Source organism: Vreelandella glaciei, from assembly GCF_013415125.1.
Lineage (GTDB): Bacteria > Pseudomonadota > Gammaproteobacteria > Pseudomonadales > Halomonadaceae > Vreelandella > Vreelandella glaciei.
On record NZ_JACCDE010000001.1, the window covers coordinates 1 to 57,671 of the forward strand.

Below are 57,671 nucleotides of genomic sequence, written 5' to 3' on the forward strand. Positions count from 1 at the left end.
TCGCGCCCAATAATGCGATCCACCGCACGCTTCCATAAATACCCGACAGGCCGGTTGGCGGCGCATAAAATCCAAGACCTGATGCCGTTTAAGCTCTTTGTTGACCTGAACACGCGGGCGGTGAGTGTCGACAACACACACTTGAAAAACACGCTTTGCCAGATCAATACCGATTATCTTATGCTTGTTCATGACTCTTCCCCTCCGCATTGATGTGGTTCAACTATCAATGTAGCTCGCTGAAGCTTCGAGAGGGGAGGAGTCCCTTTCATTGAGCGCAGCGCGGCAATCTCGCTTTTGTCATTGCGAGCGCAGCGCGGCAATCTCAGAGTTAGTGCCACCGCCGGTATGAGATTGCTTCGCTTCGCTCGCAATGACCAGGGGGTGGAGTTTATTCGGCGTTAGGGAAAAACAGCTGCTGGCCATCTACCTCAAAATCCGCAATCGCTTGCTGGCCTTTATCGGAAACCAGCCACTCGTGCCACTGGGCGGCGAGGTCGTGCTTCAAGTGCGGGTGACGCTCTGCCGAGAGCAATAGGCTGCCATACTGATTAAACAGTGCTTCATCGCCTTCAAACAGCAGGGTTAAGTCTTGCGGATTGTCAAAGGCGACCCAGGTGGCGCGATCGGTAAACGTATAGGCGTCCATGCCCGCGGCGGTATTCAACGTAGGGCCCATGCCGCTGCCCAGCTCGCGGTACCACTCACCCTGTGGCGTGACCCCAGCATCTTCCCACAAACGGAGTTCAGCGCGGTTGGTGCCACTGTCATCGCCGCGCGAAGCAAAGGGGGACTCGCTTTCCGCTATACGCTGCATGGCGTCGATTACGTTTTCGCTGTCACTGATACCCGCCGGGTCATCACTCGGCCCAACAATAACGAAATCGTTATACATCACATTGAGGCGTTCAGTAGCATAGCCCTCCGCTACAAACTTCTCTTCACCGGCAGTGTCATGCACTAAAAGGCTATCGGCATCACCACGGCGACCTATTTCAAACGCTTGGCCGGTACCGACAGCCACCACGCGAACCTCAATGCCCGTCTCTTCGGTGAAGGTGGGGATGATCGTGTCGAACAAGCCTGAATTTTCAGTCGAGGTGGTGGACGCCAGGGTAATGTAATCATCGGCCGCCATCAGTATGCCGCTAAAGGTCACACCCAGGGCGCCTGCCGTTATCAATGCGGTGGCTTTCTTCATTTTATTGCTCCTTGCTCATTTTTTGATTAGTCACAGAGTTCACGCCTTTCGGAGTTACCAAACCAGCTCGCCCCGAATAAATGCCCCTGCCTCAGATGAAGAGGGGGCAGTAAAAAAATCATTGGCTGGGGTATGTTCGAGTAATTCGCCGTTATGCAAAAACAGCACGTCGTTGGCTAAGCGACGCGCTTGATGAAGATCATGGGTAGTCATCACGATACGGGTGCCGCTGTGATGGAACTCAAGAACCGCATCTTCAACTGCTTTGATAGCCGCCGGGTCGAGTGCCGAGGTGGGTTCGTCTAAAAAAAGCACTTGCGGATTGAGCAGCCATGCTCGCGCCAGCGCTAAGCGCTGCTGCTCACCGCCGGAAAGCACTCGCGCAGGCCGTTTGGCGAGGTGCGCTAAACCAAACTTTTCAAGGGCACTCATCGCCTGAGCTTTTCGAGGTAATGCTTTCAGTTCTGGTCGTGCCGCTTTGTTGATCGCTAACACATAGGTCAGGTTATCCAGCGCTGAGCGACGCAGTAACACGGGACGCTGGAAAACCATGGCTTGTGCAGGCTGTGCGCCTTGCCAGCGAACGGTGCCGCTAGTAGGCGTTAACAGGCCGTGGGCTAAGCGCATGAGCAGACTTTTGCCCGCACCGTTAGGGCCCATAATTAGCGTACGCTGGCAGCCTACTAGGCGCAGCGACGTCGGCTTAAGCAGCGTATGGCCACGATGGATAAAGCCCACGCTGTCGAGCTCGAGAGTGGCGACGGGGGGCATATGATGTGCGTTCATCCCAACCGCCTTTTCGCCGTTTCGCCGATCATATGGGCAATCGCGTTAATCATGGTGACCAGGGCGAGCAAAATGATCCCTAAACCTAGCGCCATGGGGAGGTTGCCCTTGCTGGTTTCCAGCACAATGCTGGTGGTCATCACGCGGGTCACACCATCGATATTGCCACCCACAATCATTACCGCGCCCACCTCGGCGCTGGCGCGGCCAAAGCCCGCCAGTATCACTGTTAACAGTCCAAAACGCGCATCCCACAGCAGAGTGGGGATCATACGGAGGCGCGTTAGCCCTAGTGAGTTCAACTGCTCTGCATACTCGCCGTGAAGCGCTTCCACCTGCTGGCGGGTAAGGGCGGCGATGATCGGTAGTACCAAAATCACTTGAGCGATCACCATGGCCGTAGGGGTGAACAGCAGCCCCCATTCACCTAGGGGGCCTGCGCGTGAAAGCAGTAGGTAAACGCAAAGCCCTGCGACCACTGGCGGCAAGCCCATGAGCGCATTAAGGGCGACAATGACGACGTTACGTCCGGGAAAACGCCATAGCGCCAGCGCAGCGCCTAATGGTAGGGCTATCAGGCTGGCAATCATCACCGCCATAAGCGACACCTGCAGCGAAAGCATCACGATGTCGATTAATGCGCTATCCATGCTCAGGATCAGGGTAAGGGCGGTACTAAAGGCGTTGTCACTGGTCAGCATTGAGCGTTGGTATCATTTTGTATGTGAACTGTGGTGAGAAAACGACTGTACGAGAATTGGCATGATGTATCTAAAAGTGACTTAATGCACTCTGTGCTGGAATAGATGCAGTTCTATGCAGTTAAACTACGAAAATTGCCGTTTGTATTTGTGCAGTGAGGTTTCCTTTCTATGTCTGAACGACATGCTTACCTGACCACGGCAGAGGTCGCCGACTACTTGCGCCTAAAAGAGCGCAAGGTGTATGACTTGGTGCGCCAAGGCCAGATCCCGTGTAGTCGGGTCACGGGAAAGCTGCTGTTTCCCCGCCAGCAAATTGACCTATGGGTGTTGAACCATTTGGAAGGGGATCAGGCGCAGCGTTTATCAGTACCGCTAGTGGTCGCGGGTAGTCAGGATCCACTGCTTGAGTGGGCTATTCGAGAAAGCGGCTCTGATTTGGCAATGCTCTGCCAAGGCAGTGGCGACGGTGTGCGGCGGTTGCTCGATGGCAAGGCGATGCTGGCGGGTATTCATCTGCTGGATGCGACCACTCAGCGCTACAACGAACCCGGCGCACTCGGTTTAAGCGGTATGCGTGATCTGTTGATAGTGCACTGGGCTAAGCGCCGCCAGGGGCTGCTATTGCCAGCCGACAACCCGCTGAAGATTGCCGGGCTGGGTGATTTAAAACGAACCGATGTCCGCGTAGCGCATCGCCAACCCGACGCGGGAGCAGCAAGACTGCTGAGCTGTTTGCTACAGCAAGCGGGAGTAGAGAGCTCGACGCTTAACTGGGCGCCACACGCTTCCTTAAGTGAAGATGACTTGGCACTCAGCATTGGTCAGGGCGAAGCGGATGTAGGCTTGGGCGTGGAAGCCGCCGCCCATCGCCAGCAACTGGGCTTTATTCCACTTTGCGAGGAGCCGTTTGATTTAATTATGCAGCGGCGCAGCTATTTCGAACCTGCCGTACAGCAGCTGATGGCGTTTGCTCAACAAGCCCGTTTCGCAGAGCGTTCAATACAGTTGGGTGGTTATACTATTGCTGAGACAGGCAAGATTGTACATAACGCCTAGCGTCCCCGATAGCCTTGATTGATTAGCAGGGTAGCTTGACGCTGTTACTATATGCGCCACAATAGTGAGGCGTTACTGACGCAAATCATCACGAAAAGGAGAGCATGATGAAACAAGCACTGAATGGTAAACGAGTAGCTATTTTAGCCGCCGCTGGTTTTGAAGAGTCTGAGTTGAGCGTGCCGCGTGCCGCCTTACAGAAAGAGGGCGTAGAGGTTCACATTGTAACGCCTGATGGTAAGGGCATTCGTGCTTGGGCGGAAACCGAGTGGGGCGATACCTACGAGGCAGATAAAGCCCTTGCCGATGTCAATGAATCTGACTACCACGCGTTGGTTCTGCCCGGTGGCTTATTCAATCCCGACGAACTGCGCACTAACGATGAAGCGTTGAGCTTCGTAAAAGCGTTTTTCCAGGCAGGCAAGCCTGTCGCCGCTATTTGCCATGCTCCATGGATTTTAATTAACGCAGGCGTAGTTGAAGGGCGTCGTATGACTTCTGTTCCTAGCGTTGCACAAGACCTTCTTAATGCTGGCGCTGAATGGGTGGATGAGCCCGTCGTTGTCGACAGTGGCCTTGTAACCAGCCGTACGCCAAAAGACTTGGATGCCTTTAATGCCAAGTTACTCGAAGAATTGCAGGAAGGTCGTCACTCCGGTCAGCACGCTTGATGGGGCTATTGCGTCAGTGGGCAAGCTTTGCCAAAAGGCTTGTCCACGTTATTTCCAAACCCATTAAAGGAGACAGTAGCCGTGGGGGGATGGTAGTCCATCCTTATCGCGGCTATGGTTCCCAGAATGAAATATTTGTCATGGGCAGGGTTTTTCGTCAAGCCGCGCTGGGTCGCGCGATTCCCCGCCATGGCATGTTGCGCGATACGGCTGACGTCGCGCGGCGCATTTTTCGCCGCGGGCTTGCCGATGCGCAGGTAGAGGTTCGAATTGGTGATAATCAGCTCTGTGTCAGCACCGATCGCGATGGCTATTTCGATGTCCATTTGCCGATCAGTCATACCTTGCCGATAGATGTCTCCTGGCACCGCGCTGATATTTTGGTACACCGTGCGGACCAAACGACGGTGCGTACTCATGTAGAAGTCTACGTGCCACCACCAGAAGCGGATTTGCTGGTGATTAGCGATATCGATGACACCGTTATGTTTACCGGTGTGGCAGAGAAGCTCAAAATGCTTTATCGCCTATTTGTCAAAAAACCCCACCGCCGCACCGCTTTCCCTGGCGTCGCATCGCTTTATCAAGCGTTGCACCGAGGCGTTAGTGAGCGTGCAGAACGGCCTATTTTATATGTCTCGCGTGGGCCGTGGGCGATTTACGAAATGCTCGAAACGTTTTTTCAGATCAATCGTATTCCTGTTGGACCAATACTCTTCTTGCGCGAATGGGGGATCTCCTGGCGTCGTCCCTGGCCACGGCGTGCTGAAGAGCATAAGCGTGATTTGATCGACCGTATGCTTACCCTCTACCACGATATGCCGTGTATACTCATCGGCGATAGCGGCCAGCACGATCCAGAAGTGTATATCGAAATCGTCAAAGCCTACCCAAATCGCATTAAAGCTATCTATATTCGGCGAGTGGATAAAAATTCTAAAAGGGAAGCGGCTATTCAACGACTGCGCGATGAGTTGGTCGGCACTCAATGTGATTTGGTGCTTGCGGTAGATAGCATTCTGATTGCTGAACATGCTCACGCCCAGGGCGATATTTCCATTCATGGTTTGCAGGCAGTCAAGCGCGATGTGGAAGAACACCGCAATAATCCCGCCTAAAAACCATCCAGCCTAACAACCTGTCCGCCTAACGCTGTTGCCAAGCCAGCCACCATGGTAAAAGCTACCCTTCGAAGAAGTGTGTTTAACGACGGCTTTTTTAGACGGTTGTTCGTACAAAGCTTTTTGTAGACAGGAACTGCCATGGTTATTCTACTGATCATTTTTGCGCTGGCTGTTTTTGTGCTCCCTAATATCTGGGCCAAGTGGGTGCTTAAGCGCTACACAAAGGGCCGTGACGATTATCCCGGCACAGGAGCCGAACTTGCCGATCATTTGCTACGCCGCCTGGGTGTGGAGGGCGCTAGCGTGGAGCGCACGGAGTTTGGTGACCATTACGATCCTGAAACACGCTGCGTGCGGCTTTCCCCGGATAACTACGATGGACGTTCGCTCACCGCCGTCACCGTGGCTGCCCATGAAGTGGGGCATGCCATTCAGCATTTTCAGGGGTATGCGCCACTAATAGCGCGCAGCCGGTTAGTCGGCGTGGCTCAAAAAGCCGAAAAACTTGGTGCTCTACTGATGATGGCCGCGCCGTTTCTATTTTTATTAACACGCCTGCCGGGAGGCTTGGCAATCGTGATTGCCATGGCGGTGATCAGCTTTGGTACCGCCGCCGTGGTGCACTTAGTAACGTTACCGGTGGAGTTCGATGCCAGTTTCAATCGAGCGCTACCGCTGTTGAAAGAGTACGTGCCACCTGCCGACATGGCAGGCGCAAGACACGTACTCACCGCCTGCGCGTTTACCTATGTGGCCGCCTCACTCGCTAGCGTGATGAACCTGGGCCGTTGGCTGGTGATTTTGCGAAGGTAGGTAACGATACTCCTCATTACTCCTGTAACGCTGATTCAAACTCCTGACCCAGGACCGCGTCCGGCGGCACTGTCGGTGATGGCCGTCAGTAGCGTATCGGCGCGCTGCGCGAGGCCATCGCGGGAAAGCCTGGCCCGGTCGCGGGCGGCATCACTGCCGAGCTGTCCGGCATTAGCATCCACGTTGAGCAGCACGCTGTGCAGTGCGGCATGAATCAATCGCGCCCCGGCGTGCGCATCACTAACAAACTGCTGCTCGATATGTTCCCCCGCCTGCTGCGTCAGTGCCAGCGCCGCCTCACACAGCTGCGCTGTTTTCAGCGGCACTTCGACGGCAGTTTGGGCCGCCGCATGAATAGCGTCATGACGCCCTTCATCCTCCTTATCGCGGCCGACGGCTGCCATAAACGCCTCAAAGGCAGCCACATCTTCCTGTGCCAGCGGCGCCAGTTGCTGCTTAAGCGACGCCCCTTCATCGATCAACGCTTGGCGCGGCGCCGTGGCATCAGGATGCTGGCTCAGATGCAGCCCCTTGAGCACGAGTGCCAGGCCCAGGTCGGCACTGACCACGGCCACAGCACCGCAGCCGGGCATCGGCTCGCGGGCGACGGTGTCACGAAAATCGCTCAGGCTTAGCTCCCAGAGTGGCGCTGCGTTATCCGACATGGCGTCCTTTCCTCTTGGATGGTGGTGGCGTGTGCTGCACGCCCGTTCCTACACAGCATAGTGAACGGCGCACTCACACGCATCAGCAATACATGGCGTCTCTCGCAACGTACGGCGAAGCGCCCGGAGAATCAGTCCACCGAGCACCAGCCCCACCAGCATGTTAATCAGCCCGGCTTATTGGCCAAAATCACCGCGCGACGTGGTGCGGGGTAGCCTTCAATGGTGCGCGTACGGTTGTTAGGATCAAGAAAATCCGCCAGTGATTGGTAGGCCATCCACGCTGTTGAACGCTGTTCTTCCAGGGTGGTGACCGCTTCATCGACCACGCGGACGTTGATAAAGCCGCAGCGTTCCAGCCAGTGGCAGAGCGCTTTGGAAGAGGGCAGGAAGTAGACATTGGGCATGGCGGCGTAACGCTCGCCGGGCACGAATACCGTCTGCTCGTCTCCCTCGACCACCAGGGTCTCCAGCACCAGCTCGCCGCCCGGCGCCAGCGCCGCTTTTAACTGTTGAAGATGCTCCAGGGGCGCAGGGCGATGATAGAGCACGCCCATGGAAAACACTGTATCGAAAAAACCGAGGTTCTCCGGTACATCCTCAATGCCCACCGGCAAAAACTGCGTTCTGCCGCCATCGGCATCGCCGACGAAGTGGCGTACCGCCTGAAACTGCCAGTAGAAGCGCGGTGAGGGGTCGATCACCAACACAAAAGCAGCCTCAGCCCCCGTCATCCGCCAGGCGTGGTAACCGCTGCCACCACCGACATCGAGCACCTTACGATATTTTAGCGGTGCCAAGTGCGGGGCCACTCTTTGCCATTTCCAGTCCGAGCGCCATTCGGTATCAATATGAATGCCGCCTAGTTGAAAAGGGCCTTTCCGCCAGGGGGCGAGCTTTCGAAGCAGGTTAAAGCACTGCCGCTGCTGGCTATCGCTAAGGTCGAGATCAACGGTAATAGTGTCGCTGTTTAAGTCCACTTTTCGCTCAGCGGGTAGCTTGGGCAGTTTAGCGACGGCTTTTTCCCAGGCGGACAGATCGCCGTGGCGATTGCGGTCAAGCCCATGGGCTAACTGCTCGGGAAGTCTGGCGAGCCAAACGGTGAGCGATGGGTTAAGAACGGCTTGATCCAGAAACGCTTGATAGAGGGCGCGTTGGTCGTCGGGTAGCGGCACCTCACCCCTCCTTAAAGGCAATGACGGAAGCGAAATTCAAGTATTGGAACCACGTCATCGAGCGGGGAAACCCCGCCTGTTTCAAACGAACGTGGAGTGCGTCCAAGGTGTCTGGCACTAGCACATTCTCAAGAGCGGTGCGCTTCTGGCTGATTTCCAGGTCGCTGTAGCCATTGGCGCGTTTGAAATCGTGGTAGCGCTCAACCCGCCAAGCGTTGTCGCGCTCATCCGCATCCACGGTTTTTTCAGAGAGAATCAGTACGCCTCCGGGCTCCAGCGCTGCATAGAGCCGCGACAATAGGGCGTCGCGGTCCGAGGCGGGTAGAAACTGCAGCGTAAAATTGAGAATGATCATGCCCGAAGGTGCATACTCCAGAGTACGGATATCGGCTTCTTCTACCTGCATAGCGTACGCTGGGCATTCGTCAGTAAAGGTCTGTCGTGCCTGGGTGACCATGGCCGGGGAGAGATCAACGCCCGTATAGCGAAAGGCATCCGATGCTAACGCCCCTGCAAGCGCAAGGCCTGAAGCGCCCAGCGAGCAGCCCAAATCATACACATGGGCGCCGTGGCGCAAATGGCGCTGGGCAATGAGACTCAGCATGCCCAGAATTTGTCCGTAACCAGGCACCGAGCGGCGAATCATATCAGGGAAGCACGCAACCACTTTTTCATCGAAAGAGAAGCGCGCTACCCGGTCAAGGGGTGTCGAAAAGATAGCGTCACGGTAAGATGCATCACTCATGGGCAAGCCGGAATCATGGGAAAGGCGTATTAGTTTACGCGCCCTGAATTAACGAGAACAGGCCTGGTTAGAATAGTCTTGGTTAGGATAGGCCTGGTTAGAATAGATTCCTGCTGCAAGGATCGACGCCACTGGAGATGCCATATGGCCTCAGCATCAAGCGCTACCCCCGATACATTACCCGCATGGCAGACGTTGAAGCATCACGCTGAAACGCTGCAGCACGTTCACTTGAAAACGCTGTTTGGCACCGAGCCTTCCCGTTGGGAAAGCTTTACTCGCCAGGTGGCAGGCTTAACGCTGGATCTCTCCAAGCAGCGCTGGGATGACGACACGCTCGAGCATCTGTTTACCCTGGCCAGCGAAGCGGGCGTTCCCTCTGCCATTGAGGCACTGCTGAGCGGTAAGCGGGTGAACGTCAGCGAAAACCGCCCAGCGCTACACACCGCTTTGCGTTTACCCGCCGATGCGACGCTTGACGTTGAGGGAGAAGATATCGTCGCCGCCGTGCACGAAAGCCTTGCTCAAATGGAGTGCTTGGTGAGCCGTTTGCACGCCGGGCAGTGGCGCGGGGCCACCGGCAAGCCAATTCGTCATGTGGTTAACCTAGGTGTCGGCGGCTCTGACCTTGGGCCGTTAATGGTTACCCATGCGTTAACCGATTTTCGACCCAAAGATATTCATCCAGTCGAAGTGCACTTTGCCTCGACCATGGATGGCTCGCAGTTAGCGGATTATTTGAGCCGGTTAAACCCTGAAACGACCATCTTTGTACTGTCGTCTAAATCGTTTACGACTATCGATACGCTCTCCAACGCCAACACGGCTCGCGAGTGGCTGGTGAGCCGTTTAACCCAACATGGCGCGACGCCGATTAGCGCTGAATTAGTGGTTCGTCAGCATTTCATTGGTGTTTCGGCTAGTCCGGACAAAATGACGGAGTGGGGCATCACTCCCGATCACCAGTTAACCTTCTGGGAGTGGGTGGGCGGTCGCTACTCGCTTTGGGGCACGATTGGTTTACCGATTGCGTTAGTGGTGGGGATGAAAAATTTCCGCGAATTCCTGGCGGGCGCCCACGCCATGGATCGGCACTTTTCTGAAGCGCCCATGGAAGATAATTTGCCTGTTCTGCTTGGTTTGGCAGGTATCTGGAACGTCAATTTTCTGGATATCCGCGCGCACTCTATTCTGCCCTACGATGGGCGTTTGGAGTATTTTGCCGCTTACCTTGAACAACTGGAGATGGAGTCCAACGGCAAGTCAGTGACTCGCCAAGGTCAACCCGTTAACTACTCTACCTGCCCGGTGCTTTGGGGGCAGCTGGGGCCCAATGCGCAGCATGCGTTTTATCAATTACTGCATCAGGGCACTCAATCGGTCGTGTGCGATTTTATAGCGCCGCTGAAGCGCTATGACGAAGTAGAAGATGCGGATACCCGTCACCACCTTAAAGCCCAGCACCGCTTGTCGCTGGCGAACTGCTTTGCCCAGTCCCGCGTTCTTATGCTTGGCGACGATGCCTTGGAAGATGACGGCCCGCGGCCCGAGCATAAGCGCTACCGTGGCAACCAGCCTTCAACCACGGTGCTGCTTGACCAATTGACGCCCGCTACCCTGGGTTCGCTTATCGCGCTATATGAGCACAAAGTGTTTGTTCAGGCGGTGATTTGGGATATCAACCCGTTTGATCAGTGGGGCGTTGAGCTAGGTAAGCAGATCGCCACGGACACCCAAAAGATTATCGACCATCAGGGCGATCTATCGCGGATGGATGCCTCCAGCCGTGGATTGATAGAAGCATTTTGGGCCGCTGAGCAAGAGTGATAAAGAGTCGTCATTAGAGGGGGCCATACCCAGGCCCCTGATAATAAGCATGGCTAGATATACAGCTTTTTGCTTTTCCGCTATCCTGTGGCTCTTTGTAAACTGCTGAACTCTATTTTTAACGTCTGCTTTTAACCACTGACTTAACGCCCAGCGAGGCTGCCAGCACTATTTTTTCAGGAATCGACGTTACATGACCCAGTTTGATGCCTCTCAGTACGGCGCGAGTTCCATCGAAGTCCTGTCCGGGCTTGAGCCGGTACGTAAGCGTCCCGGTATGTATACCGACACCACACGCCCCAATCACTTAGCCCAGGAAGTCATCGATAACAGCGTCGATGAAGCGCTGGCAGGGCACGCCACCGAGATCCACGTCGTGCTGCATAGCGATGGCGGGATCGAAGTGCAGGACAACGGCCGGGGGATGCCGATCGACCTGCACCCAGAACACGGCGTCTCAGGCGTTGAACTGATATTTACCAAGCTACACTCGGGTGGCAAGTTCTCCTCCACGAGCTACCGCTTCTCGGGCGGCCTGCATGGGGTAGGTGTGTCGGTGGTTAACGCGCTGTCGCGTCGGTTAGATGTCGAAGTCACCCGCGATGGCGCACGCCATGCCATGGCCTTCGAATTCGGCGAGAAAGTCGAAGAGCTGCATGAGATTGGCAAAGCCCCCAAGCGAGCGAGCGGTACTCTGGTGCGCTTCTGGCCAGATGAGAGCTACTTCGATAGTCCCAAGCTCGCGCTAACCCGGCTCAAACACCTGCTACGTGCGAAAGCGGTACTCTGCCCCGGCTTGAAAGTCACGCTGGTAGAACCTGACGGTACCTCGACCGAATGGGAGTTCGCCGATGGTTTGCGCGACTATCTGGTCGAAGCTACCGACGGTTACGAAGTGCTGCCGGCGGAGCCGTTTGTCGGCCACTTCAATGACGACGAGCACGGCGTAGACTGGGCGATTCAGTGGTTACCCGAAGGCGGAGAAGCGCTGCTGGAGAGCTACGTTAACCTGATTCCCACGCCGCAGGGCGGCACTCACGTGAACGGCTTTCGTTCCGGATTGCTGGACGCGCTGCGCGAGTTCTGCGAATACCGCAACCTGTTGCCCCGGGGCATTAAACTCACCGCCGATGACCTCTGGGAGCGTACCTCCTTTGTGCTCTCGGTCAAAATGCTCGACCCACAGTTTGCCGGGCAAACTAAAGAGCGGCTCTCGTCTCGAACCATCGCCGGTTTTGTTTCTGGCGTCGTTAAGGACGCTTTCTCGCTGTGGCTGAACCACCACGTGGATCAGGCCGAAGCGATTGCCGAGCTGGTGATCAGCGCGGCGCAAAACCGCCAGAAAAAAGCCAAAAAAGTCGCCCGTAAAAAGGTGACTTCCGGCCCGGCGTTGCCCGGTAAACTGGCAGACTGCTCCGGCCAAGACCCTGCCCAGAGCGAGCTGTTTTTGGTCGAAGGAGACTCGGCGGGCGGCAGTGCCAAGCAGGCGCGTAACCGCGAAACCCAGGCGATATTGCCGCTGCGCGGTAAGATCCTGAATACCTGGGAGGTGGAGACCCACGATATCTACGGCTCTCAGGAGGTTCACGATATCGCGGTCGCCATTGGCGCCGACCCCGGCAGCGCCGATCTGGAAAAACTGCGCTACCACAAGATCTGTATTCTTGCCGATGCCGACTCCGACGGCCTGCACATCGCTACGCTGCTGTGCGCGCTGTTTGTGCGCCACTTCCCGAGCTTGGTCGACGCAGGGCATGTCTATGTCGCGATGCCACCGCTTTACCGCATCGATCTTGGCAAAGAAGTGCACTACGCCCTGGATGAGAGCGAAAAAGCCGCCATTCTCAAGCAACTGGCCAACAAACGCGGCACGCCTAACGTTCAGCGCTTTAAAGGCCTGGGTGAAATGAGCCCGCTACAACTGCGTGAAACCACCATGTCGACGGAAACCCGGCGCCTGGTGCAGCTCACCCTGACGGAGGGCGACGGCACCATGGAAATGATGGATATGCTGCTGGCTAAAAAACGCGCCGGTGACCGCAAAAAGTGGCTGGAAGATTACGGCAACCTCGCAGACATTGAGGTATAACCCCCGATGACCATGGATATTCAAGTAGCGGAGGGTGACGTCGAACGTCTCTCCCTGCGCGACTACACCGAAAAAGCGTACCTCGACTACTCGATGTACGTCATTCTCGACCGCGCCTTACCCAATATCGGCGACGGTATGAAACCCGTGCAGCGGCGGATTATTTACGCCATGCGCGAGCTGGCGCTGCATGCCAACGCCAAGTATAAAAAGTCGGCGCGTACCGTCGGTGACGTACTGGGTAAATTTCACCCCCATGGCGATAGCGCCTGCTACGAAGCCATGGTGTTGATGGCGCAGCCGTTTAGCTACCGCTACCCTCTAGTGGATGGTCAAGGCAACTGGGGTAGCCCCGACGATCCCAAATCCTTCGCCGCCATGCGCTACACCGAGGCCAAGCTTTCCAAGTTTGCCGAAGTGCTACTGGGTGAACTCGGCCAAGGCACCGTCGATTGGGCGCCCAACTTCGATGGCACCATGCAGGAGCCGCTGGTACTGCCTGCAAAGTTACCCCATGTGCTGCTCAATGGCGGTACCGGGATTGCCGTCGGCATGGCCACCGATATTCCGCCGCACAATGTGTCGGAAGTCGTCGAAGCCACCTGCCACCTGTTGCGCAACCCCAAGGCGACCACTGCCGATTTAATGGAATTCGTGCCTGCACCGGATTTCCCTACCGATGCGGAAATTATTACCCCGCCTGCGGATCTGCGTAAGCTCTATGAATCAGGCCGCGGCTCGGTAAAGCTACGCGCGCGCTACATCCGCGAAGAAGCCAATATCGTTATTACCTCGGTGCCCTATCAAGTTAGTGGCGCCAAGGTGCTGGAGCAGATCGCTGCGCAAATGCAGGCCAAAAAGCTGCCCATGGTGGCCGACCTGCGCGATGAGTCGACTCATGAAGAACCGACGCGCCTGGTGATTGAGCCGCGCTCGAACCGTATCGACGTTGAGTCGTTGATGGCGCACCTGTTCGCCACCACCGATCTGGAAAAGAACGTGCGGGTGAATATGAACGTGATCGGCCTGGACGGCCGACCACGGGTCATGCCGCTGCCGGAAATGCTGGGTGAATGGCTGCAGTTTCGGCGTAGCACGGTGCGCCGTCGTTTAGAGCACCGCCTGGGCAAGGTTGAAGATCGCCTGCATATCCTGGAAGGCCTGCTGATCGCCTACCTCGACCTGGACGAAGTGATCCGTATTATCCGTGAGGAAGACGATCCAAAAGCCTCGCTGATGGCGACTTTCAGACTCTCCGAACGTCAAGCGGAAGCTATTTTAGAGCTGCGTCTGCGTCATCTTGCCAAACTCGAAGAGATGAAAATTCGCGGTGAGCAGGATGAGCTGGAAAAAGAGCGCAAATATTTAGAAGGTTTGTTAGGCAGCGAAGCCAAGCTCACTACGCTGATTGAAAAGGAGATTCGCGCCGCGGGCAAAGAACATGGTGACGAGCGCCGCTCGCCGCTGGTCGAGCGCGAAGAGTCCAAGGCGCTGACAGAAGTCGAGCTGCTGGGCGCTGACCCGATTACCGTGGTGCTTTCCGATAAAGGCTGGATTCGTGCGGCCAAGGGGCACGATATCGACCCCGAGGGGCTCTCCTATAAAGCCGGGGATAGCTTCCAACTGGCGGCGAAAGGTAAAACCAATCAGCCGCTGGTGCTGCTGGATGACACCGGTCGCGCCTATACGCTGTCTGCACATAACCTGCCCAGTGCCCGGGGCCAGGGTGAGCCGGTTACCGGGCGTGCTAACGTGGCCGCCGGAGCAAAAATGGCGGGGCTAATGTTTGCGCCACCGGAGCGGCGCTTCGTACTTGCCACTGACGGTGGCTATGGCTTTGTGGCGCGGCTCGATACGCTCACCGGTAAAAACAAAGCCGGTAAAGCGGTTCTTAGCCTACCCAAGGGCTGCAATGTCATGGCGCCAGTGGAAGTGCCTGAGGGCGAGGAGCTGTGGGTGGCTTCGGTGTCAAATGAGGGCCGACTGCTGCTGTTCCCCTTGGATCAGTTGCCCGAGATGTCTAAAGGCAAGGGCAATAAAATGCTCGATATCCCAGGCCCACGAGCCGCCCGCCGGGAGGAGTTTGTTACCGGCATTGTGGTGCTAGCCGCCAGTGATGCGCTGTTAATCCATGCAGGCAAGCGCAAGCTGACGCTAAAAGCCGACGACTTGGCATATTATCGCGGTGAGCGCGGTCGTCGTGGTAGCAAGCTGCCCCGCGGCTTCCAGAAAGTAGATCGACTAGAGGCAGGGGAATAAGTAATGGCACGCGGTGATTTGATCCTAACCGTACTAGCGTCGGATTTAACCGCCGACATTCAAGCTCAGGTAGATGCTCTCATTACGCAGTTTAATCTGAACGTGAAGAGTACCCAGCGGCTTGCCGATGTCTCATTTCAGCCAGGTGACGGCATCGACTGTGTTGAGTACTGTTTGTCTGGCGACGCAGATAGCAAAGCAGTGCGCGACGCCGCGCTTTTGCTGAGTGAAACGCTGGGTATTGATATCGTTGCCCAACCAGATACTCGCGATCACGTTCAGCCCCGTTTGGTCTGTTTCGATATGGACTCCACGTTGATTAAAGCTGAGGTGATTGATGAGCTGGCTCGCCGCCATGGCGTGGGGGAAGAGGTCGCCGAAGTCACCGAGCGTGCCATGCGCGGGGAGCTGGATTTCAAGGCGAGCTTTCGCGAGCGTATGAGCAAACTGGTCGGTTTGGATGAGTCGGTGCTGGCGGAAATTGCGGAGGAGCTGCCGCTGATGGAGGGCGTTGAGCGCCTGATGGTCAATCTAAAGCGGTTGGGCTATCGCACGGCCATACTCTCCGGCGGCTTTACCTACTTTGCTCTCCACTTACAAAAGAAGCTTGGCTTTGACGAGATCCATGCCAATGAGCTGATCATCGAGAATGGCAAAGTGACCGGCGAAGTAAGCGAGCCAATCGTGGATGCTGAGCGCAAAGCCGAACTGCTCGAAGTCATTGCACTACGGCAGGGCTTTAGCCTCGACCAGACGATAGCCGTGGGTGATGGTGCCAACGACCTTAAGATGCTTGCCAAAGCGGGGATGGGTATTGCGTTTCGGGCCAAGCCGTTGGTGCGTGCCCAAGCGTGTCAATCGATCTCGACATCGGGTCTTGACGGTGTGCTCTACCTGCTCGGCTATCAGCAGCAGGATTTAACACCGTAGAGCAGTATAAAAGTAGGAAGTATAAGAGTGGGCAGTAAAAAAGCGGGTGGTGCTTTCCAGCACCACCCGCTTTTTATTTTATGCCGATTCAGCCATGGCCCTTATCGGGGTGCGGTACGGGTTTGTCGCCGACTTCTTCAGCCCTTAGCTCAACCGGATGCCCCTGGGTTTTGACCGTATGCTTCAAGCGCAGGTGTAAGCCAGATTTGGCCAGCAGGTGGGCGCTGACGGGGGCGGTGATAAACAGGAAAAGCGTAATCAGCAGTTCTTGGATATCCGGTTTGCCGTCCACGCTCCAGAAATACAGCATCGAAGCAATGAGCATACAGCCGATGCCCAAGGTGGTGGCCTTGGTCGGGCCATGCAGGCGCATATAGAAATCGCGCAGGTGCGCCATCCCCAGCGAACCGATAAAAACAAAGATCCCGCCAGCGATTAGCAGCAGTGAAATAAGCGCTTCAACGATTACTGACATAGATCCCCCTGGCTTTTGTTCATCGTTCGATAGCTCATGTTAATCATTCGATAATGTCTCCGCGCAAAATATATTTGCACACCGCCACGGTGCTGATAAAACCTAGCATTGCGATCAACAGAGCTGACTCGAAATAGGTTTTGCTGTTCAGCCACAGTCCCAGCAGTACGATAAGCGCAATGGAGTTAACGTACATGGTGTCTAACGCGAGTACGCGATCAGGCAAGCTGGGCCCAATAGTCAAGCGGTAGAGGTTCATCAACAGCGCCATCACGACCAGAGCTAAGGTGATATAGAGTGCAATGCTTAACATTCGTAGATCTCCTTAAGCGGGCGTTCATAGCGCTCGCGAATCTGATTAATCAGCGCTTCCTCATCGTCCACGTTCAAGGCGTGAATCAGCAGTGATTTACCATCCATACGCAGATTGGCCGACACGGTGCCCGGTGTCAGGCTGATCGTGCTGGCGAGCAGCGTGATGGTGAACCGCTCCTCTAGCATTAACGGGTATTCAATAAAGTGTGGTTTAAGCTTGCGCCAGGGATTGGCGATTAAATAAGCCACTTCAAAGTTGGCAGTGATGATGTCGCCCAGCACACGGAAGAAAAAACGCAGCAGGGCGATTGGCTTAGCAATGCGAGGCCGTGCATCCCAAAAACGATGGGTCAGTAGGGGAATCAAAATAGCTAACGAGCCGCCTAACACGAAATGACCAAACGCGTAGCTGCGTACTAACAACAGCCACACGACGAGTAGAAGTATTGATAGCACAGGCGTGGGTAGCCAGGAACGCGGGGCGATCATTGGGCATCTCCAGCAGCATTGGGTAGTAGCGTGCGAATCAGCACCTGAGGGTTGGCTAATTGGTCAGCCGTCGCTTGAGTGTAGCTGCTCACGGGCCCTGCCAGTGCAACCAACAGCGGCGCTGCGCTAAGCAGCCAGATAACGCCAAACCACTGGCGACGGGGTAACGGTGTACCGCTAATGTTGCCACGATGGCTACGCCAAAACAGCGTAGAACCTGCACGGGAAAGTGCAATCAGCGAGGCTAGGCTGGTCAGCAGCAGTAACGGCCAAAGCCATAGGCGCTGCGTACCTTCGGCGGCATTAAGCATTAATGCCTTGCCGATAGCGCCTGAAAATGGCGGAACGCCAGCAACGGCGATGGCGCCAATAAAAAATAGCATGGCGAGCCCTGCGCCCTGTGCCATCGGGCGACCCTTCACCAGGCGCGTACCTGCTTTACCACGCTGCAGGCCGATCATTTCCGCTAGCAGGAATAAACCACCGGTAACCAGCGTGGTGTGGATCAGGTAATAGAGCAGGGCTGAGACAGCCTGAGGTGAGCGCATTCCGATACCCGCCAGCAGCGTGCCTACGGATACCAACACCAAATAAGCCACCAGCAAGCGCAAATCGCGTGCGGCCATTACGCCGACACCCGCGGCCGCCAAAGTAGCAAGCGATAGCCACCAAACCCAAGGTTGTTCCAGTGCTTCCAGCCCACCAGCGCTATCGCCAAACAGTAGGGAATAGACACGCAAAATAGCGTAGATACCTACCTTGGTCATGATGGCAAACAGCGCTGCTACCGGCGCAGGCGCGGATGCGTAGGCTTTGGGTAGCCAGAAGTAGAGTGGCAGGATGGCGGCTTTTAACCCAAACACCACCAGTAGCATTAATGCGCCAGCGGTGACTAGGCCTTCACGCTCTGCGGGCAGTTCAGCCACGCGGATCGCCATATCGGCCATATTGAGCGTGCCCGTGGCGCCATACAGAATCCCCACCGCTATCAGAAACAGCGACGAGCCTGCCAGGTTGAGAACCACGTAGTGGACGCTGGCTTGAATGCGCGCTTTTCCTCCGCCGTGCAACAGCAGCGCGTAAGAGGCCAATAGCAGTACTTCAAAAAAGACGAACAGGTTAAACAAATCACCGGTTAAAAAGGCGCCGTTGATGCCCAGTAGTTGCCACTGAAAAAGACCATGGAAGTTACTGCCTTTTTCATCATCCCCCGCGCAGGCAAATACCACGGCGCCAACCGCCAAAACAGCAGTGACCAGCAGCATCAGTGCCGATAGGCGATCCAGTACTAGCACAATGCCGAACGGTGCTTGCCAATCGCCCAGGGCATAATAAGTGACCTGATCACTCGCGGCTTGGCGCAAAAGGCCGATTGCTACCAGCAGTAATAGCACGGTGGCGGCAACGCTGACTGCACGCTTATAGCGCACTAAGCCTTGCCGTTGGTAGAGCAGTAATATACCCGCCACTAGCGGTAAAACGACAGGAAAAACAATCAGGTGCTGCATCATTCTCGGTCTTCCTTTTTACCGTCGACATGGTCGTTACCCACTTCACTGCGCGCCCGCATGGCTAGAATCACCACGAATGCGGTCATCGCAAACCCGATGACAATGGCCGTGAGCACTAGCGCCTGGGGGAGTGGGTCGGCATAGTTCGTTCCTTCGGACACGATGGCGGGCCCATCAGTGGTGAGACCTCCCATTGAAAACAGAAACAAATTCACTGCATAAGAGAGCAGGGTTAGGCCTACTACCACGGGAAAGGTACGGCCTCGCAAGGTTAAGTAGAGACCACAGGCGGTTAAGACGCCGGTGGTCATTGCATAGAGCAGTTCCATTAACGAGGCTCCTTAGCAGAAGAGGTTGCAGCAGCGGCATCGGTGTCTTTTTCTGAGGCTTCAGTAACCGGGCGATGGGCGGTGGTGACCTTACCAAGGTTGGCAAGAATCATCAGTGTGGCGCCCACCACCGCTAAGTAGACACCCAGATCAAAGAGCAGCGCGGTGGCCAATTCAAAGGTGCCGATCAGCGGTAGGCTGAAGTAGTCAAAGGCAGAGGTGAGGAACGGATGACCAAACAGCCAGCTACCCAGCCCCGTGAGCGTAGCAACGGCGACCCCGATAACGGCTACCGGTTGGAAGGGGAAATCCAGACGCTCTTGCGCCCACTCCACGCCACGCGCCATATACAACAGAATGAGGGCGACTGCGGTAATCAGGCCGGCAATAAATCCACCGCCCGGCTGATTGTGGCCACGCAGGAAGATAAACGCAGAGACCAGGAGCGCCAGCGGCAGCAGTGTCATTGAAATCGACGTTAGCACCGCCGGGTAGCGGTCGGGTGACCATACCCGTCCCTCACCGTCACTGTGTGGCATAAACAGGCGTAATCGGTTGAGCAGCTTAAAGATCGCCAGACCCGCGATGGCCAATACGGTGATTTCCCCTAAGGTATCGAAACCACGGAAGTCGACCAGAATGACGTTGACGACGTTGTAGCCGCCACCACCGGGTTTGCTGTTTTCCACAAAGAAGCTGGAAATCGACAGCGTATCGCGCGTCATGACGGCGTAGTTAAGGCTGGCGATCACCAGGCCAAGCGAACCTGCTAGTAACATATCGCGAACGTTGCGTAGTGGGCTGGATTCGCGCGGCGTTTTTTGTGGTAAGAAAAATAGTGCCAGCATCAGCAGAATCATGGTCACAACTTCCACTGAAAGCTGTGTCAGCGCTAGATCGGGTGCCGAGAAACGGGCAAAGGTCAGTGCAACGAACAGCCCAACTACCGACAGCATTAACAAAGAGATCAACCGGTAGCGATGGGTGGCGGCGGTCGCCACACCACCAAACATCAGCATCACAGCACCTAGAATAAGGATGCCGTCCAGCGGCTGATTTCCTGCCGCGCCGGTCAAGTTGGTGATTTGAACAAGGCCAATACCCCCCATTATCAGCGCTGCTAGCCATAGCCAGCCCACATAGCGTTGAAGCGAATTGCCTTCCAGAGCCGCAATCAGTTGCTCAGCACGGTAGCCGATTGAGATAAGAATGCGTTCAAAAACGCGTCGGGCGTCAATGCCTACAAATTGTTGCGTAAATCGGCGCACATCACCATGGCGCCAATACAGCGCAATCCCGATGACAAAGGCCAGCAAGCTCATGATTAGCGGTAGATTAACGCCGTGCCAGATAGCCAGATGAAAATCGAGCGGGCTTCCAATCACCGCTTCGCTGGCAAGTTCTAATAACCCTGTGGCCATAAAAGCTGGGAAAAGTCCGACCACCACACAAAGCACCACTAATATTTCTACCGGCAGGCGCATCAAATGCGGCGGTTCATGGGGCGTTTTGGGCGGTTCTTCACGGGCAGGTTTGAAAAAGACGGCGTGTACTAAACGCAGCGAATAAGCGACCGAGAGAATGCCGCCGAGGGCCGCTAGCGCGGGTAATAGCCAGCTCACCCCACCCAAAACGGGGGTTGCTAACGACTCGGTAAAGAACATCTCTTTGGATAAAAAGCCATTAAATAGCGGCACGCCCGCCATGGCGGCAGCCGCCAGCGTGGTCAAGAGCGCCGTGACAGGCATGGCTTTTTTCAGGCCACCCAGCTGCTTTAGCTCCCGGGTGCCGGTCTCATGATCGATAATGCCTGCACTCATAAACAGAGCGGCTTTGAAAGTAGCGTGATTGAGGATATGGAAAAGCGCAGCCAGGATCGCCATGGGACTGCCAATGCCTAACAGTACCGTGATTAAACCTAAATGACTGACCGTGGAGAACGCTAAAATGCCCTTCAGATCGGTTTTCATCAGAGCAAACCAAGCGCCGTACAGCATGGTGACGATGCCGACGAGTGAAACGACCACGCTCCACAGCTCACTGCCAGCGATGGCAGGGTGCAACCGCGCCATCAGGAAAATGCCCGCTTTCACCATCGTCGCCGAGTGGAGATATGCCGATACTGGCGTGGGCGCCGCCATCGCATGAGGTAACCAAAAATGGAAAGGAAACTGTGCGGATTTGGTAAAGGCCCCCAGCAGTACCAAACCGAGCATGAGGGGGTAGCGCGGGTCGGCAAGAATGACGTCTCCGCTGGCTAACACATCGCCCATATTGAAGCTGCCCGCCATATCGCCTAGCAGCAGCAAACCTGCCAGTAGCGCAAGGCCACCCGCGCCGGTGACCGTTAACGCCATACGGGCGCCTTTGCGCGCATCACTGCGGTAGGACCAGTAACCGATCAGTAAAAACGAGGAAAGGCTGGTTAACTCCCAGAATAGCCATAGCAGAATCAGGTTATCCGACATTGAAATACCGACCATTGACGCCATAAAAAGCATCAGGAAGGCGTAGAATCGGCCAAAGGGTTCATCTTTTGCTAAGTAGTAGTGGGCATACAGAATAATCAGTAAGCCAATGCCCAGTATCAACAGATTAAACAGCAGCGATAGCCCATCGAGGCGGAATGCTAAGTCCAGCGCTAGCTCAGGCATCCAGGTGGCCGAAAAACGTAGTTGCTCACCGTCTAGCAGGGCTGGCACGTTGAGTAGCGTCATTACTAAGGCGGTCGCTGGCAGCACTGCCGTCGCAAGTGAACAGAAACTGCGACCACGCTGTGCGGTAAGTGCCGGCACCAGTACGCCTAGCAGAGGCAATAAGGCTATCCAAAGCAGTGTCATGGGGGATCATCCAGCGGCTAAAGTTAAAAAATTCAAAAGAGTACCAACAGGGCGCTTTGAGGGCGTTCTGATGGCGTAGGATACATCAAGTGAAACAACAGGATATCACTTGTGTAGAAGGTGTGTAGTTTTAGTATAAAGTGTGCCGGTCAACCGTTGAGAGATTTTACGTTCCATGAGTGAACCCTTTAATACCTGGCAAGCCCGTTTTGAAAGGCTGCGTAGTAATAAGATTTTTGAAGCGGTCGTGATTGCCATTATCGTCATTTCTGCCCTGGTGATAGGGGCAAAAACCTATGAAGAAACCACTCAAGTGGAGCAGTGGCTGCTCTATCTTGATATGGCGGTCACCATATTTTTCCTGATTGAGATTTTAATCAGGATAGCCGCTGAACGCACGCTACTGAGTTTCTTCAAGAAAGGGTGGAACGTCTTTGACTTCCTCATCGTGACCGCCAGCCTGATTCCCATGGATGACTCTGAAATGGTGCTGCTGGCTAGGCTACTGCGTATTTTCCGGGTGCTGCGCTTGGTCTCGATGATTCCCGAGCTACAAATGCTGTTAAGCGCCTTGGTCAAGTCGGTGCCACGGATGGGGTATGTCGTCCTGTTGATGTTTATCATCTTCTACATATACGCCGCCATTGGGAGCTTCCTTTTCCACAATGTGGACGAGGGACTATGGGGCAATATTTCCCTGGCCATGTTGACGCTATTTCAAGTGGCGACCTTCGAGAGCTGGGCCACGGCGGTGCTTTATCCGACCATGGAGGTTTATCCTTACGCCTGGATCTATTTTTTAACCTTCATCTTTTTGAATGCCTTTATTTTTCTCAATATGATGATCGGTATTGTGCTGGATGTGATGCAGAAAGAGAGCGCGCAAATGGCGCTGGACAACGGCGAAGGTGAAGAAGCCGAGCTGCAGTCGCTGCGCAATGATGTTCGCGGGCTGAAAGCGCAGCTTGACCGTATGGAGTCAGCACTCTCTCAAGCATACTCGCCAGCCCCAACACACCAGAATGATGCGGGCGGTAAGCACAGCGACAAGCCCACCACTGACTGATTTTAGGAGAGCCGCCATGATGTTGTCTGACCCCGCCAAAAAGTACCGCCCCTTTGTAGCCGTTGATCTACCTGACCGCCAGTGGCCGAGCCAGCGCATTGAAGCAGCGCCTGTCTGGTGCAGTGTGGATCTGCGCGACGGTAATCAATCGCTGATTGATCCGATGGACCAGGAGCGTAAGCAGCGCTTGTTCGACATGCTGTTGAATGTTGGCTTTAAGCAGATTGAAGTCGGCTTTCCTTCGGCCTCGCAAACCGATTTTGATTTCGTACGCTCGCTGATCGAGCACGATAAGATCCCTGAGGATGTGACCATTCAAGTGCTGACCCAGGCGCGCCCGCACTTGATTGAACGCACCTTTGAGGCACTTCAGGGTGCTAAAAACGCTATCGTCCACGTCTATAACGCCACTGACCCAATGTTCCGCCGGGTAGTGTTTAACGTTGATAAAGCGGAGTGTGTGCAGATTGCTGTAGAGGCTACTCAACAGATTCGCGCGCAGATGGAAGCTGTGCCAGAAACTAACTGGACCTTTCAGTACTCGCCGGAGCTGTTCACCACCACCGAGATGGATTTTGCCGTTGAGATCGTCGAAGCGGTCATGGAAGCCTATGGCGCGAGCACTGATAAACCGATGATCGTAAACCTGCCCGCAACGGTAGAAGTCGCCACGCCCAATAACTATGCCGACCAAATTGAGTGGTTCTGTCGCAACGTCAAAAATCGGGATTATCTGATTGTTAGCGTTCACCCGCATAACGACCGCGGTACCGGCGTGGCGGCAGCAGAATTGACGCTAATGGCGGGAGCTGACCGCGTTGAGGGCACGCTGTTTGGTAATGGCGAGCGTACCGGTAACGTCGATATTGTTACATTGGCGATGAACATGTACACCCAGGGCGTTCACCCGCAGCTCGATTTCTCCAATATCACTCCGATCATGCGCGAGGTGGAGTACTGCAATCAGCTGCCAGTGCATCCTCGCCACCCCTACGTGGGCGATTTGGTATTCACCGCGTTCTCTGGCTCTCATCAGGATGCGATCAAAAAAGGCATGGCGGATCGCCGTGCGAATCCAGAGGCTGTGTGGGATGTGCCCTATCTTCCTATTGACCCGCTGGACGTGGGGCGCAGCTACGAAGCTGTTATCCGGGTTAATAGCCAATCGGGTAAAGGCGGCGTTTCTTACCTGCTCGAGCAGGAGCACGGCATTGAGTTGCCGCGTCGCCTTTCGATTGAGTTCAGCCAGGTGGTGCAGGAAGTCGCTGAGCGGACCGGGCGCGAGATCACGTCGCAGATGATCTACCAAGCATTCTCTGATGAGTATCTGGAGCAGCGAGCACCCTTTGGGTTGGTGAGTCACCGGCTCTCTTCTGAACCTGGCAGCCCCAAAGTGACGCTGGACGCCGTGATTGAGGAGAACGGCACACGGCAAACGTTAAAGGGCGAGGGCAACGGCCCGTTAGCCGCCTTTATTAAAGCATTGGCAGCGGCTGGGCACGATGTAGAGATTATCGACTACCACGAGCACTCCCGTGGCCAAGGCGCTGATGCTGAAGCGATTGCCTATGTAGAAGTGCGTATCGACGGTAAAGCGGTGTTCGGTGTAGGTAACGATGAAAGTATTACCAGCGCGTCGATGAAGGGGGTGCTGAGCGCCATCAACCGCCACCATTCGCCCCAGCCTGCGGCGGCCAACGTGACGGCGGAGACGTTGGGATAATCCTGCAGTTACCGACCGAGTGAGGTGGATTACGATGCGCCCCTGGCAAATAATAGTAGTAACCGCAATAGTAGTTGCCGGGCTAGCATCAACATTGGCCTCTCATGAGCCGTTTGAGTCCAAACTGGTTCGGTTGGAAGCTCAGCGGGCATTGCCCTCGCTAGAGGCGTCGCTTCAGCAGGAAACACCGGAGCTCAATGCGCTGTTTCTCAGCTATGCTGACGATCAGGCGCTGTGGATGAGCGCCTCTTTGGCGATTTTGCGCCACGGTGATAGGGCCCGCGATGTATTAGTGGAGTACGGCTTACTGCCCGATTTTCAGCGAGTACTGGTGCGCTATGGGGCCGACGCCATAATGCCCATCAGCTACTTTCGTAGCCACGATGTGGCTACGCTAAGGGCGCAACACTGGGTCGGCGAGCGCTATCAGCAGGTTAGTCGTTGGTGGAGCGACGAAGAGGGAGAAGCGGATTCAGCGTTTACTCCTTATCGTCGCGGGCAGATGGGCATTGCGCTGCTGGATGCCAATGGCCACGCGCTGCTTAACCAGTTTGTGGTCAGTGAACAAGGCGAAGTGGAGTGGCTACAAGGTGAGCGTCTGGTGGCGGGCCTGGGCGATTTCTTCACCAGTGGGCTACGCGATTTGGAAAGCCAGTGGCGGCGGGGTGACGACATCGGCGCTGCCGATCTAGGCTGGGCCGGTGTCGATCTACTCGTGATGGCCAGCACCGTGAAGGTGCTGCGAGCAGGCAGGGCGGCTCGTGCTGCTCGAGTGGGCAGCGTGGAAGCGCAGGGTGCTCGGACGGGATTGCGCCAAGGCGCGTTAATGAGTGGCAGCGGGCGTTTTGCGGCGTTGCCACGTATGGCCAAAGTTGCCGCTGTGGCGGGTACTGCCTATGTAGTGGTTCGCCATCCAAGCCTTGTGAGCGCACTTGGCGCTAACCTCTCTGGCTGGCTTGGCTGGCCAGTTTGGTTTGGCCAGTTTCTTATCTGGCTCGTCGTGCTACTGCCAGTACTCTTCATTGCTCGCTTTATCTACCGTTGGTTACTCACGCCGATACTGTGGCTGCTGGTGCCACTGATGCGGGTATGCTTTAGGACGGCAAATAATCAGTTGGCCAGGCGTACCAAGCCTCAGACCCGTGACCTTGGTTGACGCGTGGAGAGAAAGTAGCTGTTAACGTAAACGGGGCGGCCTCAGAGGCCGCCCCGTTTATCATTTTATCTACATTTACCTACGCTAAGGGTTATTCTGGCAGCGCGTAAACCGCGACCTGATCCCCTACCTGATCTTTGAGGATAGTATTGCCGCCGCCAATAAAGGCGACGTATTGGCGTCCCCCATACTCATAAACCGCAGGGTTGGAGACAGAAGGTGCTTCGACCTGATCCGTCCAGAGTTCCTCACCGGTTTCAAGCGAGTAGGCACGGACCTTGGCATCCATGGATGCGCCGATAAAGACGATATTGCCCGCCGTTACCGCCGGACCACCAATGGTGGGTGAGCCCCAGCTATCGGGCATAAAGAACCCATGCTGCTGTGATGCACCCATTGGACGGCGCCATTTTACATCGCCAGTGGTCATATCCAGGGCCACCAGCTCGCCAAAGGGAGGCTCCCAGCAGGGCATTCCAAGCCAGTTCTGAGCGATTTCAAGCAGGATCCCGTAGGGAGCCCCTTCTTGAGAGGCAAAGCCACTCTCATTCCCTGACGCTCTGTTGGCTGATTCATAGGCTTCGCGATCATAGAGCTTCAGGGTTTGTACAATGTGCGAGGTATTAACGATGGCGGTTTGGCTTGCGGGATCAAACGCCACGCCACCCCACTGCACACCACCGGCTGTGATGGGGTAACCCATAGTCCCTGCGCCTTCAGTGGTGGGCGGGGTGTATAGGCCCTCATACCAGAGATCGTCCCACAGGGCGGAGCACTCCCCGAAACTTACGGCATCAGCCAACGCCCAGACCTCGGGCTTCTCGGACTGATCCAGCAGCGGCGCTGGTTTCGTCGGGAAGGGCTGGGTAGGCGCATAAACTTCACCTTCTACATTACCGTCGCCGCCGGGTACTGGGCGCTCTTCAATCGGCCATACGTCTTCGCCGGTTTCACGATTGACGACAAACAAAAAACCCATTTTAGTCGCCTGGATGAGCGCCGGTATCTCCTCGCCATCCACGGTAATGTCCATGAGTGTTGGGGCGGCGTTAATATCGTAATCCCAGATATCGTGATGCACCCACTGACGTGACCAGGCTACTTCACCGGTCTCGATATCCAAGGCGGTGGTCGAAGTCACTAATGGTACGTCGTCGGTACGATTGCCACCCCAGAAGTTGGGCGACGGAGAAGACACGGGTAAATAGACTAAACCGAGCTCCTCGTCGGCGGACATGTGCGTCCACACATTGGCGGTACCGCTCTGCTCGCGTACCTCATCTGACAATGCCTGGAACGTCCATTCTCGTTCGCCGGTACGCGCATTGATCGCAAATACAGTGCCGGGCGGCGCTTGTTCATAGGCCCAGTCCATCCCCGCCCAACCAAGGATTAGGCGATCACCAACCACGGTGGGTGGCTGCAACAGCGACAGCGGCCACTTGTCGTTGGTGTCGTTCCACTGGTTGACGTCGAGCACGCCATTATTGGCAAAGCTTTCACACAGTTCGCCGCTATCAGCATCCAGAGCGAAAAGCTGGGCGTCCATGGTGCCCATATAAATAATTTTTTGGCAGGACTCGCCCTCCACAGGATCGTCGGCTTGCCAATAGGCAACGCCCCGATTCTTCAAAACAGGCTGGGTCAACGCTTCTAGAGAGGATTGTGTATCAAAACTCCACTTCTCTTCACCCGTGGCCGGATTGAGCGCCAGCACCCGATAAAAAGGGGTGCCGATATAGAGTGTGTCATTGGCAAATACCGGTGTGGCAGACCAAACGGTGGCTGGTAGTTCGCCCGAGCCATCGGCAACATCGCCCGTATGGATTTCCCACACTTTCTCCAGCTCACCTACATTGTCGGCATTGATTTGATTCAGAGGACTATATTTTTGCGCATTGAGCTGGCCATGGAAGCTATCCCAAGTGGGTTCATCGGGCACCAGCGGCATGGGCGTAGCGCTAATTTCTTCCTGTTGGGCACTGCTTTCCTGCTCCTCAGACTGCTCTTGAGCCGTGGGTTGCTCTTGCTCCCCAGGCTGCTCTTGAGCCAAAAGGGGCAAAGGGCTAAGGCAAATTCCCAGTGCAGTAGCCGTACAGCGTTGTTTAGTGGTGATCAAAGTCAGCATGGTAGGCTCCTTAGGCATGGGTGGCTCGGGCGTGATGCGACGGGCGAACCATATCGAGGATCAGCCCGATTAGGCCGATCACCATAGCTACGCAGACCCACCACTGGTGTAGCAGCATTGCAGCGAAAAAAGTGCCAGCAAGGCCTATCAGGGTAAGTACCCTTAGCGCGATGGATGCACCACGCCCTTTGACTACGGCAAGGAGAAGTGCCAACACCGCAAGAACGAGGCAGGCGACAATAGCGATTAACGCGCCAAGTGTTCCTGTCACCCCGGTTAACGGTGTGAAATAGGCATAAAGCGCAATAGCAAGCCCAGCAAGTGAGACTATCAAAACAATGATAGCGCCTACCCTGGAAGAGTTGGATGGCAACATAACGGTAAGGCCTCTGTGTGAGTGAGGTGCCTGACATTAAAGCTAAGTTAACGTCAGAAATCGTTAGCCCTATAAATTTAGCAGAGAACTAATATTTTTGGCTCTGTAAAGAGTTTTGAGTGCTCACAGGAAATAAGTAGCGCTACTTTTTTAACCAATGTTTATTTCTAATCGTTGGCACGCGCTGAGATGAGCGTGACGTTTGCCGGAAGTGGCTGGGTGTAGTGCTGAATTCGCGCTTGAAGGCAGTCGCAAAATTGGCGGCGCTCGCGTAGCCAGCAAGCGAGGCTGCTGTTTCTATGCTTACCCCTTGCGCTATAGCGTGCCGGGCCAGCGAAAGATGATAATGGCGTAAAAAACTGCCTAACGATTCCCCATACTGGCGATAAAAACGACGCTGAAGATTGCTTAAGCTCATGCCTAAATAGCTAGCCAAATCTGCTTGAGTCATTCGTTTCGCCTCACCGTTATCGATGAGGCTCATAAGAGTGGCTAAACGACGGTCTGACTTCTCCTGATGGGGAGGGGTAGGCGAATGGCTATTTTCAGTTGAGGACAGTTGCGCGCTGGCTAGTGCCTCGCCGGCCAAGGTCATTGCAAAGCCCAGGAGTTGAAGTCGGTGAGCAACGTTCTCTTTTGCTAACTGCTGCGGCGTGAAAAGCTGAGATGCTAAAGCGATCAAACCAGGCGAGGGCGCCCAGTAGTGAAGGTGGGGCAAACCATTGGGCGCTGCCATTAAATCGCTATGGCCATAGCGTGCTAACCAGTGTGGCGTAAGGCTAAGGGTCAGCGTGCGCTCAAACGCACCTGCTTGGCCAAGGCGCATAAAACTGGTCGCTGAAGGCAGGGCCACTAAAAGACCGGTATGAGGCGTTTGTGTGCCTAGTGTTTGAGGCCCTAATTGTACCTCAAAAGCGCCATAGCGCACCTGTACGGTTCCCTCAATTACCAAGGCGATCTTTATCCCTGCAGGCAATATTGCTTGGCTTTTCAAGCCAAATCGATCTTGGATGTCGGCCAGGCGTAGTTGCAACCCCGGCTCAAGTTCGCTGACCCACATACGTCCCGCTAAGGGTGCTGAGCGTTGGTCCCAGCAAGGTGCTTCCAGCCGCTGACGTTTGACCAGTGTTGCCGAGAGCTGCTGCAAATCGGCGGCGCTAATTTCTTGCTCGGTTGTCAGTTCGCCCACGCATGTCCTTTATGAAAGTGGTTCGCTTAAATCCTCGCTAGCTATCTGTTATAGCATTTTGCTGTGTTTGCAAAGCAAACCGCTATTTTCGCAAAGGCGAGGCGGGTTAAGTGATGCCATAATGCGCTGCCATAAGCTCTATTGCAATGAATTCTCATTCGCAAGTTGGTCAATGGTATCAGGGCACATAAGGGGACGCAGCATGGCATCTAAAGAAAAACTCATCCGACGTTCAGCGGTGATGATGGGCGGTTCGGCCGTTTTGTTAAGTTTCGCTCCCAGCGTTTTGGCTCAAGCGATTGAAGACGTGACACGGCTGGAACCTGTGACGGTGGAGGGTAACCGGCTTTATGAAATGTTGTCCTCTGAAGCCACCGGCGGTTATAGCGTCGACGCCGCCACTGTCGGCACTAAAACGCCTGCGTCGCTGCGAGATATACCGCAATCGGTTAGCGTCGTCACGCACGAGGCCATTGAAGATCAAAACTTTACCACGTTAGATGAGCTGGGGCGCCGGACGCCTGGGATGCGTGTGCTCACAAATGACAATGGCCGTTCATCCATTTACGCGCGTGGCTACGAGTACGATGAGTACAGCATTGACGGCCTGCCTGCTCCAATGACCAGCATTACCGGCTCCGTCCCCACGCTGGCAGCTTTTGATCGTGTAGAAATCATGCGTGGTCCTTCGGGCCTTTTTGATAGCACCAGTGAGATGGGTGGCATTGTAAATCTGGTGCGTAAACGCCCTACTGAAGATTTTCAGGGCCATGTAAACGGTAGCCTGGGAAGCGATCATCAGCGCTCTGCTCAAGTAGATTTATCTGGCCCCATTGCTACGAAAGGTCGGGTTCGTGGGCGATTAGTGATTGACCATACTGAACACAACCAGTTTGTCGACCACAATGAAAATGACCAAAATGATATTTATGCAGCGCTCGATATCGATTTGGATGAAGCAACAACGTTAGGTCTTGGCTATATCCATAATACTAAAGATATAGCGGTGAACAACGGCCATCCGGTCGGTAGTGATGGTGAACTGCTTTATGGGTCGCGCGCTGATTTCTACGGCGCTGATTGGAACGATTTTAATAGCCAATCCAATGATTGGATTGCTGAATTAACCCATCGGTTTGATACCGGCGGCTATGGCCGCTTGGCGGCGCGTTATTCGGATCGTAATGCTGACTATAATTACGCCTTCGGTGGAAGTGCACTGGATGCCGACGATACCCTCACGGTGGCGGGTACCGCTAGCGTTATTGATCAGCAGGCGCTGGCGGTGGATGCAAGCTACAGCCAGCCGTTTTCAGCGTTTGGTAACGTTAGCGAATTCGTCGTGGGTAGTGATTACAAACGCTTTGATACCGAAACGGAGTCAGGCAGCTCGCGTAGCGTGGCGGGTGGGCGTGTGACCCTAGAGGAACTGAACAATTTAGCATACGTCAACATTCTTGATGCAGCGCGTACCAGTGGGTCAGGCTACACCGATACAGCGACTAATCTTGAAGAGACGGGCCTTTACGCAAAACTGACGCTGCGCCCAGTGCAGCCGTTAGCGTTAATCGCCGGTGGGCGGGTAAGCCATTACGAGCTTGAATACCAGAACCGCTATGCAGTTACGGAACAGAACCGTAGTGACACGGAAATCACCCCCTATGCGGGGCTGGTGTTCGATATTGATAACGACCACTCCGTGTATGCCAGCTACTCACAGGTATTTAAGCCCCAAACGGAAAGCGATGTGAATGGGGACTTGTTAGCGCCGCGGGAAGGGGAACAGTATGAACTAGGCGTTAAGGGCAGTTACATGGGCGGCGATTTAAACGCCCGCGTCAGCGCCTTCCGCTTGTATGACGAAAACCGTGCCGCTGCGCCTGCAGATACGTCTGCCAGCTATTCAGAGTCAGTGGGTAAAATGCGGATTCAGGGAGCAGAGTTTGAAGTTACCGGAAGCCTAACCGACCAATGGGAGGTTATTGCCGGCTATACCTATCTGGATACCGAAGTAAAACGCAGTTCTTCAGCACGTGCAGACGGTATTTTTCTACTGATGCCTCATAACATCGTGAACGTATGGACGCAGTACGACTTCGCTGGCGATACCCTGGGCGGCTTGCGTATCGGCGGCGGCGTGACCGCCATGAGTGGTTTTGAGTCCAGCAGCGGGATCGAGGCGCCAGGCTATGCAGTGGTCGACGCCATGATCGCCTATGACTTCACCTCGCAGCTCAGTGGTCAGCTCAACATCAACAACCTGCTGGATCGCGATTACTATAACCGGGTAGGCGGCGTGAACACCTTCAACATGCCGGGGGCCCCGGCCAACATGGTGGCATCGCTACGCTATGACTTTTAATGGTGTGATCAAGCGCCACGGGAAACCGTGGCGCGCTTTTCGTTTTCAAACGGCTTATCGGCAACTGCGCCATTGGGCTTTTTTACTACTGTGCTGGATTCCGGCCATGGCTTATTGTTCGCTACCCGGTGAAGTAATACTGCCGGGCACCTCGGAATTTACGCTGGTATCACCCGAAACAGGACATGCTTACTTAATTCAGTTATCAGTGCCCGATGCACCACCCCCAGAAACCGGCTATTCCGTACTGTACTTACTGGACGGTAACGCTCGCCTTCCGCTGTTACAAGCCGCACGCGATACACTAACGCGCAGAGGGCCGGAAGGCGCGGGCAGCCCGCTACTGATTGTGGCGATTGGCTACCCTGAAACAAGCCGTTTTAATATGGACCGACGCAGTGAAGACTTTACGCCTTCCGTACCCCATGGCCACGATACCGTTAGCCAAAACCAGCAGAGACCACAGGCCGGTGCGGAACGCTTTCTTGCGTTTATCGAAGAACACCTAAAGCCTGAAATCAATCGGCGCTTTGCTTTAGATAGCGATCAAGAAGCGATATTGGGTCATTCATTAGGTGGACTCTTTGTACTTCATGTGCTTCTCAACCAACCAGCAAGTTTTGATAATTACATAGCGATTAGCCCATCGCTTTGGTGGTATGGCGAAAAGCCGCTTGATAGGCTATTTAATCAAGACTCAGCGTTAGCGGGTATACCTAATGGCACTCGTCTTATGATTGGCGTGGGCGAACAGGAGCAGCCTGCCTTTGATCACCATAACGAATCCGAGCGCGCCAGACGGCAGCGCGCTCGGGGAATGGTCGATAATGCTCAAGGCTTTGCCAAATGGCTCTCTAACCAGCGAAGCATGGAAGTACGCTTTACGCTCTATCCGGGAGAGAACCATGGCAGCGTCATGTGGCCCGCCACACGACAAGCGCTTGAGTTTTTGGATAAATAAACGTTATTTAGCAGCGAGTTTTTTGAGCCACCCCCGCCAGCCACCAAACTCGGTAATATCTTCTGCCTCGCCCCCTTCATTGAGTGCGCCTGCAGTGCAAATAAAGCCGCACTTCCAACTGCCGTCGGCGAGCTCCACCTGGCCTAAACCGAGCGGTGCGGGTATGCCAGCTAAAAAACTGCCGAGGGTTTCAATAGGCAGGCGCCATACTTCCACTTCAATCGCTTGGCCTTTGTCGTCCCGCAGCATCGCCGGGCGCTTGGGTGGCCCGCCCGCCAGCGCAAACAGCTTATAGCGCGGTGCGCTTTGGGTGATGCTAACCAATACGCCACCCCGCTGGGTGAGCTGATGATTAAGCGGCAGCCCTTTTAGGTGCGCACCGCACACTACTAATTCCATACTGCCATCTTGGGCAGAAACGGGGAGTTCCGCTAAGGGCAAGTGGGGAATACCGGTTGCGCCTAAGGGCAGCATCAGGCGCGCTTCCAGGGCGCGAGCAAGTGACAGTAACGTTAGATCAGCGAATACCGGCCCAAAGAGCGTGATGCCTACCGGTAAGTCCTGTTCGCTAAAGCCTACCGGCACGGCCAGGGCGCTGTAGTCGAGTAGGTTCATAAAGTTGGTCCAAGTGCCCAGGCGGGAGTTAACACCGATAGGGTCTGCCGCCACCTCATCCTTGCTGGGGTGGGTAACCGTGGTAGGCGTGAGCATCACATCTACCTGTCCGATCAGCGCGTCGGCCTGGCGCTTGTACTCAGCGAGCTTATAGCGCGCATCAAAGGCGTCTACCGCTAGCGGCGTGGCGCCCCCCTGGGTGATTTGGAAAGTCACCGGGTGCACTGCATCCGGGTTGCTCTCCATCAGTTCACGGATCACATGGTAGCGTTCGGCCACCCAAGGCCCTTCGTAAAGCAAGCGTGCTGCCGCCAGTAACGGCGAACAATCCAGCTCAACTTTTTCACCGCCAAGAGCTTCAAGCTCAGCAATCGCCTGATGCATGCCTTGGGTATAGGCCATATCGGTTTGCCACTGGGATTCCAGCGGAACCCCAAAGTGAAACGCGGCGGGCGCTTTTCCGTAGCGTCTACCGAGTACGGCAAAGTTATGCTGGCGGGACCAGGCGCACTGGTCATCATAGACAGCGGTAATCTCCAGCAGCTTGACGCTGTCGTCAGCGGTGAGCGCAAACAGGCTAATGGTATCCAGTGTGGCGCAGGCGGGTACCACACCGCGGGTGCTAAGCAGCCCCAGGCTGGGTTTAACGCCATATAAGTTATGGAAACAGGCGGGCACACGGCCGGAACCGGCGGTATCGGTGCCCAACGCAAAGCTCACCATGCCAGCCGCCGTTACCACTGCCGAACCGCTGCTAGAACCGCCGGGCACCAGCGTTGAGTCAAACGCATTGGCAGGCGTGCCGTATACTTCTAGCGCGCGCTCGCCTACTAAGCCCGTTGCAAACTGATCCAGATTGGTTTTACCCATGGGAATCGCGCCCGCATCAATTAACTGTTGCACTACAAAGGCGTTTTCTGTGGGCGTATAGGCATACGCCGGGCTGCCTGCTGTGGTTGGGATCCCTGCTAGGTCAATATTGTCCTTCAGCGCAAAGGGAATGCCGTAAAGCGGCAGGGTTTCTGGCGACTCGCCTTTCAGGCGCTGCAAGTAGGGTTCCAGCTGTTCTCGCGTCAGGCGAGTAATCCAGGCGGGGTCTTGGCCGTTGCTTTCGGCTTGTGTGAGTAGCTCGTCGATTAATGCGGCAGGTGTGAGTTCACCCTGCTGGTAGGCGGCGTGCAGTGATTCGATGGTAAGTGAGTAGCGCATCGTGTCTTCCTTGCTCAGAGTCTGTTTTCATCAATGCTGTTTTTTAAATTCTGTGCTCTTCAATGTAATGCTGGGTGCTAATACTGACCTGCATAACATGCGAGCGTGTGGCGCGGGCGGCAGCTTCGCCATCGCCTTCTAGAATGGCGGTGACAATGGCGTCGTGCTCTTGCCAGGAGAGGCTGGGACGTTGTGGCATACGAAACTGCGCTTTACGGAAAGGCTTTAATCGGCTTCTTGTCGCTAGGGCCAAATCGCGCAGGTAAGGGCTATGGCTGCCTTCATAGAGATGCGTATGAAACTCATGGTTAAAGGCTTCGTAGTCACTGGTGGTGCCGTCGCGCACTATGCGTAAGGCATCTTTATGAAGGCGTTGAAGGGTTTTGCGCTCCTCAAGCGTCATTCGCAGTGCGCAGAGGCGGGCGCAGGCGGCCTCCAGTTCTGACATGGCTTCGTACATCGCCAGTAGCAATTCATCGGTGATGTTGGCGACCGTTACGCCACGGTTGGGACGCTTTTCGACCAGCCCCATAGCCGCCAGATGGCCAAACATCTCGCGTACCGGTGTGCGTGATACGGCAAAGCGCTCTGCAATTACCCGTGCATCCAACTTGGTACCCGGCGCGATGTCACCGCTGATAATCTCATCGGCAAGGATGCTAAGCATGTCGTCGACCGTAGTGCCTTCGCGTAACTTGGCTGGGCTTATGGCAGAAAGATTTTTCATAAAGCGGTCACTGGTGGGTGGGCAGAACTGGAGTGGATAGAGCTTGCTTGAGCCGGTGGGTGAGGAATCGCGTTAAGTAGCGCTCGCGTATAGGCGTGACTAGGCTCGCTCAGCAGTTTCTCAGTAGGGCCTTCCTCAACGATTTTACCTGCTTGCATCACCATCACACGGTCACATAACAATCGAACGACATTGAGATCGTGACTAATAAAGAGATAGCTCATATTGAGCTGCTCGCGCAGGCTCGCCAATAAGTTCAGCACGACTGCCTGAACAGAGACATCCAGCGCAGCGGTGGGCTCATCAAGAATCAGCAGCTTGGGTTCCAGGGCGATTGCTCGGGCAATACCAACTCGCGCCTTTTGCCCTCCAGAAAGTTGATGGGGAAAGCGGTCTAAAAGGTGGGCAGGCAAACCAACACGCTCAGCAAGCACGGATACCCGAGTGTTAAGTTCCTGGCGGTTGAGCTGGTCAAGCCTGCGCATAGGATCCTCTATTGAACGTCGGGCGCTCCAGCGTGGGTTAAGGCTATCCGTCGGGTCTTGAAACACCATTTGCAGTTTGCTGCGCAAGGGGTGATGAGCAAACTGCTTCGCGCTGATAACGGCAATATCGCTACCGGCGAACGTTAGCGCACCGCTAGTCGGATCCAGCAGGCGCATAATCATCGCTGAGGTGGTTGACTTGCCGCAGCCGCTCTCACCGACGAGTCCAAGGCTTTCGCCCTCGTGCAGGGTAAAGCTTAGATTATCCACTGCCCGCACTTCGTTAGCGGCCGAGCCAAAGGCTTTAACCAGGGAATCTACTTCAAGCAGCGGTGGGCCAATGGGCTGGCGCTTGGTGCTGGCACGGCGCTCATCATCGGCGGGTAGAAGATCGGCTACCTGGGAGTCAAGCCTGGGCGTGGCGCGCATTAAGCGCTGGGTATAAGGGTGCTGCGGGGATGCAAAGAGCGTTTCGACCGCAGCGGACTCTACGATTTCGCCTTTCTCCATCACCACAATCCTATCGCAGTAGCAGGCGGCTAAGCCCAAATCATGGGTAATCAGCAGCGTGGCCATCTGCCGCTCGGCGGCCAACTCGACGATCAAATCCATCACCGCTTTTTGCGTCGTCACATCAAGCCCCGTGGTGGGCTCGTCAGCAATAAGTAGTTGGGGGCGGCAGGCCAGAGCAATGGCAATCACAATGCGCTGGCACATGCCGCCAGAGAGCTCAAATGGGTAGGCGTGGTAGCGCTGTTCAGGATCACGAATGCGCACGGCTTGCAGCATCTTGATGGCTTTGCCGCGGGCATTCCCCCGTGTGGCCAGGCCGTGTTGAATCATCACATCTTCAATCTGTCGGCCAACGGCACGAATTGGGTTAAGGGCCGCGCGAGGGTTCTGAAAGATCATCGACATTTCACGCCCGCGCAGCTCACTCATGGTGCGTTCATCTGCGCCACCCACATCAACGCCACCAAATACAATACTGCCGTCGGCAATGCGCCCTGCACGATCAAGAATGCGCAGCAGGGCATAGGAGGTCACGGATTTGCCGGAGCCCGATTCACCCACAATGCCTAACGTCTCGCCTTTATTAATACTGATGTCGACTTTTTTAACCGCCGTGACGGTGCCATTACGGGTGGCGAATTCAACCGTTAAATCACGAATATCGAGCAGCGGGATAGCCATAGTAAACTCCTCAGGTACGCCGTAGCGGATCAACCAGATCGCGCAGCCCGTCGCCTAGCAAGTTAAAGGTGAACACTGCCAGCATGAGGGCCAGCCCTGGGAAGACGGCAAGCCACCACTGGCCCGAGACAATGTAATTGGCACCTTCAGCGACCATGATGCCCCACTCAGGGGTGGGTGGGCTGACGCCTAGACCTATAAACGAAAGCCCGGCAGCGTTTAGAATAGCCCAACCCATGTTGAGCGAAATTTGCACCATCATGGGGGGAAGTGAGTTGGGGAATATTTGAAATGCCAAAATACGCCAGTCCCGATTGCCGGATAATCGGGCGGCCTGTACGTAACCGGCCTGACGACGCACAGCGACTTCGGTACGCGCCATGCGGGCATAAAAAGGCAGGTTAATAATCGCCGTGGCATAGATGATGTTTTCAATGGTGTTGCCCGCTGCCGCGACAATCCCCATGGCCAGCACAAACAGCGGGAAGGCCATTATAGTGTCCATTAAGCGACCAGTAATTCGATCCGTCCAGCCGCCATAAAAACCGGCAATAGCGCCTAAGGTTGAGCCCACCACAAAGGCGATCGCTACGGCGGTCACCGCTATCATTAGATCGAGGCGAGTAGCGACCACCACACGTGAGAACACATCGCGCCCCAGGTGGTCAGTGCCAAACCAGTGCTGCCAAGAGGGCGCTTGTAGCGTACTGCTCGAATCAGTGGCTAATGGGTTATAGGGCACCAGCCAGGGGCCGAATAGCGCAGCGATCACTATCAGCACAAACAGCGCAAAAGCGACCGCTGTGACAGGGTTGTCGGTCATTACGTAGAGCAGGTGGCGTACGAAACGGCGTAGTGCGCCCTCTTTTGTGGTGCTCGCGGAGGTTAATGTGGTCATGGCGCTACTCCTGCGTATTTAGACGCGGATCCACCAGGGTGTAGATCACATCTATCAACAAGTTAAGGGCGACAAACAGCAGTGCCATAGTGAGTACAAACCCTTGTACTGAGGCGTAGTCCGATACCACCAAGGCTTCGACTGCGTAAGAGCCTATGCCAGGCCACGAAAACACTTGCTCTACCAATACGTTGGCCCCCAGCGCGAAGGAGAACACCATGCCTAGCGTGGTAATCACCGGCAGAATGGCATTGCGCAGGGCGTAGGTGAAAAGCACTTTTCGGCGCGGTAAACCGGCGGCACGGGCAGTGCGGATAAATTCGCTTTCCAGGGTTTGTAGCATGGCGGCGCGGGTCATACGTGCGATAGGCGCAAGGGTGAATAGCCCTAGCGTGATTGCGGGGAGCAGTAACTGCGATAGCGCTCCCCAAGCGGTTTCCAGGTCGCGATCAATCAGTGCATCAATGACGTAAAATCCGGTCACCTTGGGTGGCGAAAGATACAAAAAATCCAACCGGCCCATCGGTGAAGGAGCCCAACCGAGCAAATAGTAAAAGACGTAAATAAGCGCCAAGCCGGTGAAAAACGTGGGCAGTGATACGCCGGCGGTCACTACGGCACGGCATAGGTGGTCTACCCAGGTGTTAGGGCGCGTGGCGGCCAGAATACCCAGCGGTAAGGCAATAATCATTGAAAAGAGCAGCGCAAAACCGGTGAGCTCCAATGAGGCAGGCAAGCGGGTGGTGAGCTCGTGTATCACCGGCTGCCCAGTAGAGATTGCGGTACCCAAGTCGCCCCGGAACAGGTCTTGGACATAGCTGATAAACTGCAGTGGTAGAGGGCGATCTAGCCCCATGCTGACACGTATCTGCTGGATCGATTCGGCATTAGCGGCTGGCCCGGCAAAGTACGCGGCGGGATCCCCGGGCAGCGCCCGGGTAAGTAAGAACGAAACAATCACAATACCAATCAACACCGGTACCGCTTGAACGACTCGCCAGGCAATTAGGCGCGTTCGGGACATAGTGGCCATGCTGACTCCTTAACTGACACGCAGCGGGCGGTTATCGAGCTGGCGGTGATACCAGAACTCATAGCCCGAAATGTTGGGCTGCATCGCCACGTTGAGCGTCGGTTGGTAAAGCGGAATACGCGGCACATCTGCAAAGGCGATCTCGATCATGCGGCGAATTTTGGGCGCGTACTCAGGGTCATCCATAGCCATAAAGAGTGTTTCATCGACGAGTTGGGCGATCTCGTCGTTGTGGTAATTGGACGAGTTAAATAAATTGCCTTCGATATAGGCCCAGAAGAAGTAGTAGCAAGGCGTGTTGAGCCAGCCACCAAAGTTCTCCAAGTGTAAGGGCAACTGCTTATCTACCAGCGCGCGGGTGCGCCAGTTGGCACCGGGTATACGATCCAAGTTGACGGTAATGCCAATTTGGCCCAAGGCCTCTTGAATCAGTAGCGCGGTGGGTTCTGCCCAATCGGCTTGGCCTAAATCAAAGGAGAGAGGGACTTCAAAGCCCTCGGGGTAATCCGATTCCGCCATTAACTCGCGCGCACGTTCAAGATTGTTGCTGTAAGGAAAGGGTTGCGGCCAGGCAATATCAGCAGGCGACTCGCTATTACCTCCCCACATGGGAACGCCGCGACCATAGGCGGCATTTTGCATAATGGCTTCGTAGGGAATTGCCCAAGCAATGGCTTGGCGCACGCGTACATCCTGGAAGGGCTCGAACGTTAAGTTTGGGCAAAGCACATGCAGACAGTTCTCAATCGGCGTGCTGACCACTTTTACGTTGGATTGAGCGTCAAGCTCCATGGCATCACGGGGAGGCACGTCTTGTGACAAATGAGCATCGCCGCGTTCAAGCAATGCACGTCGGGTTGACGTGGAGGGTACTTCTCGCAAAATGACGCGTTCTGCCCCCGGCAGCTCACCGCTGGCCCAGTCCGGGTTGCGGCGATAAACCAACTGCTGGCCAGGCTCCCAGCGCTCGATTTGGAAAGCACCCGAGCCTGCCGGGGTGCGGTGCAGATATTCGGTCGCCCAAGGATCGTCATCAGTAGCGTGCTCTAACGCTAACTCGGAATTAATGACGATGGCGATCGGCGTCGTGAGGTTTGGCAGGGTAAGCTTGGAGGCATGAGGCAAATGAATGCGGAAGGTGCGCTCGTCGACGGCTTCAAATTGATCAGGGCTTGTCATCGAGCCAGCTGCCATCTGTGTGGTCGGAAAGCCGCCCAAGGTGACAGAGCGGTCAAATGACCACTTAACGTCCTGGGCGGTGACGGCACGGCCATCCCAGAAAGTGGCTTCACGCAAATAGAGAGTTATTGTGCGTCCATCTTCAGAGACTTCCCAGCTCTCCGCCAACTCGCCTTTTAGATTGTCGTAGTCATAGCTTAACGATCCATCTTCAAGCGTTTTGGTGCCAAACGTCATCAGGCGGTCATAGCAATTAACCGCGACTTGATAGCTGGGGCGATTGGTTCCGCTGCGGTGGATGTCGAGGCTGTTAATCGTACTGCCCATCACCACCACCAGCGTTTCATTAGCGCTGGCCATGGCGGGAAGTACTTTTAGAAAGGGGAGAGCGGCAGCACCTAGGGTTAAGGCGGAAGTGCTTTTTAGGAAGTCGCGACGGTTCATGGCAGATCCTCACAAGGGCATCGATAGTTGCCAATGTGTATGCACTTTGAGGGCCATGATATTGCAGATATGGGTGTTTATTTTTATAAAACAAATACTTGTTAATTTTAAAAAGATATTCAAAAGCAATTTTTAAACTGCTGATGCGATAAAACAGCGCAAAGTGCATACACTTTGCGCTGTTTTGGATCGCCCCTACCTTCTTACTTGCTGGCCCTTTCGCCAGGGCTGGGTAGATAGCACTACTTGCCAACGGTCTTGGCTGCGCTGTAAGTAGTCAAAGCATAGGCTGGCGCGCCAGCGCAGGGTGTCATCGTTGGCGGTGCTTAGGGTGGAGAATAGATTGGAAACGTTGGCTGCTGGGCGAGGTGTAATCGCTATGGCGTGGTCGCCGATTTGCAGCCAACGCAGTTGGCCTTGCTGATCTGTTTGAATCACTTCTTCAGCGGCATCACTGGAAAGTTGCTGCCAGTGCTCAACGTATTGATCGTGCGGGTGTCTCTCTTCTAAAGTGTTGCCGTCAATCCAGCGTAGTAAACCAACATCTCGTTCCAAACTGGGGCATAGATCCTGATAGCGATGCCAGGTGCATACCCCTAGCTCACTATCGATTTGGGTAATACCTGCAAAAGCAGTGAGCCCCGCCAGCCATTCAAGCTGGCGGCGGTTGCAGTCGTCTAAACCGGTGATGCCTGCAAAGTCAGGCGAGTCTGTAGGCAGGCGCAGGTCGGCATGCCAGTGTTTGCCCTGAATCCAATAAACCTGAGTAGTGGTGTCGGCCTGTTGGTAGGGCTCTTTAGCGGGTTCGGCGTAGAGCGTGCGCTGCCATACGCCGCGAAATGCTTGAGGTGTGGCAGGTAAGTCGACATTCATAAGGGGTTGTCCTTATGTTTGCCGTGCTGGCCCAGGCTACCTACTTCGCGGGCACCTTCGGGTAGCGTAATGTCGCCCTTTGCCAAACGCTCACGCAGATAGCGGAAGGTTTGAATGGTTTGGGCATAAAGATGATCGCCCGCTGTGAGCGGTGCGTAATGGGCTTTACCGTGTCGCTCGACTAATTCGGGCAGCGGCGCGACTTCGGTATGGTAATCGCAGGCGAAAAACAGCGGAAAGGAGTAGCGCTCCTGTTTCACTTTGCGCACCCGGTGGGAGGTCGCTACAAACTCCCCGTTGCTCCAAATTTCCAGCATATCGCCAATATTGACGACTAATGCATCCTCTTGATACGGCACGTCAATCCATTCGCCCGCACCGTTCATGACTTCAAGCCCTGGCGCGGTGGGTAGCAGCAAGGTAAAACACTCATAGTCGGTGTGGGCGCCAATGCCTTGGGCGTCTTCAGCATCAGGATTGTAAGGGTAGTGAATAAGGCGCAGTTGGCTGGGTGGTTTATTGACGTGACGCAGTAGCTGCTGTTCTTCAAGCCCTAAGGCCAATGCAAAGCCCCCCATCAGTGCACGGCCTACTTGATAAGCCGCCTCATAATAAGCGGCGACAGGCTTGCGGAAGCCGTCAAGGTCTGGCCAGGGGTTTGGCCCGAGCAATGGCGTTCCGGCTAACACCTCTGGGTCGCTTTCGGGGAGTTCAAAGGCGAGATCAAACGCCTCTTTCATATCAGGCTTTGCGGGGTCCGGCGACTCTTCTCCGGGCGGTACATAGCCACGGTGATGATGGTAGCGGCCAATATAGCGCTGCATCTTTGTGTCGGACGATTGTGCAAAGAAGCGCTTGGCTTGGCGAATCAACCCTTCGCGTAATGACTGATCAATTCCGTGCCCGACCATTTGAAAAAAGCCCACTTCCCGTGCGGCGCGGCCAAGGGCGTCGGCGACGGTTTGGCGCGCGGCGGTATCGCCATGGAGTAGGTCGTGAATGTCGATGACCGGAATGGCTTGGAAGTCAGCCAAGCGCTGATCGGCAGTATGTTGACTCATGATTCAGCCTCCTCTTCACTGGTGAGCACCACCAGCGGTTGCCCAGGCCCAATAGATGCCCCTTCGCTAATAGGTAGCCGGGCAACACGACCAGCGCTGTGAGCGGCGACCTCTACTTCCATTTTCATGGACTCCACTAGGGCGACTGCCTGACCAGCGCTGACCTGTTCGCCCTCTTTGACCAGCAGTTTCCACAGGCTGCCCGTGACCGGGCTTTCTATGCCGATTTCGTCATCGTCTAAGATTTCGATTTCAGCGCTTTCAGGTGCTTGATCTTCAAAGGTGAATTGGCCGTTGGCGCGCCAAGCGGCCATCTCTGCCTGGAAAGCGGCTTCACGCTTGGTGCGGAAAGCGTCAATGGCGGCGGCGTTCTTATCAATCTCGGCTTGATAGTCCGCCAAGCGAAAGCGAGCGGTTTCGATGGGTAAGTCATATCGACCGTGTGGGAAGTCGCGGCGAATTTGCTCGAGTTCTGCATGGCTGACGTTATGAAAGCGCAGCTGATCAAAAAAGCGCAGCAGCCAGGGGTTTTCAAAGTGCGCAGTGGTGCGGTAGCGGTTCCACATTTGTAGGGTGCGGCCGACAAACTGGTAGCCGCCGGGGCCTTCCATGCCGTAAACACATAGGTAAGCACCGCCAATGCCCACGGAGTTTTCCGCTGTCCAGGTGCGGGCGGGATTGTATTTGGTGGTGACCAAGCGCTGACGCGGGTCCAGCGGGGTGGCAACCGGTGCACCCAGGTAGACATCCCCTAATCCCATGACGAGATAGCGGGCATTGAAAACGATATCCCGCACCTCCTGTTCGCTCTCCAGGGCATTAATGCGGCGGATAAAGTCGAGGTTGCTGGGGCACCAGGGGGCATCGGGGCGCACGCTGCGCTGGTATTTATCAATCGCTTCCTGACAGGCGGGGTCATCCCAGGAGAGCGGTAGATGCACCACCCGCGATTCTACTTCCAGTGATTCCACATCAATCAGCGCCTGCTCGGCTTTTTGCAGATGCGCCAGAAGCACATCGAGACTCAGTTCCAGCGGCTCGTAGTGAATTTGCAGCGAACGAATACCTGGGGTTAGTTCCCGCAGTCCGGGCAGCGAGTGTTGCTGTAACCACAGCATCCAGGCGTGTACCCGAAAGCGCAGCGCGATATCCAGCTCCATGGCGCCAAATTCGATCAGCAGAAAATCGTCCCCGGCGCGGCGGTAAACGGTGCGCTCACCGGCCTGCTCGGCGGGTACATCGCGCAGGATCGGGGTGTCGCGTTCTGGCTGAATAGCTTCAACGGGGTTCGCGGTGAGGGTCTCCAACTGGTCGATCTGACGCGCTTCCAGGGCGCGGGCGGTGGCCAGACTGACCGGGACAAAGCGTAGCTTATCGCCAGCGGCGAGCTGCCCCAGCTTCCAGCGCTCGGCGCGGACCACGGTCGCCGGGCAGACAAAACCACCCAGCGAAGGGCCGTCGGGGCCAAGGATCACAGGCATATCGCCGGTAAAATCGATGGTGCCAAACGCGTAGGCATTGTCGTGGATATTGGAGGGGTGCAGGCCCGCTTCGCCGCCGTCGGCCCTTGCCCACTCGGGGCGGGGGCCAATCAAGCGCACGCCCGTACGGCTGGAGTTGTAGTGGACTTCCCACTCGTGGTCAAAAAAGCGCTGGATATCGTCATCGGTGAAAAAGTCTGGCGCGCCGTGGGGGCCGTAAAGCACGGCCACTTGCCAGGTTTTTCCGCCGTCTTGATGACCAAAGGTAGGTATTAACGCCTCCTCCAACTGTGCCTTGGAGGTGGCGGCAAGCGCGGGTAAATCGAGCATGTCGCCGCTACGCAGCGCACGGCCGCCGTGGCCGCCAAACTGGCCTAGCGTGAAGGTGCTGCGGGAGCCTAAATAGTGCGGGCACTCAATGCCGCCGCGCACTAATAGATAAGCGCGAGCACCCGCAGCGGCCTTGCCCAGGCTAAGGGTAGCGCCCGCAGGAATATCAATGACCTGCCAAAAAGCCACCGCTTCGCCATGCAGCGTTGCTGGGAGCCCGGCACCCGTCAGCACGATCTGGGTGGCGCGGTGAAAACGCAGCGTTGGGCCGGTCAGGGTGATTTCAAGCCCGGCGGCATCGGCGGGGTTATTCAGTAAGCGATTGCCGAGGCGAAACGACCAGTCATCAAAGGGCCCCGAAGGTGGCACGCCCACATCCCAGTGGCCTTGGCGGCCGGGGTAGTCTTGAATCGTTGTCATTGTGCCGGGGGCGACCACCTCAATGGCCGGTGGCGCCCACTCCAGGGTGGTTAGCCAGTGGGTGTCCAGGTCGGCGTCACGAAAACGCTCTGCCCGCAGCGCATGGGCAAGCCAGGTGCGGTTGGTGGTAATGCCGTAAACGCTGGCGTTATCTAGCGTGTCTGCTAGCTGTTCAATAGCTGTGCCACGGCTGTCGGCGTGAACAATCACCTTGGCTAGCATGGGGTCAAACAGCGCCGATATTTCCAGCCCGGCTTCAATGGCATGATCAATGCGCAGGCCATCAGCCTTCGGGAAATCGACTTCTGTCAGCAAGCCTGCGCTGGGGCGAAAGTCGTGGGCGGGGTCTTCGGCATACAGGCGTGCCTGCACGGCGTGGCCAGTGGGCGTAAGTGATTGTGCCAATGTTTCCAGATTGGATAATTCTCCGGCGCCCAGCTTAATCATCCACTCAACAATATCGACCCCATACACCATCTCAGTGACGCCGTGCTCGACCTGGAGGCGGGTATTGACCTCTAAAAAGTAGAACGCTTTTCGCTCGGCATCGTAGATAAACTCGACGGTCCCAGCGCTGCGATAGTTGACTGCTTTGCCCAGTTGAACCGCGGTTTCGTGGAGTGCCTGGCGGACGTGTTCCGGCAGGTTGGGGGCCGGGCACTCTTCGAGCACTTTTTGGTGGCGGCGCTGGGTGGAGCAGTCACGCTCACCGAGCGCCACCACGTTGCCCTGGCCGTCGCCAAATAGCTGGACTTCCAGGTGGCGGGCGCGGGCGATGTAGGCTTCCAGAAACACGCCGCCGTCGCCGAAGTTGCGCTCACCTAAGCCTTTCACCGAGTCAAAGGCGCGCGCCAGCTCGGCGGGGTTTTGGCACACCTGCATACCGATACCGCCACCCCCGGCGGTGGATTTGAGCATTACCGGGTAACCAATCTGCTCGGCGCTGGTGAGGGCTTCATTAACGCTTTCGAGAAGTTTGGAGCCGGGCACCAGTGGGACACCGGCTTGTTCGGCTAGGATGCGAGCCTGATGTTTTAAACCAAACTGTTCAATCTGTTCGGCGGTGGGGCCTAAAAAGGTGAGCCCGGCTGCGTCGCAGGCTTCGATAAAGCGGGTATTCTCTGACAGAAAGCCGTAGCCAGGGTGCACGGCTTGGGCACCGCTTTGCTTACAAATGGCTATCAGCTTGTCGATATTAAGATAGGTAGCGCTGGCCGAGCCTTCGCCCAGGGAAAAGGCTTCATCTGCCTGGTGAACGTAGGGCGCGTCGCGGTCGGCATCGGCGTAGACCACCACGCTGTCGATATTGAGTGCTTTTAGAGTACGTAAAATACGCGCTGCGATGGCACCGCGATTGGCAATTAGAACTTTGCTAAACGTCTTATTGATGGACATGGCACTGCCTGCAAACAAAGGCGGGTCGTCCCGCAGGTTGCTTGGCCTTCTAGGGTCGTCCCTAGGGCGAATCACTTATTCCCAAACCAGCAGCTCAATAGGCGTTGGGTTGTAGCCATTGCAGGGGTTATTGAGCTGAGGGCAGTTGGAGACCAGCACGATCACATCCATCTCAGCGACCATCTCCACGTATTTCCCCGGAGCGGAAATACCGTCCTCAAACGTCAGTCCGCCATCAGCGGTGACCGGAACATTCATAAAAAAGTTGATGTTGTGAGTAATGTCGCGCTTGGTAAGCCCAAACTCGGGGTAGTTGGCGATGGCCTGCATCCAGTTGTCCCGGCAGGAGTGCATATGGCGTTTTTCCAAATCGTAGCGCACGGTGTTGCTCTCGCTGGCGCAGGCGCCGCCCAGGGTGTCGTGGCGGCCGCAGGTGTCAGCGGTAATGGTCAGCATAGTGCGCCCTTCGCTGGAAATCAGCGGGGAGCCTGCAGTAAGGTAAACCCCGCCTTGCTCCCGCACGGTATCCATGGCGCTGTAGCGCTCGCTGGTATCATCGGCGCTAAAAAAAAGCGTGTCGGCGGCCTGGTTACCCTCTAAATCGAGAATGCGCAGGGTTTGACCGTGCTTGACGGTACCAATGTAGTGATCGCCTGCGTTAACCGTGGTGCGGCTCAAGGCATTTTCAGGGCGTAGGGTGCTTTCAATAATCATGCGGCGTCTCCCTTATAAGCCGAGGTGGTAAAGGCGATTGTTAGCAAAGCCACGGGCGTTTTCGGGCCGTGAACGGTAGCAGGGGTCGTCTTCCGTGGGCGGCTCTGTGGTGCCGAGGGCGATGTCGACACCGCGACGGGGGTAGTCGGCGCTGGGGTCGAGGGGGTGGGGGCAAGTGTGAAGCAACACTAGGGTATCCATCTCAAAGCGCAGCGTGACGCTTTGGCCGGGCTGGCAGTGGCCCGAGACATAACTCAGCTTGCCGTAGTCGTCGCTTTCTACCCGGGAAAACAGGTTGAGATTGGCCGCCATATCTCGGCGGCCCATGCCGTATTTGGCAAGCTCCACCAAAAAGGCATCGAAGCCGGTACGGGTCCAGTCGTTATAGGCCTGCTGATAGTTGACCGGCTGCCAGCCTTTTTTGAGCAAGTGGTAGGGCATCAAGTTGCCGCCAACGCTGTCGTGCCAGCCCAGGTCATCATGGGTAATCGAGGCAAAAATACGCCCCATATCCGAATAAAGGCAGTGGCCATGGGTGAGCTTAAAGGTGTGCTGGCACTTCAGGGTGTCAGGTAGATTTAAGCGTTCCAGCAGGTTTTCGGGGTTGTAGCACAAAAGCCCCACGTTGCTGTCGGCCTGCTGGGCGGTCAGGGTGAGCGTGGTGCCCCGGCGCAGGCGCAGCGACCAGTGGTGCCCGCCGGGTAAATGGGTGGTGTAAGCGGGTTCGCTGTTCATAAAAGCGTCTCCTGAGAATGAGTTTTCATGCCGCCCTGGTTGAGCGCCTCTTTTAATTCGGCAGAGGGACGGTCTCTCGAAATAGGTAGGTCATAAGTAATCGTCGCGCCATACGCTTCGGGGGCCTGCGGGTCGTGGCGAGTTTTATCGAAGACCCACAGCCGTGTGCCCAACTCAAAGGCTTCTTTTAAGTCATGGGTGATCATAAAGATCGTCAGTTGCTGCTCTTGCCACAGGCGATTGATCAGCACGTGCATGTCCTGGCGAATGCCTGGGTCTAGCGCGCCGAAAGGCTCATCAAGCAGCAGGATGCGTGGCCGCATCATTAGCGCCTGAGCAATGGCCAGGCGCTGCTGCATGCCGCCGGACAGCTCGTGGGGGTATTTACTAAGTGCGTGATCAAGGCCAACTTCGTCGATGCGAGAGCGGGCTTTTTCCACAGCACGTCGCTTGGCGGCACCGAAGCTCTTAGCCAGCAGTTTGGCGCTGTGTAACTCATCGGCGATCATCACGTTGCCGAGCACGGTTAAGTGGGGGAATACGGAGTACTTCTGGAACACCACGCCGCGATCAGGCCCCGGCTCATTGGGAATGGGCTGATCATCCAGCGTGAGGCTGCCCCGGGAGGTCGCTTCGGTGCCCAGCAGCATTTTAAGGAAGGTAGTTTTACCGCAGCCTGAAGCACCCACCAAGGTGACGAACTCGCCGGGCTCAACGCTGAAATTAAGGTTTTCGAGTACTACATGGTTGCCGTAATGCTTCTCTAATCGTTTGGCGGCCAGCAGGCTCATGACTTATCTCCTTCGCCTGAGTGGTACCAAGGGAATGCCAGCCGCGATACCCAGGCCAACAGTTGATCAAGCAGAAAGGCTAAGAGAGTAATCCAGGCCACATAGGGCAGAATTACGTCCATGGAGAGGTAGCGACGCACCAGAAAAATGCGGTAGCCAAGTCCTTCTTGAGCGGCAATGGCTTCGGCGGCGATCAAAAATAGCCACGCAGTGCCCAGCGCTAAACGGGTGGCATTTAATAGCCGCGGGGTAAGCTGCGGCAGCAGAACTCTTAACAAAACCTGCCATGAGCTGGCACCTAGGGTTTGCGCTTTGATCAACTGTTCGTCGGGCAGTCGCAGGGCGTGGCCTTGTAAGTCACGAATAAGAAAGGGCGTAACGCCAATCACAATCAGCGCAATCTTGGCGGCCTCGCCGGTTCCAAAAGCAATAAACAGAATCGGCAGTATCGCCATCGGCGGTATTAGCGAGGCCACCGTCACCAGGGGGGAAAGCTTGGCGCGGATAATTGGAATGCCACCATTTAAGATACCGACCATCAGGCCGATCAAGGCACTAATACCTACCCCGATCACAATGCGTTCTAGGCTGGCGAAGGTGTCTGTCCACAGCACAACCTCCCCCGTGCGCACGTTCTCGGCGGTGGCCAAGTGGTAAAAGGAGCTTGCCATGGTCGAGGGCGTGGGCAGCAATCGGTCGTTGGGGTTTTCCGCCAGTCTTGTATTGGAGAGGCTCAAATAGAGCATCGCCAGCAGCAAAAAAGGCAGCAAACCCAGCAGCCAGCGGCCGCCTCGAGAGGGTGCTAAGTTAATTAATCGCTTCATGACGAAGTCCACGGAAGATGAGAGCAGAGGGAGTGGCAATAGCCACTCCCGTAGCGCTAAAGTAGGAGCAACTCGTTACTGAGCGTCGAGGTAAGCCTGGGTAAAACTAGGATCGAAGCGCAGCTGTACATTGCCCTCATCGCCAAATACACCGCTGGGGGTTTCGATGCCGACGCCGCCAGCATTGGGTGCCATATCACCCAGAAGCCCGTGCTCAAAGCTGAACTCGGCGACCCGCTCCATTGTTTCGAGCAGCTCGCGGCTTTCCATTAACTCGATTGCTTCCGCTGGGTCGGTATACAGGTAGGTGGCGTCTAACTGATTCTTGTAGCCTTCCAGATCCGTGCCTGCGGCATCGGCCATAATAGTCAGCGCGTTTTCGTCATCTGCTTCAATTAGCCCCATCACCTCGTACCAAGCGCCCACTAAGGCATGACCAAGCTCGGGGTTATCCGCTAGTGTTTGTGTATTAACGACCATCATGTCGAGAATTTCGCCGGGAATTTCCGCTGAGGTATACACCACGTTACTGTCTGGCATATCTGCGATGGCGCTTAGCTGTGGGTTCCATGCGGCGACGGCCTCGGTGGTATCGCTAGAGAAAAGACCCACAATATCCGCATCGGAAGTATTGACCGTTTCAATATCGCGTTCAGTAAGGCCGACGCTTTCGAGGGCGCGTGCCAGAAAGTAGTGGGAGACACTGAACTGAACAAGGTTGACCTCACGGCCTTCAATGTCGGCAAGATCGTCGCTGCCCTTGAGCACAATGCCGTCGTTACCATCAGAGTAGTCGTTGATAATCAGCGCGGTAGAGTCGACGCCACTGGCGGCGGGGATCGTCAGCGCATCCATATTGGTCATGGCGCAGCCGTCAACGTTGCCCGAGGTGAACTGATTGATTGACTCGACGTAGTCGTTCACTTGCACCACATCAATACTGATACCGTACTCGTCGGCCCATTTATCGACCACGCCTTCAACATCAGCATAGGCCCAGGGCATCCAGCCGGCATAAATCGACCAGCAGACGCTAAACTCATCCTGCTCTTGTGCCTGGGCAGGCGCAGCGGCGACAAGGGTCGTTGCCAGCAGAGTGGTAGAGAGCGCGGCTGAAAGTGTAGCGAGGGGGAAGTGCTTTGGGGAAGTATGATTGCAACGGGTCATGGCAGCCTCCAGCGGCTAAGGGAAAACTCGGGGGCATCGGCGCATCACTGCACCTTGTCCTCCCGGGCTTTTGTCCCGCCGTGTAACCTAGCGCCTTGGCGTTAGGTCGATTGCTCTCGGACCAGCCACATCCATCAGGGGTTATGCGTTGATGGTGTCGGAACCCTAGCGATCTATTGGAAGCTAAATTGTCTAGCAGCGTTCGCTGCCGATACCCCGTTTGTAACACTTAGATATGGAGCAAAATCGTGACCGTTTCGAAGTAACTTTTTTTGTTTCAGAGAATTACAGTACATTCGCCTTCAAAGCAGCTGCGACACTAGCTCGCTTCATGCATCTTGATGGTGCGCAAAAGTCGCTATCTGCACTGATTTGTACCGTTTAATAAGCGCTATAGCGGCGTTTTGCTCGCTTTGCCGGGAATTTCACGTACCAGGCGTGGCATTAAGAAACCCGGTAAGTGATCGCGCAGTCTAGCAACAAGCTCGCGGGCTTCACTATCCGGCACATCAAAATGGGCGGCACCCTGCACCGGGTCTAATACATGTAAGTAATAGGGCAGAATGTCTGCTTCAAATAGCCGTTCCGACAGTGTCGCTAAAGTTGCCACGTCATCATTGACGCCGCGCAGCAGCACGCTTTGATTAAGCAGCGTAGCGCTTGTTTGTTTAAGGCGCGCGCAGGCATCTACCATGGCTTGGTCGACTTCATTGGCGTGGTTAATATGCAGCACCACCACTTTTTGCAGGCGTGTGGCGGAGAGCCAACCAAGCAGGGCGTCATCGACCCGGTCGGGAATTACCACCGGTAGGCGGGTATGAATCCGCAGCCTTTTAAGATGCGGGATGCTTTCTAGCTGTTCTACCAGCCATGCCAGCTGGCGATCGCTGGCAGCCAGCGGGTCACCGCCGGAGAGAATCGCCTCGTGAATAGTGGTGTCGCTTCGTAAGTAGTCGAGTGCTTCCTGCCACTGTGCTCTGGAGGGGGAGTTGTCGCTATAGGGAAAATGGCGGCGAAAGCAGTAGCGGCAGTTGATGGCACAGTTAGGGCTGGCGATAAGCAGCACCCGGCCAGCATACTTATGAATCAGTCCTTTAGCGGGCCGGTGGTCGGCTTCTGCGAGCGGATCGACGACGTATCCATGCGGCGTGAACGCTTCTTCGCCCAGCGGCAGCACCTGGCGCAGCAGTGGGTCGTCTATGTCAGCATAGGCTATTCTGTTGAGATAAGCCTCAGGCACACATACGTCAAACAGGTCGTGACCTGCTTGGGCGCCCGCCAACCAGTCGTGGCTTAGGCCCAGCCGGTCACAAAGTGTTTGCGGATCGCGAATGGCATGAGAAAGCTGCTGCTGCCAAGTAGGTTGCACCAGGGAGTCGCGATGGCTTTGCGTTTCAGACGCGGCGATAATGATGTTCTCCTGCAAAAAAGCCCTCCTTCGGGTTATCATGCGCACACTTATTTAACGACGCCATTTGCAACGCTGCTGGTATATAAACCTGCTGACGGCGGCAAAGTATGGTTTCGCGCACCACCTGTTGAAACAAATAACTGAAATGGATGATTGAGAGACATTATGGCGAACTATTCTACCAACGAATTCAAGGCCGGTCTGAAAGTAATGCTCGACGGCGATCCTTGTTCGATCGTTGAGAACGAGCTGGTCAAGCCCGGTAAAGGGCAGGCGTTTAACCGCGTTAAGCTGCGGAATCTGATGACTGGCCGCGTAGGTGAGAAGACTTTCAAATCCGGTGACTCGCTGGAAGGTGCCGATGTCATGGATTTAGAGATGGAATATCTCTATACCGACGGTGACATGTGGCACTTTATGAAGACCGATGGCTCGTTTGAGCAGTATGCGGTAGAGAAAAAAGCGCTAGGCGATACCGTTAAGTGGCTGAAAGAGCAGGTGCCTTATATCATTACGCTTTGGGATGATAAGGCCATTTCCGTGACGCCACCTAACTTTATCGAGTTGGAAGTCGTGGAAACGGATCCCGGTTTGAAAGGCGATACCGCCCAGGGTGGTTCTAAGCCTGCGACCTTGTCTTCTGGTGCTGTGGTGCGTGTACCGCTGTTTATCAACCAGGGTGAAGTGCTGAAAATTGATACGCGCAGTGGGGATTACGTTTCCCGCGCTTGATCGCTTTTTAGGGCGCTTGCATGTCTTAATGGCTACGCTATGTGCGTGGCCATTATTGTTTAAGGTGGTTTTTTTCAAGGAGTCGTTATGGCCATTGATTGGCAACCCTCAGCGTCTATTGAGACGCTCCGTGAGCGAGCGCGGTTAATGGCCAAAGTGCGCGCTTTTTTTGCCCAGCGTGACGTGCTAGAAGTGGAAACACCAGTGCTGGGGCAGGGGGGCAGCACGGATGTGCACTTGGTCTCGCTACACACCTTGGCGCGCACGGACAAGGGGCAGCGCCGTCTATGGCTGCAAACCTCCCCTGAATTCCATATGAAACGCTTGCTCTCAGCGGGCTGTGGGCCGATCTTTCAGCTTGCGCGCAGTTTTCGCGATGGTGAGATCGGCGCCCGGCATAATATCGAGTTCACTATGCTGGAGTGGTATCGGCCACAGTTTACGCTGGATCAACTGATTGATGAGACCGCGACGCTCATTATGTCACTGCTGCCCAGTTTTCCCGGCCCGCTTGTGCATTACCGCTACCGGGAGCTGTTTCATACTTACGTAGAGGTTGATCCGTTCACCACCTCGCTGGATAGACTGCGGGCGATAGCTGCCGAGCGTGCGCAAATGCCTATCCAATCCTTAGCCGATGAAAGCCGCGAGACGTGCCTTGACCTGTTAATGAGCGTTGTAATCGAGCCACAGTTAGGCCAGCAAGAGCTAAGTGTGGTGATTGATTATCCTGCTAGCCAAGCAGCTCTGGCGCGACGCCATCAAGACGTAGACGGTGAGTGGGTGGCTTCCCGCTTTGAGATCTATCTGAACGGTATTGAGTTGGCTAACGGCTACGATGAGCTGACCGATGCAGAGGAACAGCGCACACGCTTTGCTGAAGACAACGTTGAACGCCGCCGCTTAGGCTTGCCTGAGGTAGACGTTGATGAGTACCTGTTGGCCGCACTTGAGCATGGGATGCCTGAAGGTGCTGGTGTCGCCCTGGGGGTTGATCGTCTTATTCAACTGGCACTGGGTAAAGCACGCCTGGAAGACGTGCTTACATTCTCAACGCCTAATTGCTAGTGATTACCTAACGACTCTCCCATGCTGACCATTGTCGCCAGAGGACGCTCTTCAAAGTTGACGGGGTTAGCAAAGCACATCACGACCGTGGAGCCAAGCTTGAAACGGCCCATCTCAGCGCCTTTTTCCAGCACTATGGGCTGCCCAAACTGCATGCGCTGTGGGTAACCAGAAAGCGGCGTCACCTGCCCTGACCAGACGGTTTCGATAGCGGCGACGATCATCGCACCAACCAGTACCATCGCCATAGGGCCGTGCTCGGTATCAAAGATACATACTAAGCGCTCGTTGCGGGCGAAGAGGCCGGGCACGTAGTTGGCGGTGGCTTGGTTGACCGAGAAGAGCCGCCCCGGCACGTAGATCATTTCCCTAAGCGTCCCCGTCACCGGCATGTGCACCCGGTGGTAATCCCTTGGCGAGAGATAAACGGTGGCAAAGCTGCCGCCTAAGAACTCTTCTGCCAGTGCCGTATCGCCGCCGAGCAGGGTTTGCGCGGAGTAGGTGTGGCCTTTGGCCTGCACCAGTTGTCCGGCCTGTAGGCGTCCGTATTGGGAAAGCGTGCCATCGGCGGGGCTGAGGATGCCTTCTCCCACGGGCCGCGCATCGGCTTTAAGTGCACGGGTGAAAAAGTCGTTAAATGTGGCGTAAGCAGTGGGGTCTGGTTCCAGCGCCTGGCTCATATCAACGTTAAAGCGTTTTATAAACGCTTTAATCAAGGTGTTTTTTACCCAGGGATTATCACACTGGGCAAACTTGCCGGTCAGGCGCGATAGCGCGTGCTGGGGCAGCGGATACTGGAGTAGCGAAAAGGCTTTTTGGGAAAGAGTCACAGTAATATTTTCACTTCTCAACCGGTGTGTCGTCGCGGTTGCCCCATTCACCCCAGGAGCCCGCATAGCCGCGCATATTAAAGCCTAGCGCCTTGCCCACCAGCCAGGTAAAGCTGCTGCGGTGATGGCTTTGGCAGTGGGTAGCAATTTCCATGTCGGGCGTGAGGCCCAAGGCGCCTAGCTCGGTGATGAGCTCGGCGTAATCGCGTATACGTAGCGCACGGGTGCGGTCCATGGCGAGGAGCCAATCCATATTGACCGCTCCTGGGATATGGCCCAGGTGCTTGTTGTTGCCACGTACGCCATCGTACTCCTCTTTGGAGCGCGCATCCCATACCGCAAACTGCTTATCGTCGAGCTTCTGTTTGATTTCGTCGCAGGTAATCAGGGCTTGGGGGTTGAGAAACTCAGCGTGGTATTCACTGGGAGTTGGGGCAGTTGGTTGTGTGCTCTCTTCCAGGCCCGCATCACGCCAGGCGTGAATGCCGCCGTTGAGATAGGAGTAGCGAGTGTGGCCGATAAGATCTAGCGTCCACAGTAAGCGTGCCGCCCAGCCGCCGCCTTCGTCGTCGTACGCGACCACGTGAGTATCGCGGGTCAAGCCCAGGGCACTAAACAGCCGCGATAGCGCCTCTACGCTGGGAACGTCGCTGGGTACCGGCCCTTCACCGCGCATCAAGTAGCGAAAATCGAGGAAGATCGCCCCAGGCACATGGCCCTGGCGATAGTTGTCGCCATTAACCGGTACATCGATAATCAGCAGCTGTGGGTCATCCAAATGTTCCTGCAGCTGTTCGGGTTCAACGATTAGCGGCAGCAGGTTGGATTCCGACGATTGGCTTTCGGTGCTCATGAGTAACTCCTTTAAATCCTAGCTATCCAAGCTATCAAGTATGCGCCGGTAGCTGGTAAAGCGTGCTGGATGAATCTTGCCTGCCTCGACCGCTGCGAGTAAAGCGCAGCCTGGCTCATTACGGTGGCGGCAGTCGCGAAAGCGGCAATGACCAATATAGTCGTGAAACTCGATAAAACCGTCGGTAACTTCCTGCTCGTTGAGGTGTACTAGGCCAAACTCGCGAATACCCGGTGAGTCGATGAGATCGCCGTCGGCCACTTCAGCGCGACTCATGGTATAGAGGCGTGCCGTGGTGGTGGTGTGAGTGCCTTTGCGGGAGTCTTCCGAGAGTGCACCAATGCGCAGGGTTTCATCGGGTAGTAGCAGGTCGATTAGCGATGACTTGCCCACGCCGCTCTGACCGACAAACACCGAGGTGCGCCCTTCAAGCTGGCTGCGCAGATCATCCAGACCGGTTTCGGTAGCGGTGGTGGTGCGCACGACGGGGTAGCCCAAATCGCGATAGCGCTCTAACAATTTGCCTAACTCGCCGCCATCTTCTGGCAGTAGATCGGTTTTGTTGAGCACCAGCACTGGCGCTATACCGGTCGCTTCGGCGGCAACCAAATAGCGGTCAATAAGATTGGCATGAGGCGCGGGTTCGACCGCAAATACGATCAATAGCTGGTCAATATTGGCGGCCACCGGTTTGAGCAGGCCGCGAGCGTCGGGGCGCTTTAGCACGCTGTCGCGCTCTTCCCGGGCCACCACCACGCCGGAGCCTTCCTGGCCTGCACGCCATATCACTCTGTCGCCGGTAACGAGACCGTCCAAGTTGGCGCGTAAGTGACAGCGCACAGGTTCATTATCGCTATTGCGCACCTCTAGTGTGCGTCCAAAGTGAGCAACGACCCGACCCGGCTGTTCGGCACCGTATTCGCCGGCGGCAAGTTTTTCAGCGTCTTGCACGTCGCGCTTTTCAGCGCGCTGGGCACGTTCCGCCTGGACTTTATCGACTCGCCACTGCTGCTGACGACTTAATTTTCGTTTGCTCATGTCTACCCGATGCTAGGTACAATAGGCTCCATTGTACCTAGCAAAGGTGTCATTGTATTTATCTAGTCGCCAAGTAGGCCTGTCTAGCTGCTTGACGGGCCAATTTAAGGCACACTTGCGCGATGTTATACGCATTTAGGCAAAGGAATAATGGTAATGAGCAACGCAACGACGGCTGCAACGGAAGGAAAAACGACGCCACGGGATGATCTGCTGGTGTGGATTGATCTCGAGATGACCGGTCTCGACCCAAATAAAGAGCGGATTATTGAAGTAGCCACACTCATTACGGATGCGGATTTGAATGTGGTGGCGGAAGGGCCAATCATTGCGGTGAAGCAGCCAGACAGCCTGCTGGCGCAAATGGATGAGTGGAACCAGAAAACCCACGGCGAATCAGGCTTAGTCGCACGGGTAAAAGCCAGCCAGGTGGAAACCGCTGAAGCTGAGCAGCAAACCCTGGCATTTCTGCAGCAGTACGCGGTGGCGGGATCGTCGCCCATGTGCGGTAACAGCATCCATCAGGATCGCCGTTTTCTGGAGCGTGAGATGCCTGCGCTGCTCAATTTTTTCCACTACCGCAATCTCGATGTGTCTACCATAAAAGAGGTGGCCAAACGCTGGAACCCCGGCGCGTTGGCGGGCTTTAGTAAGCAGAATGTGCACTTGGCCATGGACGATATTAAAGAGTCGATTGCTGAGCTAGCCCACTACCGCAGTACGTTTTTGCGCGTTGAGCAGAGCAGTGACGAAGAAGAGTAGTTAAAAAGAGTCGTTAAGAAGGGTAGTTAAAAAGCGTCGTTAAGAAGCGCAGGTATCGGTAGCAATGCGCTCACCGCGCTTCCTGCGTTGCTCCTCAAGCGCCCAGGCAACATGTTCACGGACAAGAGGGCTTGGGTAAGCGCGGCGTGACCATAATGCGGCTTCTACGGCCTCACTCCAGGGTGCGTTGCCCAGGCCAATGGCTATATTGCGTAGCCAGCGCTGGTAGCCAATGCGCCTAATGGGGCTGCCAGCGGTTTTATCTAGAAACTCCGCTTCGCCCCAGCCAAACAGGCTAATAAGCGATGCGCGGTCTAGGTCATGGCGCGGCGCAAAGTCATCTTCCTGGGTGATATGGGTAAAGCGGGTGAAAGGGCAGACCAGTTGGCAGTCATCGCAGCCGTAAATACGGTTGCCCATGGCGCGGCGATACTCGA

The 57,671-nt window shown here is 55.6% G+C and carries 50 protein-coding genes, 1 pseudogene and 1 riboswitch (1 of these 52 running past the window's edge); of the genes and pseudogenes, 16 read left to right on the forward strand and 35 right to left on the reverse strand.

All coding sequences use genetic code 11. The features are described from left to right. From HZS80_RS00005 to HZS80_RS00020, 4 genes and pseudogenes are all read right to left on the reverse strand, one after another. Positions 1-192 (reverse strand): annotated as a pseudogene (locus HZS80_RS00005) (IS110 family transposase); the annotation flags it as partial. Positions 193-391: 199 nt separating this feature from the next. Further along, positions 392-1,201: an ABC transporter substrate-binding protein gene (locus tag HZS80_RS00010; protein ID WP_035566534.1), complete on the reverse strand. Its 810-nt coding sequence runs from the start codon at positions 1,199-1,201 to the stop codon at positions 392-394. A 54-nt stretch (positions 1,202-1,255) separates the two neighbouring features. After that, positions 1,256-1,987 (reverse strand): ATP-binding cassette domain-containing protein, encoded by a 732-nt coding sequence (locus tag HZS80_RS00015; protein WP_035566532.1) that lies wholly within the window; start codon positions 1,985-1,987, stop codon positions 1,256-1,258. Beyond that, positions 1,984-2,688 carry an ABC transporter permease gene (locus HZS80_RS00020; protein WP_035566530.1) on the reverse strand — a complete coding sequence of 235 codons (705 nt, stop codon included), beginning with the start codon at positions 2,686-2,688 and terminating at the stop codon, positions 1,984-1,986. The genes HZS80_RS00015 and HZS80_RS00020 overlap by 4 nt, the downstream gene beginning before the upstream one ends. A gap of 171 nt (positions 2,689-2,859) precedes the next feature. Here HZS80_RS00020 and HZS80_RS00025 point away from each other — a divergent pair, with 171 nt between their 5' ends. From HZS80_RS00025 to HZS80_RS00040, 4 genes are all read left to right on the forward strand, one after another. Continuing rightward, complete coding sequence (locus HZS80_RS00025) at positions 2,860-3,747, forward strand: helix-turn-helix transcriptional regulator (protein ID WP_035566528.1); 888 nt, start codon at positions 2,860-2,862, stop codon at positions 3,745-3,747. A gap of 107 nt (positions 3,748-3,854) precedes the next feature. Then, the gene (locus HZS80_RS00030; protein WP_179914769.1) at positions 3,855-4,418 is read left to right on the forward strand and encodes a type 1 glutamine amidotransferase domain-containing protein; all 564 of its coding nucleotides are present in this window, start codon (positions 3,855-3,857) and stop codon (positions 4,416-4,418) included. Beyond that, positions 4,418-5,536 (forward strand): App1 family protein, encoded by a 1,119-nt coding sequence (locus HZS80_RS00035; RefSeq protein ID WP_035566517.1) that lies wholly within the window; start codon positions 4,418-4,420, stop codon positions 5,534-5,536. Before HZS80_RS00030 ends, HZS80_RS00035 begins: the two co-directional genes overlap by 1 nt. 144 nt (positions 5,537-5,680) lie before the next feature. Further along, positions 5,681-6,355, forward strand: coding sequence for a zinc metallopeptidase (locus tag HZS80_RS00040; RefSeq protein WP_008958585.1), 675 nt, complete (start codon positions 5,681-5,683; stop codon positions 6,353-6,355). A gap of 35 nt (positions 6,356-6,390) precedes the next feature. Here HZS80_RS00040 and HZS80_RS00045 read toward each other — a convergent pair whose 3' ends face one another. From HZS80_RS00045 to cmoA, 3 genes are all read right to left on the reverse strand, one after another. Next, entirely contained in the window at positions 6,391-7,020 is a 630-nt protein-coding gene (locus HZS80_RS00045) for a cyclodeaminase/cyclohydrolase family protein (protein ID WP_179914770.1), read from the reverse strand. Between the two features lie 167 nt (positions 7,021-7,187). After that, positions 7,188-8,195, reverse strand: coding sequence for a tRNA 5-methoxyuridine(34)/uridine 5-oxyacetic acid(34) synthase CmoB (gene cmoB, locus HZS80_RS00050; protein ID WP_035566507.1), 1,008 nt, complete (start codon positions 8,193-8,195; stop codon positions 7,188-7,190). A gap of 1 nt (position 8,196) precedes the next feature. Next, the gene (gene cmoA / locus HZS80_RS00055; RefSeq protein ID WP_008958588.1) at positions 8,197-8,940 is read right to left on the reverse strand and encodes a carboxy-S-adenosyl-L-methionine synthase CmoA; all 744 of its coding nucleotides are present in this window, start codon (positions 8,938-8,940) and stop codon (positions 8,197-8,199) included. 144 nt (positions 8,941-9,084) lie between these two features. Here cmoA and pgi point away from each other — a divergent pair, with 144 nt between their 5' ends. The 4 genes from pgi (at position 9,085) to serB (ending at position 16,045) form a co-directional block, all read left to right on the forward strand. Beyond that, on the forward strand, positions 9,085-10,767 hold the full coding sequence (pgi, locus tag HZS80_RS00060) for a glucose-6-phosphate isomerase (protein WP_008958589.1): 1,683 nt from the start codon (positions 9,085-9,087) through the stop codon (positions 10,765-10,767). Between the two features lie 193 nt (positions 10,768-10,960). Then, positions 10,961-12,856: a DNA topoisomerase IV subunit B gene (gene parE / locus HZS80_RS00065; protein WP_035566500.1), complete on the forward strand. Its 1,896-nt coding sequence runs from the start codon at positions 10,961-10,963 to the stop codon at positions 12,854-12,856. A 6-nt stretch (positions 12,857-12,862) separates the two neighbouring features. Next, entirely contained in the window at positions 12,863-15,115 is a 2,253-nt protein-coding gene (parC, locus tag HZS80_RS00070; protein ID WP_179914771.1) for a DNA topoisomerase IV subunit A, read from the forward strand. Between the two features lie 3 nt (positions 15,116-15,118). Continuing rightward, positions 15,119-16,045: a phosphoserine phosphatase SerB gene (gene serB / locus HZS80_RS00075; protein WP_179914772.1), complete on the forward strand. Its 927-nt coding sequence runs from the start codon at positions 15,119-15,121 to the stop codon at positions 16,043-16,045. An 88-nt stretch (positions 16,046-16,133) separates the two neighbouring features. Here serB and HZS80_RS00080 read toward each other — a convergent pair whose 3' ends face one another. The 6 genes from HZS80_RS00080 to HZS80_RS00105 are packed head-to-tail and all read right to left on the reverse strand — an operon-like array spanning position 16,134 to position 22,004. Continuing rightward, positions 16,134-16,520 (reverse strand): Na+/H+ antiporter subunit G, encoded by a 387-nt coding sequence (locus HZS80_RS00080; RefSeq protein ID WP_035566491.1) that lies wholly within the window; start codon positions 16,518-16,520, stop codon positions 16,134-16,136. Between the two features lie 43 nt (positions 16,521-16,563). Then, positions 16,564-16,833, reverse strand: a complete 270-nt coding sequence (locus HZS80_RS00085) for a K+/H+ antiporter subunit F (RefSeq protein WP_008958594.1) — start codon at positions 16,831-16,833, stop codon at positions 16,564-16,566. After that, positions 16,827-17,324 (reverse strand): Na+/H+ antiporter subunit E, encoded by a 498-nt coding sequence (locus HZS80_RS00090; protein WP_179914773.1) that lies wholly within the window; start codon positions 17,322-17,324, stop codon positions 16,827-16,829. Before HZS80_RS00090 ends, HZS80_RS00085 begins: the two co-directional genes overlap by 7 nt. Next, positions 17,321-18,835, reverse strand: coding sequence for a monovalent cation/H+ antiporter subunit D (locus HZS80_RS00095; protein ID WP_179914774.1), 1,515 nt, complete (start codon positions 18,833-18,835; stop codon positions 17,321-17,323). The genes HZS80_RS00090 and HZS80_RS00095 overlap by 4 nt, the downstream gene beginning before the upstream one ends. Continuing rightward, on the reverse strand, positions 18,832-19,164 hold the full coding sequence (locus HZS80_RS00100; RefSeq protein ID WP_008958597.1) for a Na+/H+ antiporter subunit C: 333 nt from the start codon (positions 19,162-19,164) through the stop codon (positions 18,832-18,834). The genes HZS80_RS00095 and HZS80_RS00100 overlap by 4 nt, the downstream gene beginning before the upstream one ends. Beyond that, positions 19,164-22,004 (reverse strand): monovalent cation/H+ antiporter subunit A, encoded by a 2,841-nt coding sequence (locus HZS80_RS00105; RefSeq protein ID WP_179914775.1) that lies wholly within the window; start codon positions 22,002-22,004, stop codon positions 19,164-19,166. The genes HZS80_RS00100 and HZS80_RS00105 overlap by 1 nt, the downstream gene beginning before the upstream one ends. Before the next feature lie 175 nt (positions 22,005-22,179). Here HZS80_RS00105 and HZS80_RS00110 point away from each other — a divergent pair, with 175 nt between their 5' ends. From HZS80_RS00110 to HZS80_RS00120, 3 genes are read left to right on the forward strand one after another with little or no spacing between them, the layout of a single operon-like run. Continuing rightward, the gene (locus HZS80_RS00110; RefSeq protein WP_035566484.1) at positions 22,180-23,070 is read left to right on the forward strand and encodes an ion transporter; all 891 of its coding nucleotides are present in this window, start codon (positions 22,180-22,182) and stop codon (positions 23,068-23,070) included. Positions 23,071-23,086: 16 nt separating this feature from the next. Beyond that, positions 23,087-24,793: a 2-isopropylmalate synthase gene (gene leuA / locus HZS80_RS00115; RefSeq protein ID WP_035566482.1), complete on the forward strand. Its 1,707-nt coding sequence runs from the start codon at positions 23,087-23,089 to the stop codon at positions 24,791-24,793. A gap of 34 nt (positions 24,794-24,827) precedes the next feature. Then, positions 24,828-25,949 carry a hypothetical protein gene (locus HZS80_RS00120; protein ID WP_179914776.1) on the forward strand — a complete coding sequence of 374 codons (1,122 nt, stop codon included), beginning with the start codon at positions 24,828-24,830 and terminating at the stop codon, positions 25,947-25,949. A gap of 91 nt (positions 25,950-26,040) precedes the next feature. Here the strand turns inward: HZS80_RS00120 and HZS80_RS00125 are convergent, their stop codons facing one another. From HZS80_RS00125 to HZS80_RS00135, 3 genes are all read right to left on the reverse strand, one after another. Beyond that, positions 26,041-28,077, reverse strand: coding sequence for a pyrroloquinoline quinone-dependent dehydrogenase (locus HZS80_RS00125; protein WP_179914777.1), 2,037 nt, complete (start codon positions 28,075-28,077; stop codon positions 26,041-26,043). A 10-nt stretch (positions 28,078-28,087) separates the two neighbouring features. Beyond that, positions 28,088-28,453, reverse strand: coding sequence for a hypothetical protein (locus tag HZS80_RS00130; protein ID WP_035566476.1), 366 nt, complete (start codon positions 28,451-28,453; stop codon positions 28,088-28,090). Between the two features lie 142 nt (positions 28,454-28,595). After that, positions 28,596-29,642 carry a helix-turn-helix domain-containing protein gene (locus tag HZS80_RS00135; RefSeq protein ID WP_035566474.1) on the reverse strand — a complete coding sequence of 349 codons (1,047 nt, stop codon included), beginning with the start codon at positions 29,640-29,642 and terminating at the stop codon, positions 28,596-28,598. Positions 29,643-29,844: 202 nt separating this feature from the next. On the opposite strand from HZS80_RS00135, the gene HZS80_RS00140 reads away from it, so the two are divergent. Both HZS80_RS00140 and HZS80_RS00145 read left to right on the forward strand, forming a co-directional pair. After that, positions 29,845-32,004: a TonB-dependent siderophore receptor gene (locus tag HZS80_RS00140; RefSeq protein ID WP_179914778.1), complete on the forward strand. Its 2,160-nt coding sequence runs from the start codon at positions 29,845-29,847 to the stop codon at positions 32,002-32,004. Continuing rightward, complete coding sequence (locus HZS80_RS00145; RefSeq protein WP_052703769.1) at positions 31,994-32,965, forward strand: alpha/beta hydrolase; 972 nt, start codon at positions 31,994-31,996, stop codon at positions 32,963-32,965. Before HZS80_RS00140 ends, HZS80_RS00145 begins: the two co-directional genes overlap by 11 nt. 3 nt (positions 32,966-32,968) lie before the next feature. Here HZS80_RS00145 and atzF read toward each other — a convergent pair whose 3' ends face one another. The 15 genes from atzF to epmB all read right to left on the reverse strand — a co-directional run bounded on the left by atzF (position 32,969) and on the right by epmB (position 51,966). Next, positions 32,969-34,789 carry an allophanate hydrolase gene (gene atzF / locus HZS80_RS00150; RefSeq protein WP_179914779.1) on the reverse strand — a complete coding sequence of 607 codons (1,821 nt, stop codon included), beginning with the start codon at positions 34,787-34,789 and terminating at the stop codon, positions 32,969-32,971. A 43-nt stretch (positions 34,790-34,832) separates the two neighbouring features. Further along, complete coding sequence (locus HZS80_RS00155) at positions 34,833-35,516, reverse strand: GntR family transcriptional regulator (protein ID WP_179914780.1); 684 nt, start codon at positions 35,514-35,516, stop codon at positions 34,833-34,835. Next, positions 35,513-37,195 carry a dipeptide ABC transporter ATP-binding protein gene (locus tag HZS80_RS00160; protein WP_179914781.1) on the reverse strand — a complete coding sequence of 561 codons (1,683 nt, stop codon included), beginning with the start codon at positions 37,193-37,195 and terminating at the stop codon, positions 35,513-35,515. Before HZS80_RS00160 ends, HZS80_RS00155 begins: the two co-directional genes overlap by 4 nt. Before the next feature lie 10 nt (positions 37,196-37,205). Continuing rightward, entirely contained in the window at positions 37,206-38,093 is an 888-nt protein-coding gene (locus HZS80_RS00165; RefSeq protein WP_179914782.1) for an ABC transporter permease, read from the reverse strand. A gap of 4 nt (positions 38,094-38,097) precedes the next feature. Beyond that, positions 38,098-39,126, reverse strand: coding sequence for an ABC transporter permease (locus HZS80_RS00170; protein WP_179914783.1), 1,029 nt, complete (start codon positions 39,124-39,126; stop codon positions 38,098-38,100). Between the two features lie 9 nt (positions 39,127-39,135). Continuing rightward, positions 39,136-40,749 carry an ABC transporter substrate-binding protein gene (locus HZS80_RS00175; protein WP_179914784.1) on the reverse strand — a complete coding sequence of 538 codons (1,614 nt, stop codon included), beginning with the start codon at positions 40,747-40,749 and terminating at the stop codon, positions 39,136-39,138. Between the two features lie 195 nt (positions 40,750-40,944). Next, positions 40,945-41,622 (reverse strand): hypothetical protein, encoded by a 678-nt coding sequence (locus tag HZS80_RS00180; protein WP_179914785.1) that lies wholly within the window; start codon positions 41,620-41,622, stop codon positions 40,945-40,947. Beyond that, on the reverse strand, positions 41,619-42,683 hold the full coding sequence (locus HZS80_RS00185; RefSeq protein ID WP_179914786.1) for an isopenicillin N synthase family dioxygenase: 1,065 nt from the start codon (positions 42,681-42,683) through the stop codon (positions 41,619-41,621). The genes HZS80_RS00180 and HZS80_RS00185 overlap by 4 nt, the downstream gene beginning before the upstream one ends. Continuing rightward, entirely contained in the window at positions 42,680-46,309 is a 3,630-nt protein-coding gene (uca, locus tag HZS80_RS00190; protein ID WP_179914787.1) for an urea carboxylase, read from the reverse strand. The genes HZS80_RS00185 and uca overlap by 4 nt, the downstream gene beginning before the upstream one ends. 75 nt (positions 46,310-46,384) lie before the next feature. Further along, a complete protein-coding gene (locus tag HZS80_RS00195) occupies positions 46,385-47,023 on the reverse strand; it encodes an urea amidolyase associated protein UAAP2 (protein WP_179914788.1) in 639 nt (212 codons plus the stop codon). 12 nt (positions 47,024-47,035) lie between these two features. After that, the gene (locus HZS80_RS00200; protein ID WP_179914789.1) at positions 47,036-47,758 is read right to left on the reverse strand and encodes an urea amidolyase associated protein UAAP1; all 723 of its coding nucleotides are present in this window, start codon (positions 47,756-47,758) and stop codon (positions 47,036-47,038) included. Beyond that, positions 47,755-48,549: an ABC transporter ATP-binding protein gene (locus HZS80_RS00205; protein WP_179914790.1), complete on the reverse strand. Its 795-nt coding sequence runs from the start codon at positions 48,547-48,549 to the stop codon at positions 47,755-47,757. The genes HZS80_RS00200 and HZS80_RS00205 overlap by 4 nt, the downstream gene beginning before the upstream one ends. Beyond that, positions 48,546-49,373: an ABC transporter permease gene (locus HZS80_RS00210; protein WP_179914791.1), complete on the reverse strand. Its 828-nt coding sequence runs from the start codon at positions 49,371-49,373 to the stop codon at positions 48,546-48,548. Before HZS80_RS00210 ends, HZS80_RS00205 begins: the two co-directional genes overlap by 4 nt. A 75-nt stretch (positions 49,374-49,448) precedes the next feature. Continuing rightward, complete coding sequence (locus HZS80_RS00215) at positions 49,449-50,540, reverse strand: putative urea ABC transporter substrate-binding protein (RefSeq protein WP_179914792.1); 1,092 nt, start codon at positions 50,538-50,540, stop codon at positions 49,449-49,451. Positions 50,541-50,597: 57 nt separating this feature from the next. Continuing rightward, positions 50,598-50,720, reverse strand: a riboswitch (guanidine-I (ykkC/yxkD leader). A gap of 211 nt (positions 50,721-50,931) precedes the next feature. Further along, positions 50,932-51,966 carry an EF-P beta-lysylation protein EpmB gene (gene epmB / locus HZS80_RS00220; protein ID WP_179914793.1) on the reverse strand — a complete coding sequence of 345 codons (1,035 nt, stop codon included), beginning with the start codon at positions 51,964-51,966 and terminating at the stop codon, positions 50,932-50,934. Between the two features lie 150 nt (positions 51,967-52,116). On the opposite strand from epmB, the gene efp reads away from it, so the two are divergent. Further along, positions 52,117-52,683: an elongation factor P gene (efp, locus tag HZS80_RS00225; protein ID WP_133730405.1), complete on the forward strand. Its 567-nt coding sequence runs from the start codon at positions 52,117-52,119 to the stop codon at positions 52,681-52,683. A gap of 87 nt (positions 52,684-52,770) precedes the next feature. After that, complete coding sequence (gene epmA / locus HZS80_RS00230) at positions 52,771-53,751, forward strand: EF-P lysine aminoacylase EpmA (RefSeq protein ID WP_179914794.1); 981 nt, start codon at positions 52,771-52,773, stop codon at positions 53,749-53,751. Here epmA and asd read toward each other — a convergent pair. The 3 genes from asd to rsgA are packed head-to-tail and all read right to left on the reverse strand — an operon-like array spanning position 53,748 to position 56,472. Further along, complete coding sequence (gene asd / locus HZS80_RS00235; protein ID WP_179914795.1) at positions 53,748-54,581, reverse strand: archaetidylserine decarboxylase; 834 nt, start codon at positions 54,579-54,581, stop codon at positions 53,748-53,750. The two genes, epmA and asd, sit on opposite strands and share 4 nt — an antisense overlap. Positions 54,582-54,591: 10 nt before the next feature. Further along, complete coding sequence (locus HZS80_RS00240) at positions 54,592-55,434, reverse strand: sulfurtransferase (RefSeq protein WP_179914796.1); 843 nt, start codon at positions 55,432-55,434, stop codon at positions 54,592-54,594. Positions 55,435-55,452: 18 nt separating this feature from the next. Continuing rightward, positions 55,453-56,472 (reverse strand): small ribosomal subunit biogenesis GTPase RsgA, encoded by a 1,020-nt coding sequence (gene rsgA / locus HZS80_RS00245; protein WP_179914797.1) that lies wholly within the window; start codon positions 56,470-56,472, stop codon positions 55,453-55,455. A 156-nt stretch (positions 56,473-56,628) separates the two neighbouring features. On the opposite strand from rsgA, the gene orn reads away from it, so the two are divergent. After that, the gene (gene orn, locus HZS80_RS00250; protein WP_179914798.1) at positions 56,629-57,234 is read left to right on the forward strand and encodes an oligoribonuclease; all 606 of its coding nucleotides are present in this window, start codon (positions 56,629-56,631) and stop codon (positions 57,232-57,234) included. Positions 57,235-57,273: 39 nt separating this feature from the next. Here the strand turns inward: orn and queG are convergent, their stop codons facing one another. Next, positions 57,274-57,671 carry the 3' end of a tRNA epoxyqueuosine(34) reductase QueG gene (queG, locus tag HZS80_RS00255; RefSeq protein WP_374730586.1) on the reverse strand. 736 nt of this gene lie beyond the right edge of the window, so the window shows 398 of its 1,134 coding nt (coding positions 737-1,134); its start codon lies beyond the right edge, outside the window — the gene reads right to left on this strand; it ends in the stop codon at positions 57,274-57,276.

Coding starts and splice junctions, on each gene's coding strand:
- HZS80_RS00045 (WP_179914770.1), bottom strand. CDS start 7,020: ATGTCGGATAACGCAGCGCCACTCTGGGAGCTAAGCCTGAGCGATTTT.
- uca (WP_179914787.1), bottom strand. CDS start 46,309: ATGTCCATCAATAAGACGTTTAGCAAAGTTCTAATTGCCAATCGCGGT.
- HZS80_RS00025 (WP_035566528.1), top strand. CDS start 2,860: ATGTCTGAACGACATGCTTACCTGACCACGGCAGAGGTCGCCGACTAC.
- HZS80_RS00175 (WP_179914784.1), bottom strand. CDS start 40,749: ATGAACCGTCGCGACTTCCTAAAAAGCACTTCCGCCTTAACCCTAGGT.
- HZS80_RS00090 (WP_179914773.1), bottom strand. CDS start 17,324: ATGATCGCCCCGCGTTCCTGGCTACCCACGCCTGTGCTATCAATACTT.
- HZS80_RS00015 (WP_035566532.1), bottom strand. CDS start 1,987: ATGAACGCACATCATATGCCCCCCGTCGCCACTCTCGAGCTCGACAGC.
- HZS80_RS00130 (WP_035566476.1), bottom strand. CDS start 28,453: ATGTTGCCATCCAACTCTTCCAGGGTAGGCGCTATCATTGTTTTGATA.
- HZS80_RS00020 (WP_035566530.1), bottom strand. CDS start 2,688: ATGCTGACCAGTGACAACGCCTTTAGTACCGCCCTTACCCTGATCCTG.
- HZS80_RS00240 (WP_179914796.1), bottom strand. CDS start 55,434: ATGAGCACCGAAAGCCAATCGTCGGAATCCAACCTGCTGCCGCTAATC.
- HZS80_RS00140 (WP_179914778.1), top strand. CDS start 29,845: ATGGCATCTAAAGAAAAACTCATCCGACGTTCAGCGGTGATGATGGGC.
- HZS80_RS00195 (WP_179914788.1), bottom strand. CDS start 47,023: ATGATTATTGAAAGCACCCTACGCCCTGAAAATGCCTTGAGCCGCACC.
- HZS80_RS00095 (WP_179914774.1), bottom strand. CDS start 18,835: ATGATGCAGCACCTGATTGTTTTTCCTGTCGTTTTACCGCTAGTGGCG.
- HZS80_RS00185 (WP_179914786.1), bottom strand. CDS start 42,683: ATGAGTCAACATACTGCCGATCAGCGCTTGGCTGACTTCCAAGCCATT.
- pgi (WP_008958589.1), top strand. CDS start 9,085: ATGGCCTCAGCATCAAGCGCTACCCCCGATACATTACCCGCATGGCAG.
- HZS80_RS00125 (WP_179914777.1), bottom strand. CDS start 28,077: ATGCTGACTTTGATCACCACTAAACAACGCTGTACGGCTACTGCACTG.
- orn (WP_179914798.1), top strand. CDS start 56,629: ATGAGCAACGCAACGACGGCTGCAACGGAAGGAAAAACGACGCCACGG.
- HZS80_RS00080 (WP_035566491.1), bottom strand. CDS start 16,520: ATGTCAGTAATCGTTGAAGCGCTTATTTCACTGCTGCTAATCGCTGGC.
- HZS80_RS00105 (WP_179914775.1), bottom strand. CDS start 22,004: ATGACACTGCTTTGGATAGCCTTATTGCCTCTGCTAGGCGTACTGGTG.
- HZS80_RS00030 (WP_179914769.1), top strand. CDS start 3,855: ATGAAACAAGCACTGAATGGTAAACGAGTAGCTATTTTAGCCGCCGCT.
- epmA (WP_179914794.1), top strand. CDS start 52,771: ATGGCCATTGATTGGCAACCCTCAGCGTCTATTGAGACGCTCCGTGAG.
- efp (WP_133730405.1), top strand. CDS start 52,117: ATGGCGAACTATTCTACCAACGAATTCAAGGCCGGTCTGAAAGTAATG.
- HZS80_RS00145 (WP_052703769.1), top strand. CDS start 31,994: ATGACTTTTAATGGTGTGATCAAGCGCCACGGGAAACCGTGGCGCGCT.
- HZS80_RS00010 (WP_035566534.1), bottom strand. CDS start 1,201: ATGAAGAAAGCCACCGCATTGATAACGGCAGGCGCCCTGGGTGTGACC.
- parC (WP_179914771.1), top strand. CDS start 12,863: ATGACCATGGATATTCAAGTAGCGGAGGGTGACGTCGAACGTCTCTCC.
- HZS80_RS00160 (WP_179914781.1), bottom strand. CDS start 37,195: ATGGCTATCCCGCTGCTCGATATTCGTGATTTAACGGTTGAATTCGCC.
- parE (WP_035566500.1), top strand. CDS start 10,961: ATGACCCAGTTTGATGCCTCTCAGTACGGCGCGAGTTCCATCGAAGTC.
- HZS80_RS00170 (WP_179914783.1), bottom strand. CDS start 39,126: ATGGCCACTATGTCCCGAACGCGCCTAATTGCCTGGCGAGTCGTTCAA.
- serB (WP_179914772.1), top strand. CDS start 15,119: ATGGCACGCGGTGATTTGATCCTAACCGTACTAGCGTCGGATTTAACC.
- HZS80_RS00205 (WP_179914790.1), bottom strand. CDS start 48,549: ATGAGCCTGCTGGCCGCCAAACGATTAGAGAAGCATTACGGCAACCAT.
- HZS80_RS00085 (WP_008958594.1), bottom strand. CDS start 16,833: ATGTTAAGCATTGCACTCTATATCACCTTAGCTCTGGTCGTGATGGCG.
- HZS80_RS00040 (WP_008958585.1), top strand. CDS start 5,681: ATGGTTATTCTACTGATCATTTTTGCGCTGGCTGTTTTTGTGCTCCCT.
- atzF (WP_179914779.1), bottom strand. CDS start 34,789: ATGCGCTACTCACTTACCATCGAATCACTGCACGCCGCCTACCAGCAG.
- HZS80_RS00180 (WP_179914785.1), bottom strand. CDS start 41,622: ATGAATGTCGACTTACCTGCCACACCTCAAGCATTTCGCGGCGTATGG.
- leuA (WP_035566482.1), top strand. CDS start 23,087: ATGATGTTGTCTGACCCCGCCAAAAAGTACCGCCCCTTTGTAGCCGTT.
- HZS80_RS00155 (WP_179914780.1), bottom strand. CDS start 35,516: ATGAAAAATCTTTCTGCCATAAGCCCAGCCAAGTTACGCGAAGGCACT.
- HZS80_RS00215 (WP_179914792.1), bottom strand. CDS start 50,540: ATGACCCGTTGCAATCATACTTCCCCAAAGCACTTCCCCCTCGCTACA.
- cmoA (WP_008958588.1), bottom strand. CDS start 8,940: ATGAGTGATGCATCTTACCGTGACGCTATCTTTTCGACACCCCTTGAC.
- HZS80_RS00120 (WP_179914776.1), top strand. CDS start 24,828: ATGCGCCCCTGGCAAATAATAGTAGTAACCGCAATAGTAGTTGCCGGG.
- HZS80_RS00110 (WP_035566484.1), top strand. CDS start 22,180: ATGAGTGAACCCTTTAATACCTGGCAAGCCCGTTTTGAAAGGCTGCGT.
- HZS80_RS00165 (WP_179914782.1), bottom strand. CDS start 38,093: ATGACCACATTAACCTCCGCGAGCACCACAAAAGAGGGCGCACTACGC.
- HZS80_RS00210 (WP_179914791.1), bottom strand. CDS start 49,373: ATGAAGCGATTAATTAACTTAGCACCCTCTCGAGGCGGCCGCTGGCTG.
- HZS80_RS00200 (WP_179914789.1), bottom strand. CDS start 47,758: ATGAACAGCGAACCCGCTTACACCACCCATTTACCCGGCGGGCACCAC.
- HZS80_RS00035 (WP_035566517.1), top strand. CDS start 4,418: ATGGGGCTATTGCGTCAGTGGGCAAGCTTTGCCAAAAGGCTTGTCCAC.
- HZS80_RS00100 (WP_008958597.1), bottom strand. CDS start 19,164: ATGGAACTGCTCTATGCAATGACCACCGGCGTCTTAACCGCCTGTGGT.
- rsgA (WP_179914797.1), bottom strand. CDS start 56,472: ATGAGCAAACGAAAATTAAGTCGTCAGCAGCAGTGGCGAGTCGATAAA.